This is a genomic window from Aquisalibacillus elongatus (genome assembly GCF_003843875.1).
In the GTDB taxonomy this organism is placed as follows: Bacteria; Bacillota; Bacilli; order Bacillales; family Alkalibacillaceae; genus Aquisalibacillus; species Aquisalibacillus elongatus.
On sequence record NZ_RKRF01000009.1, the window covers coordinates 114,275 to 171,945 of the forward strand.

A 57,671-nucleotide genomic window follows, 5' to 3' on the forward strand; every position below is an offset into this window, starting at 1 on the left:
CTTCCTCTTGACCTGGGAGTTGTTTTAAGGCTTCTTCATTTAATGGGTCATTTGGCTTTCTAATCTTTTTACGAATCATCAAATAGACTAAGCCAAGAGCTATAACACCTGTAATTAGTGATAATACTAGCGCTTTATCTGCTACAGCTGCTGTATCAACCCCTGCAGCTGTGGCACTTAACATGGGTGCCACCTGAATGACGTAATCCGAAGACAACGCCATCCCTTGCCCAGCTAAAGCCACAACCATGGCGGCTCCCATCACCGGCATACCGACACGTACAGCGGCAGGAATGAGTAAAGCTCCAATTAAAGGAACGGCTGGCGTCGGCCAGAAAAATAGAGAAATGATAAATGTAACCCCTAGAAGTACGAAGAATGCGACATGGCCATTCGTCATGATGCGTTGAACTGGCGCAATCATTTGCTGATCTGCTCCTAGATCTTTTAACGAATGAAGTAAGGCAACCATAAACGTGATAATTAAAAATATACTAAACAATTCTTTTGCCGCAGTTAAGTTGGCGTTAAATACGGCTGTGAAACCTGTTATAATACTACCTTTATATACCCACGCAACAAGGAATGTTCCAAGCAGTGTCGGGAGCACAACACCTTTACGAAACACCATCGTTAAAATTACAATCAACGTCACAAGCGCATACAACCAATGCGCAAGAGTTAACTCCATTTTGATGTCCCCCTTTTGGAACATCATATGCACAACCGCCTATATTGGTGAGCTCAATTACTTAATGTGACGCACTATTTTTGTTGGTGGTGTCTCTATGATTAGTTAACCTGTTCCAATTAACATTTAAGCCTGTTCTATTAACATTTAATGTATTCAAATTAACATTTAGTGTATTCTAATTAACATTAATTACGTTTCTATTATCGTTTAATGAGTTCTAATTAACAAAAAATGCATCTCTATTAACATTTACTAATTGCTAATTAACACTTACAGGATTTTATCGCAAAAAAGCCTAACCATCCTGGTGGCTAGGCTTTTGAATTAAACTAATACGCCATCTTTCTTATAACGATTAGAAGTATCAATCAAACGTTTGATTAAATTTTGAACAACGTCACGTTTTTGTTCATTCAGTATTAAACGCCCGTCTTGAATTTTTTCATCCACAAAACTTAGCATCAGACGTGGCTGGTTTGGGACTTCAACGTCCATATGGCTTAAGCTCTCGCGTAAATGAAGTTGGGATTTTAATGTTCCGCCTCTACCTGGTGAAGCACCAACAATCCCTGCTACTTTCCCTTTAAGTGAGCTTTGTCCAGCTGGACGTGATAGCCAATCAATTCCATTTTTCAACACACCCGGTATTGAACCATTATACTCAGGAGTTGCTATTAGAATTATATCAGCTGACTCTACTTTCTCTTTAAAATCTTCAACGCTACTAGGAAGTGGCTCCTCATGATCTTGATTAAATACTGGTACGTTTGAATAGTCTACATATTCATATGTCACGTCAGAAGGTAGTTCTTGCACAACCGCATCTAACAGTTTTTTATTAATAGAATCTTTACGATGGCTTCCAGACAACCCAATTAGTTTCAACTTATTATCCATTACAATCCACTCCTATGTTGTAAAGTCTAGTTTAATCATACGTGAGTTGAAAACCTTATTTCAAATAAAGTGCATAGGTTTTTAATTGTCAAAAACGCTTTATAATGGTAATTTCAACTTAGAAAACAAGTAAATCAGGAGGTAAGGAAAGTGAATATAATTGTAGCTGGCGGTGATGGCTTCTGTGGTTGGCCAACTGCCTTATATTTATCTAAACAAGGACACAATGTATCCATTATCGATAATATGGTTCGAAGAAAGATTGACCAAGAGTTACATTCAAATTCTATTACGCCAATCGCGACTTTAGAGGAAAGAGTGGCTAAATGGAAAGAACTCACTGGTCATGACATTAAAATTTATGAGGGTGACTTAACCCACTATGACTTTTTAAAACAAGTGTTAAAGGAAGAAGAGCCTGAAGCATTTGTTCATTTTGCTGAGCAACGTTCTGCTCCATACTCAATGATTGATCGTGAACATGCAGTTTATACACAAGAGAACAATGTCACTGGGACATTGAACGTTTTATACGGCATTAAAGAGATTGTTCCTGATTGTCATCTCATTAAATTGGGTACAATGGGAGAGTACGGTACACCGAATATTCCAATTGAAGAAGGGTACATAGAAATTGAACATAAAGGTCGTAAAGATACCCTACCTTACCCTAAACAACCAGGATCTTTCTATCACTTATCAAAAGTTCATGATAGTCATAATATTATGTTTGCATGCAAAATCTGGGGCATCCGTGCCACTGACCTTAACCAAGGTATCGTTTACGGGCTTGATACAGATGAAACTAAAATGGATCCTGTTCTTTATAACCGCCTTGACTATGACGGTGTATACGGAACAGCTTTAAACCGTTTTATTATTCAGTCTACGATTGGTCATGACTTAACGGTTTATGGGACAGGTGGACAAACGCGAGCTTTTCTAAATATTAAAGACACTGTACGTTGTATTGAGATTGCAGCTGAAAACCCTGCTGATCGTGGAGAGTTTCGTGTATTTAATCAATTCACTGAGTACTTCTCAGTTCTAGAATTAGCTGAAAAGGTCCAAAAAGTGGCTTCAAATGAAGGTTTCAATACGAATATTGCACATATCGAAAACCCTCGTGTCGAAGCTGAGGACCATTTTTACCATGCTGAGAACACGAAATTAAAAGATCTTGGGTTAGAACCATATTTACTTAGCGAAGATGTTATTCGTGAAATTTTAAGAACTGTTGTTAATTACAAAAGTCGAGTAATCGAGGACAATGTCTTACCTCAAGTCACTTGGAGATAAAACAGAGCATGTAAGGACGTGTCGCAATGAAAATCGCAATCATCACCGAAACATTCGTCCCCTCCACAGATGGTGTTGTTACCAGGCTTAAGGCATGTATCCAATATTTCCATAAGCAGGGTCATGACGTAAGAGTTATTGCACCTGACCTTGGAGAAACCCACTTTAATGGGGCGAAGATTGACGGAATCCCTGCGAGAACATTACCTTTTTATCGATCTAAAAAGTTCGCTTTACCATCTCGTAAAATAAAAACATTATTAGAGGATTATAATCCTGATATTGTACATGTGGTAAACCCCGCATTATTAGGTATGACAGGAGTTTATTATGCTAAGAAATTAGGATATCCGATGCTCGCTTCTTATCATACTCAAGTACCTAAATATGCAGATTACTACAATCTATCTGTTTTTAAAGGATTTCTGTGGTGGTACTTTAGAAAACTTCACAATAAGGCTGATTTAAATCTTTGTACATCTGAGTCCGTTAAATCCGAACTTCTAGAACACGACTTTAAGAATGTACGCGTGTGGAAACGCGGGGTAGACACAGAGCTCTTTCACCCAAAAAAATCTAGCCAAGACATGCGTGAATACTTAACGAATGGACAAACTGATAAAACATTATTATTATTTGTCGGAAGATTGGCTTCAGAAAAGGAGATCGAAAAAATACGTGGTGTACTAGATGCTTCAGATGATTTTGTTCTCGCGATCGTTGGTGACGGACCTTACCGCGAGCAATTAGAAGAACACTTCAAAGGGACAAACACTATTTTTACAGGCTTTATGCATGGTGAAGAATTAGCACAAGTATACGCATCATCTGATGTGTTTGTTTTCCCATCAACAACTGAAACACTTGGACTTGTCATCTCTGAGGCGATGGCATCTGGAACACCACTAGTAGCTGCCAAAAGTGGACCCACATGTGAACAAATAGAAGACGGACGAACTGGGCTCCTCTATGATAAAGAGGTTGACCATGACTTTATAAACACAGTGCTTCAATTTAATGATGAGACATTACGCAAACGCCTGGCTCAAAATGCAAGAAATGAAATTGAAAAACTTAACTGGGATACTCAATCTCAGCAAGTATTAACGTACTACGAAGAGATTATAGATCATTATAGTCACACTTTTCAGCATACAGACTCAAAACCGATTGAAACAGGTGAGTAAGACGAATATGGGACAAAAGAAAAAAGGTCCGCTTCAATTTTTACAATTTAGTGCTATTGGCGCTGCCAATGCCGGTATTGATATTGGAACGCTCAATTTATTATTAATTCTTTTTCCAACTGATGAGAAATGGTTACTCGTTCTTTTTAATACAATCGCTTATTCGTTAGCGATTATCAATAGCTATTTTTGGAATGCTCGATTCACATTTCAACGTTCAGCTGAAGGTAGTAAAAAACAAAGAAGTTTATTTATCGTACAAGGTATTATAAGTCTCGGAGTAAGTAACGTTGTGTTCATTGCTAGCCATTCTCTAATCAGTTTTACCGAAATTCCAAATTGGTTACGTTACAATATTTCAAAAGGCTTAGCCATGTTTCTCTCATTTTTATCAAGCTTCTTTATGATTAAGTACATCGTATTCAAAGATTTTGAATCAAATCGCTAAATACTGATTTTTTGAACCCTTAAGTTGATCAACTTAAGGGTTTTTATTTACCCCTTTTTAGAAATAAAATCGATTATATTTTCAGAAACGTCTTTCTCAAAAATTTACTTTTCGAGCGTTTTTTAGTCACTTTTTGTCATTTTTGGGTAAGAAAATTAAATTTTCTTATTTCTTTTCATATTTTTTTATGAACCTATACCAAGTGACAAAAATCGGATTTAGCCATATCTTTATGACTGCAAGGGGGATGAGGTACATGTCTAACATATTACAAGACCAAACTAGAGACTTTTGTGAGGTGTTGAATCAATATGAAAACATGATCTATCACCTCATATACAAGCTTAACATTCAGGACCGAGATGGAGAGTTTTATCAAACTGGTTTGATTGCCTTATGGGAGTCATACCAAAAGTACTACGGACGACCCACCTTCTCAAAAATTACTTACATAACGATCCGAAGTCGATTGATAGACTTAATCCGAAAAAAGAGTAGACAAATTGAACATGAGACGGTATCCGAATTTTTGCAGGACCAAGGAAGTTATCAAGACTCTATAGAACATTTTGACCCATATTTTTGGCAGATGGTACGTGAGGCCTTGTCTGAAAAGCAATGGATTTATGTTCAAAAACGAATTGTAGAAGGAAAAGCGATTAAAGATATCGCTGACGAAGAAGGAACCACCATCGATGCAGTTAAGGGGTGGGGAAAAGAAGTGAAACGAAAACTACGCCCTATTTTAGAACCATATGTGACCAGTTAATGACTGGTTTTTTTCTTATGTTTAAATGCTCTTAAAAACAGGTAAACAATAAATGAAAGCAATAAACTTGATAAAGGAGGCGATGTTCATGTATCTATTTGATCCTCAATTACACAAATTTATGCTAAAGGAACGTCACCAACGTTATCAAAAACAACAACGTGAAGCTAGCCAAGCAAAAAAATAATTAGAAAGGAGATTCACACTTGAGCCATTCAGTTAAATACCTTTCGTAAAAAGTCCCTTCAACACCTATTAAACATGTTGAAGGGACTTTTATTAGGATCGATTATTCAAAATATCTTAATATAGCAGCATGGTCTTCACTACCATAACCGGAATCAGTAAGCTTTTGTAGCACCTCTTGGATATAAGAAGTCATAGGCAATGAGACATCTAATTGATTGGCTGTTTCCAAAACATTACCCAAGTCTTTCAGGTGAAGATCAATTTTAAAACCTGGTTCAAACTGATGGTCTATCATCATCGGGCCTTTGGCATCTAAAACGGCACTACCAGCTAATCCTCCTCGTATAGCTTCACGGAGTTTATTTAGGTCTACACCCATTTTTTCTCCTAAAACAAAGGCTTCTGACACGGCAGCAATATTTAATGCAACGACAATCTGGTTAGCTAATTTCGTTGAGTTGCCAGATCCAACACTCCCTACATGCACGACAGAGCCAGCCATAGTCTCTAACACAGGTTTATACTTAAGGAACGTCTCTTCATCCCCTCCAACCATCATCGAGACCGTTCCTTCGATTGCTTTAGGTTCACCTCCACTTACTGGTGCATCTAAGAACTGAATCCCTTTTTCCTTCAGAACTTCCGCTACCTCCTGACTCGCTAGTGGCGCAATGGAACTCATATCAATGACGGCAGATCCCGGGACTAAACGATTTTTTATCTGGTCTATAACCTCTCTAACCTCAGGTGAGTTTGGCACCATCGTAAAAACAACATCGGATTGCTGGGCAATTTCTGCATAAGAATTCACAACTATAGCTCCAACTTCTTGCATTTCATCATTGGTTTGAGGTTTTGAACTACAAATGACCACATCATAACCTGCTTGAATCAAATTCCTGCACATTGGCTTCCCCATAATGCCTAAACCAATAAATCCTACTTTCATATGTGTCACTCCCTTTTTATGGTATATCAATAATATCCCACGCTGATATAATGCCGAGTAATTTCTCTGAGGTTTTCCCATTATGCGTAATTAAAATTGCATCAATTCGGTCTTCCTTATTGACTTGTTCTTTAAAAATATCCTCAGCTTCATAAATCGTGACATCACGTGAGACAAAATGGTAGTTATCCGTGCCTTCTTCATATTCAATGAGTTCACTTAACATGGTTTCCTCACGTGATAATAGATCTTCTTCCACAGTTTTCGCTAACCAGTTCGTAATTCCGTTTGCGGTTAGTAAACCTTTAAACTCTTCCTTGTCGTACACCGGAAATTGCGAGAAGTTTGATTCCTTAATGACGGTTAGTACATCTGCTAACGAATCATTTACATCAAACGACTTAACTTCTTGCTGAAAAGTTGGAATCACCGTTTTCGGTTCCGTCAGTTCAGATAAAATCTTTTCTATTTTTTCGACGGTGGAGTCGTGGGGTTCAGCTATCACATATTCTGGCTCTGTACGTTCATGTACGATGGCATTACGCAAAACTGCAAACTCTAACAAATCGTCTTTAAACCGCTTAACCACTCGGTTTTGTTTATTGGCCTTGTATACTGCCTTCGAAAAAGATATATATTGCCCCTGCTGGTTTAAATCCTCATTTAACACTTTTTCGATCTTATTAAAAGCAAATAAAAAACGCTCTGAATTCTTCATAACTCGTAACCCCTCCTATACATCATCTTTCAGCACAACTAAAATGAACTCCTTCATAACTTAGCAATCTTTTACATTATTTGCAGGAATGGAAAATTTTATATAGAAATATAAGTTTAATGAAATGTGATTTTTAAGGAGCCATGTGTATGGAAAAGACTTACTTTTTTACTGGATTCCCTGGATTTTTAGCTAGGAACCTTGTGACACAGCTTTTAAATGATCAGAACGTAAAAGACCTATATGTTCTAGTTTTGCCTAAGATGGCTGATCAAGCGGAGAAGGAAATTGAACAGCTAGTTTTTACAGGCAATATTAATCGTGATCAAATTCATATTTTGTATGGAGATATTACAAAACACAATCTTGGATTAGATGATGAAAACCATATGCTGCTATCAGAAAACGTGACCCACTTGTTTCACTTAGCCGCTATCTATGACCTTGCAGTACCTAAAGATATAGCCTACAACGTCAATGTCACCGGGACTAAGAATGTGAATAACTGGGTCCTACAACTTAGAAAACTGCAACGTTATGTGTATTTTAGTACCGCTTATGTATCTGGAACGCGTGAAGGAGTAATTCTTGAAACAGAACTTGAAAAAGGACAATCTTTTAAAAACTATTATGAATACACAAAATATGAAGCAGAAGTTTTAGTAGAGCAGATCAAGGATGAAGCGCCAGTTACGATTATTCGCCCCGGAGTTGTGTGCGGCCATTCTAAAACAGGTGAAACCATTAAATTTGACGGTCCATATTTTATGCTCAATATATTTGACTCATTAAAACGTCTACCAGTCATTCCGTATATAGGACGCAGTGATGGAATGGGCAATTTTGTTCCTGTCGACTATATCTTCAAAGCAACTATTTATTTAGCACATCTAGAGTCAGGTTCTGGCAAAACTTATCACTTAGCAGATCCAAATCCTTATAAGATGCGGGATGTTTACCGCATGTTAATGAAAGAATATCTCGGTAAAGACCCAAAATGGGCTATACCATTACCTGTTGCCAAACTAGGATTATCACTTCGTTTGATGCGAAGATGGCTTGGAGTTGAAAAGGAATCTCTTGATTACTCTATCATTAACGTGAATCATGACTGCCAGCAAGCCCAAGAAGATCTAAAAGGGTCAGGCATTCAATGTCCTGACTTTAAAGACGTGGTTCCTGCTATGGTTCAATATTATCAACAGTATAAAGATCATCCAGATTATCAAGTACCGATTAATTAACATTTTACACACAGTTTGTTGATAAACTTGTGAGTAACTGGGGAAAAGTCCACATTTTTTGTGGACTTTTTCTTTTGTTTTGGGGATTAAATTGAAATTCACAAACAGATGTTCTTAATTTTTGTGGATAAGTTGGTGGTTGTTAACTACTGCTTGTGGACAATGTGTATAACATGTTAACTAAAAGTCGGATATAAAAATCAGCCTGCAGGATGAATACATTTCAATCCTGGTACCGTTAAGAAAAACCCCGTTACCGCGTAAACTAAGATTAGAACATAACAAATGGAGGTTTTCAAAATGTTTGATATATATAATGCACATTTAACCAGGATTGAGGATTTGAGAAATGAATGCTTAGAACAACAACAAATTCACCAGATCACTCAAGAGCAAAGTCGTAAGAACCGCATTTTCCGACATGTTTGGAATAGAAAACATCAAAGTAAATTAGCATAATTAGAAAGAGTATTGGCCTCCCCCCGATACTCTTTCTGAACAAATTGTGAACAAAAGCGCTTACATTTAAAATCCACATAAAAAAGTGGTGTGGATTAGTTGCCTTTAAGAAATGAGAGTAATATAATAACTTTTGGCTTAAGGAAATTTTAGCCATAGGAGGGATTTGCATGTTTGATATCAGTACAACAACACGTATCAATGATTTACGTGAACAATACATCAGAGACCAAAAATTCAACAAGAAACAAAAATAATAGTTACTAACACTTACTAACATAAGACATCATTCACGAAAGGTTAAAGATCGCGTTCACCTTTCGTTTAATATAAATTTTCATAATATTATAATAAATATACACAATTAATGATTCGCCTCCTTCTAATACTAGAAGGTGGCTATTTTTATGAAAATAAACAATTAAAAAAGCGTACAATGATTGGGTAATACTAATCATTGTACGCACCTTTTATATACGCTTCGTCAAAATACTCCGCTTTCCGCAGGCACGGCTTCAACTTCCCAAAACTCACTATCGTTTCGCTACACTAAGGATGTTCGGCTAAATTCGCAACGTCCTGTAGCAACGCCGAACTGACCCACTTCCTGTGGCCCCTCAGCTCGTGCTGTTCCTGTCGGAGTCTGCGTATTTTGACTCCGCTGAAAATAACAAACCAGCGTTATACTCCTCTATTGCTCTCGGCAATTTTCTTTTGACTCTTCTTCATTACTTTAAAACAAACTGTGTTTCGCTATATCCATCACGTGATTTATTAACTTCTAAAATTGCTGGTATAGCTGCTTTTAACTCTTGGACGTGTGAGATGACACCGATCATACGTCCAGATTTTTGAAGGTCGATGAGTGTGTCTATGGCTTTATTTAGAGATTCATCGTCTAGTGAACCAAAGCCTTCATCAATGAACATTGTTTCTATTGATACACCACCCTGGAAACTTTGAATGACATCGGACATGCCTAGTGCCAAGCATAGCGAAGCATTGAACTTTTCGCCTCCAGATAGTGTTTTAACATCGCGGTTTTGACCTGTGTACACATCATAAACATCAAGCCCCAAGCCACTTTGTCGTCCGCGCGCTTCTTGACGGTCACTCCGTTTTAGATAAAACTGCCCATTAGATAGACGTTTTAAACGAAGATTCGCTGCATCTACAATTTGTTCCAAGTATTCAATTTGTAAATAACGCTCAAACGAAATCTTCTGGCTGTTTTGTCCACGCACAACGTCATATAAATCTGCGATACGGTTTAATGTCTTCTCTTGTTCGCTCACACGTTTATTTGTTTCTAGGATCCGTTCTTTTAGTTCAGCTGCATTCTTCTGGTGATCAACTGTTGAATTATATTGTTGTAAAGCTAATTCATATTGCTCTTTAGCCTCATTCAATTGAACTTCAATTGCACTCAGTTCAACTTTTTCTTCACGAGATAACTGCTCTTTTAATTCCTGTACACGTGAGCTGACAGTTGTTCTTTGTTGTTTATAGTGCTCAATCTCATCTTTAATTGCTTTACGCACTTCTTCAGTTCGTTTAGCCGTTCGGTAGTCGTCTTCGTTTGCGAAATTTGATAATTCGAGCTGCTCCTTGAAGGTTTCCTTCACTTTTTGAAGTTTTGATTCTGCTTCTTTTAAATACTGATGACTGTTTTCAGCCTGCGTTTTAGTTTTAGTTAAGGTTTCGCTTGCATCATTCCACTGCTTTTGCACTTGTTCCCAAGCGAATTCTAGCTTGGACTTTTTAGTTTCTGCTTGGTTAATGGCCCCATCCAACGCTTGAAGTGTCCGAATGTCCACAGGAACTGCATCTAATAATGACTCATAAGTCAATTTGGCCTGATGATATCCTTGTTTTTTATCCTCAACCTGCTTTCGCAAATTTTCTTGTTCTAACTCTATTTCTTTTATGTGTTTAGCCAGATTTTCTGATTGGTCACGTTTTGGTTTTAGCTCTTTTGAAATTCGATCAAGATGTTCTACTTCATTTTTTAATTGTTGACCTTGTTCTACTAACCAATCAAACGTTTGATTGATTTTTTGGTCGTCAATATCATACTCAGCTAACACCTGTTTCTTCTCTTCCATTTGATCTAATTTTTCTTGATACTGCGTGACTAGCTTAGTATACGCTTGATAATGTTGGTCATAGTGATTTTTCGCTTGATCCATCCCTTCCTTAGAAGGCGTCTCTTCCGTAAGAACGGCTTTATTCGGATGTTCTGTACTTCCACAGACTGGACAAGGCTCACCATCATTTAAATGGGATGCTAGTACACCAGCTTGCCCGTGAAGCCATGCTTGTTCTTTTTGTTCAAACTCCGCCTTGGCTTCATGGTATACCTTTTCTTCAGCTTGAACCTTGTCTTTCAAAATATCTCGTTCACCAATCATTTGGATAAAACGGTTCGATTCCTTCCACTTCTCCCTTAGCTGTTCAAGCTCTCTTTGTTTTTCAGGAAGTTTCTCAACCATTTCCGTTTCTTTTCGAATTAGTGAGTCCAGCTCTTCTACTTGCTGTCGTTTGGTTGTGATTTGTTGTTCTACTGAGCTCAGTTTAGATGAAACCTGCTTTAAATTCACCTCTGCTTCATCAACTAGCTTTTTCTTTGTACTTATTTCTTCAACTTTTGGCCGTAACTCTTTCAATCTATTTAAGTGTGTTGTAGCCTGTTCACGTTCTTCTTTTTTTGCTGCTTCTGAATGATATTGAGTGTCCGCTTCTTTGAAGTTCTCTTGAGCTGTTTTCAATGCTTGGTCAGCTTTTAACTTGGCCTGTTTTTTCTCATCTGCATCTTGTTCTTGTTCTTTAACCTGACGTTCATAAATTTCAAGCTGACTAGCACGTTCACTTTTCTCAAGTGTGACTTGTTGTTCTTTTATCACGGATTCTTTTGAATTCAGCAAATCTAGTTCTTTTTCAAATTTAGCTAACTCTTCAAATCTCTCATTTAAAACTTTAGCTTTCTGATATCTGTCTTGCATTGTTTGTGCATAATTAGAAGCCTTAGTCTTCTCTTCACCTTTAACCTTAATCTCGTTTTGATAAAACTCAAGCTCATCTTCCAATGCTCCTACTAATTGATTCATATTGAAATGCTCTTGTGATAGTACGTGAGTGAGTTTCGAACCTTCACGTTCAGGGAGTTTGGACTGGATTTCGGCAACATAATGTTCACGTTGTTGTTCAATTTTTGAAAAAGCTTCCTCAGCTTGACGTCGCTTCTCTTTAAGCCGTTCAGCAATATCTTGATAAGGGTACGTTTGAAAAATACGCCTTAGAATCTCTTCTTTATTCTCCGTCTTTGAGGTCAAAAGTTTTCTAAATTCACCTTGAGGCAACATAACAATTTGTGAAAACTGATCTTTCGTTAAACCAACGATTTCCTCAACTCGCTCGTTGATTTCAGATACCATTTGCCGATCCACGCAAGGGACTTCACGATCATCAACTACTTGGTAAAATTCATACTTTTCCCCTGTAGCCGTTTTATTACCATCTTTCACATGACCTAGTTGCCTTAAAATACGATAACGTTTTCCGTGAATATCAAAAATAAGCTCTATACTTGTGTGAACATGATCATCCGCAAAGTCACTGCGAAGCATTTTGTAATCTTGACGGTCTTCACCACTTGCAGATCCATATAATGCAAAACAAATGCCATCGAAAATCGTCGTTTTCCCTGCTCCAGTCTTTCCAGAAATGACAAAAAGACGATTGTCTTCTAGTTCGTTAAAGCTGACTACTTCTGTATCTTTATATGGACCAAACGCGGTCATAGTTAACTTAATGGGCTTCATTACTATTCACGCCTTTCTTACTTCGAAACCGTTTCTCGATCTTTATTTAATACTTCATCTAATACTTCGTTAAAAATTTCCTCTGTCTCATCAGTTGCAGCTTCTCCCTTTACCTCTTCATAGAACGCTCGGAATAATTCAAGGTCACTCATCTGATGGCGTTCTGATGCTTCAACCGAATCTGTTTCGCTCGAAGTACTTGTGATTTTTCTCTCAACATGCATCGCATTAGGATAAACAGAGCGGATTTTTTCCATTGGATAAAGAACTGGGGTCTCATCTAGTAAACGAACAAACACATAGTCTTCACTCACCTCATGAGTCAACAGTTCTTCCATTGTTGCCTCTACTGTTCGCATATCACGGAGAGGGTTCAATTCCTGCTTTTCTACTTCAATTTCCCCTTCAGCATCTATGTTCACAACAAGATAACCTTTTCTATGTTTTTCTTCTGAAACTGAATATTTTAGCGGTGATCCCGCATATCGAATCGTTTCATTTCCAACATGATGTGCCTGGTGTAAATGTCCTAAAGCTGTATAGTGAAACTGCTTAAAATACTCAGCATTCACGTGTTCAGCACCTCCAATAGATAATGGGCGCTCCGATTCGCTAGTATTGTCTTGTGGATGTCCCATTGGTGTCACAAATTGGTGTCCAACAAACACGTGTCTGGCATTAGGTTCCATTTGCTGTTCAATCTCTTGAATAATTTGCTTTGTTGCATCGTCGTGTGTTCTAATTTCTTCGTTTTCGAACACATAACGTACCACACTCGGGTCGACGTAAGGTACAAGATAAAAGTGTACCTCGCCATGCTGGTCAGGGATGACAACGGGCTTGATCATTTGATCTAGTTGTCCGGCAATATGCAGCCCGTTCTCTTTCATAATTTGAGAACCAAAATTCAACCTCCCTGGACTATCATGGTTCCCTGCAATAGCAAGGGTCGGAACACCAATATCCATGACTAACTCTTTTAATAAATTGTCCAATAGGTGCACAGCATCCGTAGGTGGAACCGCACGGTCATAGAGGTCTCCAGCGATGATGACGACATCCGGCTTTTCTTCTCGCACATCATCGATAAACTGACGTAACACATATTTCTGATCTACTGTCATATATACACCTTGCACAAGTTTCCCTAGGTGCCAATCCGCTGTATGAAAGATTTTCACTTCTCTCATCCCCTTCAACTAATCTATCTATTATTTTAACATGGTAGACCTTTATTCTATACGTGAAAAATTAGTAAGAAAGGTCGAATATTAACAAAATAGGGCTTAAAATGGCTGATTTTTTAGCCTTTCAATACCATTTTCTGCTCGAGAGATATAAAAACCCTCGAATGTTAGATTTTTATCCTAACTTCGAGGGAGATTTATAATGATTAGCTTGCTTGTGCTGTTTCTACATTTTGTTGATTTTTGGATTTAAAATATTGGAAGCCAATTAAGAATGCGAATAAGATGACAGCGAAAAGGTCAGTCAAGCCATTATCTTGGATAAACATCAGAGCAACAACTACAGCAATAATTCGCTCAATCCAGTGATACTTCGTTAATAACCAGTTCTGGATAAATGATGCAAAAGCAACCATACCAATTGTGGCTGTCACAATCGCTAGCACAACATCGTGCCAGCTAGCATCTGTGATTAATAGTATCGTATTATTCATTGTAAACACAAACGGAAGTAATAATGCTGCTGAGTCATACTTGAAACCTTGAACCCCTGTTCTAACAGGACCGGCCTTCGCAATACCCGCCGTCGCATAGGCCGGTAAGTTGATCGGTGGTGTATCGTCTGCTAACACACCATAATATAACACGAATAGATGAGCGACTAACACTGGAACTCCATAGTCAGTTAGAACCGGTGCAACGATTGCTGCCAATACAACATACGTTGCAGTTGTCGGTAAGCCTAATCCTAGTAGTAAACAAGCAAATACAGTTAAAACTAGGGCGAAATAAAGCTCCGTATTATCCGTCGTCATAAACGCTGGAACCATTGACGCTAAGTCAGATGAGAAGCCAACTACAATTCGTGTAAATTTAGTAGATAGACCAGACGTCGTAATAACACCAATTAAGATCCCTGCAGTCGCACAGGCCACTATGATAGAAAGTGAATTACGTGCCGCCACTTCGAAACCTGAAAGCATCTCACGCATGCCATAACGTACAGGTGCCGCATCTACTTTGAGTTTCTTTTGTCCAAGTGCAAATACTAGTGCCACGATGATTCCTAATAACACCATATAAGCAATTGGATCTTTCCAACGAATCGTTTCCGAACTAAAGAATGAAGTACCAAACAAATCATTGAGCTTATATAAGCCAATATTCAGAAGTTCAGCTATATCTTTGAAAACAAAAGCAATACCTAATAATATGGCTGCAAAAACAAGTGCTCGTGCCATACTCTCTTTAAACCGGTGTGCAAATAAAGCAATAACAAGCAAAATAGTTATTGAATAAAACGCTGAATTATTTACAGATACACGTTCAACAACTAGGAAGTATAATAGAACGAATATCGGAATCAATAAGTAGCCTTGTTGCATAAGCAATTTACGACCACTTGCAAGTTCACTTTTATCCATACCTTTAATGCCATTCTTAGAAGCTTCGAAATGCACCATAAAAAGAATTCCTACATAACACAAAATCGCTGGAATAATCGCACTTTGAATAATCTCGTAGTATGGAATGCTTGTCAATTCGACCATAATAAAGGCTGCAGCACCCATGATTGGCGGTAAAAACTGACCACTAGAAGAAGCAGCAACTTCTACCCCACCGGAAACATGCGGTTTAAATCCGACTTTTTTCATTAATGGAATTGTGAACGTACCTGTCGTAACAGCATTCGCTGTAGAGCTCCCAGAGATACTCCCCATCATTCCACTTGCTACAACACTTGCTTTTGCAGGTCCACCTTTATATCTGCCAAATGCACGAAGAGCTAAATCTATAAACATTTTACCGGCGCCTGTTGATTCTAGTAACGCACCAAACAGAATAAAGATAAAGACAAACTGTGCCGAAGCATAGATTGGTGTTCCAAAAATACCATTATTACGGTATGTAATCTCATAGATAAAACGCTCGAAGTCTCCCCGAGAATGATAGAACTGTCCCGGCATGAATTCACCTAAAAAGAAATAGGCAACAAAGACTAGAGCTATAATCACTAATGGATAGCCAACAACACGACGCGTGGCTTCAAGTACTAACACAATTAATGCTAACCCAATGAAAATTTCATAACCAGTCGGCTCTCCAGACATAATGGAGGATGCGTCCTGTCTTTGTATAATAAACATTCCCACATACAATGCAAAAGCAGAGAGAATAATATCATAAATTGGTATTCTAGTTTGTCCTAACCTATTCTTAATTGGAAAAATCATAAAGATTAAGACAAGCGCTAACGTTAAATGAAATATCAGAAATGTCTTAGAACCAAGGCCTGGAAGACCAAAACCTGCTACATATAAATGGAATAATGACATAAAAACAGCAACTGAAATAACTGCTATTGCCCATATACCACTTAACTCTCGGTCACTTCCTTCTAGTTCGTTGATCATCTTTTGTTGCTTTTCATCCATGTCAAACCCCTCTCGTCCATAAAAAATTTCCTAGCAGTATATTTTATTATATATAACTCTGCATCATTCAAATATATCTACTAGAATGAGAATTTAATCCAATCCCAAAATGTTTCGTCTTTAATCGTGACTAAAATCTGTGTATCAGAGTAAGGAGGTTCAGAAAGTGTTACCTCTTGGTCTTCGAAATGAAACGTATGAGGATATAAATGGGACGGTTGGAACTTTAGTTCTCCACCAATCACCGGCCTATTCAGATTTTGAATAACGAAAAAACCATCTTTCATCTCAACATCGCCTTTATCTTCGTAAGGCAACCCCGCTCCAAAAGACTTTGTCCAGCTTTCCATGGTTAAGATGGTCCAATCCTGATCAATTTTGAATTTCTCTATAACGGGAGATTTCTCAACAGAATGGATGTAACGGTGAGAGAACCAATCTTCTTGATTAACTTGCTCCTGCCACATTATGTCTCCATTTTGCAAATCCTCAATGACTAGCTTTTTGCCTGAATCATTCATGTAAAGTAAGACAGCAGTTGCTACGGTTAATATGAAAGCCAATAAAAATAGTCCGAACTTTTTGTTAAAAAAGGCATTGCCTGTAAGCAATGCCTTTCGGTTGTTCTGTTCAGTTGAACGATTACTCTTGCTCATTCAGGTATTTCTCTGCCCCTGGATGAAGGTCGATGGACATACCATCTTGTGCCGTATCAACTGTCAATTCTTTACCACGATCGTGTGCTTCCTCAATATCACCTTTGTTTTCAAAAATCGCTTTGACCATTTCATAAACTTGATCCTCAGGAAGGTCATCGCTAGCGATTAACATAGCTTGAACTGCTACAGTCGTTGCTGTGCTATCGAAATTGTCATAATCATCAGAAGGGATATCCTGCTTAGCATAATACGGGTACTCATCCATTAACGTTTCGATCATATCTTCGTTAATACTTACTAGCTTGATATCAGTTGTAGCGCTTAGCTCCTGAATACTTGCTGTTGGCGTACCAGAAGTTACGAATGCTGCATCAATATTACCATCTTGTAGGTTTGTAGATGCATCACCGAATCCCATATGCTCTGCACTTAAATCGTCAAACGTTATGTCATGAACACCTAAGATTTGTTCAGCGTTAGCTTCAGTACCTGAGCCTACGTCACCTACAGCAACACGTTTACCTTCTAAGTCTTCAACTGTTTCGATTCCGCTATCAGCAGTTGTAACAATTTGAATTGTTTCTGGATAGATCGTGAATACACCGCTGTAGCCATCTTTTACTTCTCCATCAAACATCTTTGTACCTTCTTGTGCATAGAAAGCGGTGTCATTCTGAACAAGTGCTAATTCAGCTTCACCTGCAGTTACATCATTAATGTTTACAACAGATGCACCACTTACTAAAGCGTTTACTGATACATCTTCAACATTGTTAGTAACAACGTCCGCCATTGCTGTACCTAGTGGGAAGTATGTACCTGCTTCACCACCTGTTAAGAATGTGACGTTTTCAACCCATCCGTCACCTTCTCCTTCACCGTTACTGTCTTCTCCATCACTACTGTCATCTCCGCTACCACAAGCAGCTAGGAAAAGACCAAGTGATAAGAAGATTACTAGAATTAAACTAAATTTTTTCACTTAAATTACCCCCTTAGTAATTTCTTGGATATTTATCATACCATAATTTTAATCTAAATGTTATTAAAAAGTCTAGTAATCTTGCAATAATTGTAAAAATAAATTTTCGATAAACCTCGTCAAATCAGCTTTAATCTTGTCTATTTTGATAGAAAATTAACATATCCTGCCACTTCCCTAATTCTTTTTTAAACGATTCTCGCTTACATTCTAGATGAAACCCTGATCTTTGAGCCAACTTGACAGAAGGTGTGTTATCAGGATTGATATGCAACTCAATACGGTGAAAATCAAGTTCTTTAAAACATGCGCTCGTAAAGGCTCTAACACTCTCAGTTCCATAACCTCTTTTCCAATATTGATTATGAATGGAATACCCCATCATCGCCCAGTCATAATCCATTCTTAAAATCGTAACGAGCTCTACTTTTCCAACATTTGCTCCGTCTTCTTTTCGAAAGATGCCTAACACATACATTTCATCGCGTTCGGCCTGCTCATTAAAACCATTAATCCATTGTTTGAACCAGTCTTCTGTATTTCTTGATAAATCTTTAGGTTTACCCACATCGTATTTATATTGAGAAGGATACCTCTCGCTAAACCCTTCATACCACCTATCGTAATCCTCATAATGATACGGCCTTAGAATCAGCCGATCTGTTTCAATGTTCATCATATCACCTGATTTCATACTTAAACTCCATTAACCAACAGTCACGGTACTCTCCTTCATGCCATTCATGTTTTGGAAGCTTTTTAATAATTTCAAATCCGCTTTTCTCATAAGCCCGAATAGCCCTTTTATTAGACACTTGTGGATCCATAACAACATGCTCTGCTCCTTTTTGCTCAACTAAGTAGTTAGCCATCAATTTTACAAGTTTCGTACCGATGCCTTGATTCCAATATTCAATTTCTCCGATAAACTGATCTAACCCATATGTATGGTCGCTCACAAAACCATATTTCTGTTTATACTCGTCTTCTACTTTATAAAATTGAATATAGCCAATTGGTTTTTTGTCGAATTCAATTATACATCTTGTCAGCTCATCATCTTGATAAAATTCTCGATCAATTTCTTCTAAATCAAATGTTGCGTCACGCCCTTCATAAAATTCTAGCACTTTAGGATTCAATAGCCATTCTAGTAAAAGGGAACGATCATCATCTGTTAATTCCCTCACAGTGATAGCATCTTGATTTATATTCATATGGACCCTCACTTTCATAATATTTAAGTTCGACTTCGCCTTCTGAAATCCTTTATTAAGAGTTAGTCCCATTGGCTTATAATATCAAACGGTTTATGTGAATAAAGTCTACTGTAGACAACTTATTGAAAGGAGATTGATTATGGACCAAAGACTATTGTTTGGTTTTCTAGCTGGTTTCGGCTTTATGTTTATTCCTGTTCGTACAGATTTGTTAGAGGGGTTAGCTCAATTTTTAGACACGTTACTTTATGTAGTTGGACTAGTCGCTTCAGTTGTGTTCGGTGCGATTCTAATTTGGAATGCATTCAAAAATCTTAAAAATGCAACCAAATAGCTTTTCTAAAAGGGACACCTAGAGATAGGTGTCTTTTTACTGGATACCCCTTCAAATCAGACTTCAGACCGAAGACAATTCAACCTCTGCACCGTTCATTCCTTTCACACTACGACCTATTATAATTATAAAGACAATAAAAGATTGGAGAAAGTTTGAATGAAAACATTTATCGTGGTTTGGATTGGGCAACTATTATCTGTTATCGGGTCTGGCTTAACTTCATTTGGTTTAGGGGTTTGGGTTTTACTTGAGACAGGTTCGGTTACCAAATTCTCTTTCATCATGCTTGCAGCAAGTTTACCTGCCATCATTGCAGCTCCGTTTACCGGTGTACTTATCGATCGCTTCAAACGAAAATATATTATGATTATCGCTGACTCCATATCAGGTCTTGCAACATTATCATTACTTACCTTATTACTTACAAATAACCTTGAAATTTGGCACATTTATATAATTGCTTCAGTCGTTTCACTTTTTAGTTCCGTTCAACTCCCAGCTTATCAATCTGCCATTTCCTTAATGGTACCTAAAAGTCAGTTAGGGCGAGCGAACGGAATGGTCCAATTAGCAGAAGCATCTTCATTAATTGTAGGTCCTGTTGTAGCTGGATTTTTAATTGCTCTTTACGGACTTAGCGCTGTTGTTTTAGTTGACCTTATCACAATGTCTATTGCGATCACCATACTTTGTTTTGCCAAAATCCCTGAAATTGAACACGAAGAATATAAAACTGAGGAAAAACCAAGTGTCTGGTTCGAAGCAAAGCAAGGACTCTTGTATATCAAGGAACGACCAGGTCTTATCGGTTTAATGTTGTACTTTGCCACAATTAACTTTTTGTTCGGCTTCTTTAATGTCTTAATTCAGCCATTAATTCTTTCATTAAGCAATGAAACTGTTCTTGGAACCGTAATTTCTATCTCTGGAGTAGGAATGTTTATCGGCGGAATTCTCATGAGTACTTGGGGAGGCGCTAAAAATAAAGTGAAAGGGTTATTCAGTATTGCCTCAATCTTCGGAGTTTCTTTAGTTATGATTGGCTTAACCGAAAGCTTGATTGTCATCACAGCGGGGGTCACATTGTCCTTTTTCCTAATACCGATGGTGAACGCCCATAGTCAAAGTATTTTCCAACAAAAAGTCGAACCGAGCGTACAAGGTCGTGTATTCTCACTTCGTATAATGGTCAGCCGTATCTTAATGCCCATTTCAATTGTTCTTGCTGGACCAACAATCGATTACATCGCAGACCCTCTCATGGCTGAAGGTGGTGCGTTAGCGAGCACAGTCGGTATGGTTATTGGTGTCGGTGAAGGTCGTGGAATCGGATTAGTTTTTCTAGTCATCGGACTTTTGCACACCCTTATTCTACTAGTCATCTACTTCCATCCACGGGTGAGAAATATGAATCACGAAATACCAGATGTTTTAGATGAAGATGAAGCAAAACAAGTTGCGTTATCTTAAAATGTTTAACAAGGAACAAAATTGTCATTATTGCAAAAAAATATATTTTAAAAAATTGCTCACTATACTAAAATTTATCTTAACATTTTAATTAAATATCGTAGCAAATTTGCATCATTCAAGGAGGTTATAAATATCGATTTTTTACTACTAGCAATATCGATCTTCCTATTGTTCTTCGCATTAACAAAACTGTCTAAGATTAGATATTCTAAGGATGATTCCATTTTAAAAGAAGCTAAACTTAATATTATTTCATTATTGTGGGGAGTTTTAATAGTAACCTCGATGATATTAATTCCTTACCAAGTATGGGTAATAACAGGAGGTTCTAATTATTGGGATGGGGTATATATCTTTCTTGGAACAGGGCTTTTAAGTATACTTATTAGTTTTATTTTTTATAATAAAGTTGCTGCGAAATACAACTAACGGACTGCTAAAATTAATAAAGATTTATAAGAATAAGGGACTTAGAAAAATTCTAGGCCCCTTTTTTATGCATTCGATTAGTATTAATCTTCCGTATAAATAACCACTTGATTACGGCCATTGTTTTTAGCATGGTATAAAGCTTCATCTGCTCGTTTCATTAATGCATCTCCACTTAATTTTGCAATTTCATCAAACCCAACACCAATACTTACAGATAACTCACCTACTTCAAGTCCAGGTACTTTCAAGTCCGTGACACGTTCTCTTAACTTTTCTGCTGTAACATTTAATTCTTCGACTGTTTGACCTTTAGTTATGGCTACGAACTCTTCACCACCATAACGCGCTACAAAACCGCCTATATCGTTAAAGTGCTGGTTTAGTAGTTCTGCTAGTATTTTTAAGCAAACATCTCCCATTTGATGGCCGTATTGGTCATTGATTTTTTTAAATAAATCCAAATCAATAAATAAAATCGCGATTGATTCACCCTTATCCTTTGCATCAGCCACATCTTTTTCTAAAACATTGACAAACGACCGTCGATTAGGAATTTGCGTTAATTCATCTAAATAAGAGATTTTTTGTAAGAAGCGATTTTTCTCTAATAATTCTTTTTGTGACTTTTCCAATTCATTTGTTCTCGCTTGCACTTTTTCTTCGAGTTTTTGATTCAAAAAGCTTAGATCCTCTGAAGACTGTTTATACCTTTCAACCGTTTGTGCATGTTGTACCGCTAAAATAATCGTCTGAATGAGTAAGTAAAATAAAAATCCTAATGATAATATCGGTTGTGTATTCACCCACTCATTATAATAAAAAGCGTCGTTAAATCCTGTTAAAAGCAGGACAAATAATGCCATCAGGTTAATAAACGCAAATGGCTCTCCATCTAGATAAGCCCGATAAACCACCCAAAAAATATAAATAAACCCAAAAATAAGTGTGGCCTGGAATAATACTAGGTAATCTGTAAAAACAGAAACAGGCAGGAACACTATAAATGCACTGACTAAGAACATTAAAATAAAATAGACTCTCGTGAATTTAAAGTTTGCATGTTTTGAATACATGAACGAAATAACATATGAAAACAACGGTAGTAACCAAATAAACGATAAATACTCTAACCGATCTGCCCAATACCAAGGAAATTGTGGGAATAAATCATAAAGTAACTTATCACCCTCGAGTGACAGTCTGACCATAACGAAAAAGACTAAAACAATAAAATATAAGTGGTAAAGGTTTCGTCCTTGAACCAAGAATGAGAATAAGTAATAAAGAAGCAACACAAATAGGCTTCCAATGACAATCATCGATAAGCTTCGATCTAACGTATACAGTCGGTCCACTGCAGCGTCATCACCAATCAGGACATCTGTCCATAGACCACTTGAATTATAATGGAAATTAGACATTTGAACAGTAATAGTTAACATGCGGCTTTCAGGGTAATAATCCAGCACTCTACCTCTTTTAGCTGGTGTTGTTGATTCATAATCAGTTCCTACTTCTCCTTCTTCTGCTAAAAGTTTTCCATTAACCCAAACTTTATGGGCTGATTCTATATTTGGTATGTAAAACGACATTAATTGATTAACCGCATCAGGAGGTAATGTTATATTCGCCTGATACGTTGCGTATTCATAGTCGTCAAATGAATGAGGCATGTCCACTAAACGTACGTCATAACCTTCATATACTGACTCGGATGGTTCGAGCAACTGGTCAGGAAATAGCATCCATTTTCCTTGTAATGAATACACTTCACCTTCCATCGATTCAGGCAGATTGAATTGTCCACCAAAATTAGGGACAGTGTTCTCCTCATGATTCGCCCAGAAAAAACCAAATAACAGTATAATCATCGGTAATAAAAGCCATTTGGCTTGCTTCATATATGTACACCCTTTAGCCGTCCACGAAATTTTCTGTCTTTATAGTACTATTTTACCATAATTTTCTTTAACTTGTTACTAGTTTGTATCAAAAATAACAAGTATATTCTTAGTTTTAACTGACGACATTGTGAATGAGGTGATTTAATGGAAACACTAGTCATTCTTCAACTAGTCTTAATAGGCGTATTAATGTGGTTTTTGCGAAAAGAACAACGTGAGAAGGACTCATTTGTGTCCAGGCAAATTGACAGAAGTGAAGAAGTGAAAAAGACGTTAATGATGGGGCTTGCATACCGTTTTGATTATCCCAGAGAACGAAATGATGAGGACGATATTGTATTTAAAGGTGGGTCTGATCTTTTTATTAAACAAACCCCGATGGAATTCGAGGATTTTGTAGCTCGCATTCTGAAACAACACTACGGTGGAAATATCTACACCACACCTGAAAGTGATGAGTATGGTATTGATTTTGAACACTACTTGGATGAAGAGTTATTTATTGGTCAAGTTAATGTATCTAGGGAGAATATTAGCGCCGGTCCAGTTGCCACCTTACATTCGAACATGGTCAGAAATGGGGCCAAAGGCGGTTATGTCATTACAACAAGTAATTTCACTAAATCGGCCTATGAATATGCCAAAGACCTCGACATTAAATTAATTGACGGCGTTAAGCTTGTTGATTATTGGCTTGAAACGATGGATGCTAAAATTTACGAACCAGACGGTGAATATGCATGAATATTTAAGCATTGAATTGGAGAGCAATATAGATGATAAAGACCGCATAAAGCACTCTAAAAGGGCGCATATATTTGAAAATGGGTAACGTTCGACAGGTTTCGAGTCGCATATAATCTAAAAAGCGGCGCATAAATGTAAAATAGTAGCGCATAAATCAATTGACTAACTTCAAAAATTCTACAACCAAAAAGCATTGGATTAGGTCCAATGCTTTTCTAATTACCATATTGAAATTTGGCTTCAATCCTTACACTAACATCCAACTGTCCAGGCTCAATTTGGGTTCCACTTGATGCTTCCGTTAAAGCAAAGGTTTGATAAGGGCTCGGGCCTTCTGTAAATTTTTCCTCAATCTTTAAAGGCACCGGATCAAATTCAACTCCCATAGATTCAGCTAAAGTCTCTGCCTTAGCCACCGCATCGTCTAAAGCGCGAGTCAACCCTAATTGATAGAAAACTTCCGGATGGCTGACAGAGAACCTTATATCCATCACTCTATTGGCGCCAGCTTCAACTGCAGCATCAATCACCCGCCCAACATTTGATATGTCATCAATCGTAACACTCAAAAAGTGTGAAACCTCATAACCACGGAACTGTTGGATTCCGTCGACATAATCATATTGTGGCTGAATGGAATAATCCATCGTTTGAATCTCTTGACGCGCGACGCCTTGCTGCATGATCGCACGAATTACCCTGTTTATGTTCTCAGCATTTTCCCTTTGAGCCTGTGTTAAATCTTGATTTTCCGTTACGACTCCCAATTTTACTTCCGCCACATTCGGTTCTGTTGTCACAATCCCTTCACCCATCACCGTCATCGTCCGTTCTCTTTCCGACATCATCTACCACCTCTTTTTAATCCTCATATTATTTCATGCGAAGGACTATAAAGGTGTGCATAAATGAAAGTCTGAGTGTATTATAAATTTCAAAAATAAAAAGCGCACCAAAAAAGGTGCACCCTTTATTCTACTAAATCAAAATTCTCAAATCCTGTATTTGTATTAATGGCTTTTGTCATACCTTCGTAATCAATGACTAGATAATGTTCTCCCTCGTGAGTTTTCTCCTCTACTAACTCACCTTCTATACGTTCTAGAGATTCCACATCTACAAATGCTTCTTGCAAGTCTTCAAAAGTTAAATCAAGTGGCTCATCAACCGGCATATGTTTATAGTCTTTAAACTTCCACTCTCCATCTTCTTTCACAAATTCCACATCGTACTCAGTGGTTTCCTTATAAGCACCATCACCTAACTGGATAAAAGCTAAAACAAAGTGCTGATCCGAAAACTCTTTCAAATCAAAACGTGTATTTAGATCACTAGGCTGTAAAACACGATATAAATGATTATATATAAAAAATTCCTGAAAATAATTCTCCGCCCATTGATCGATGGTTTCACTAGAAATGTTCTCGCCTAACTCTGATTTCGTTTCTTCAACAGCGTTTGTATACGCCTCTGATTCCTCTTCTACCCCAAACCACTCTTGCTTCTCTTCCTGGAGGTTTTGCATCGTATTGATGGCGAAATACAACTTGCGTTCAGCGATACTTCGCGCTTGATCGACGCTAATTAAAGATGTAACAGGTTCATCCTTTTCTTCTTCTTCTACTTGCTCACCTTCATCTTCAGACTGATCAGGTTCTTCTTCAGAATCTTGTTCTTCATCATGATCTTGTTCTTCCTGATCATCTGATTCACCTGTATCATCAACCTGCACTTCCTCTTCGGGTTGTTCGTCAACACAACTAACTAATAACAGGCAAACTAAACATAACCAAACTAAATGCTTCATTCAATCCCTCCCAAATCAACAACCACATAGCACTATGATAAACATATTTTAATGAAACCTAATCTAGAAGTCTATAACATTAGAAAAATTAGCCAAAAATAAGCCAGATTAACTACATGCCATTTTAGACGAACAGATATAAAAGTTAGTTTCAAATTTCTAAAACAATAGAGAAGAACATATCTATATATAAATACCTTTCGAGAATATAAGGGTTTTTTATCGGTTAATTTTGGAAAAAAGTTAACTTTTACTGGAGGGACTTTTATGAATCAAATTGTGTTAAGGGATGCCGCTCAAGATGAAATTCCGATGGTACGTAAGCAACGCCTGCAAGCTTATCAGGAATACACTAGTATTTTGAATAGCTTTCACTGGGAGGCACTCAGTGGAACCTTATCATCGGATGCAGATTTAGAGACGGAAGTTGACGTGATCATCGCTGAGACCACAGAGGGTATAATTCTTGGTAGTGTTGTTCTATTTCCCGCTAAAACTATGGCATATGGCGATTGGACAGATGCACTCGACTATCCGGAGATACGTATGCTAGCAGTCAATCCAGAAGCTCGCGGCAAAGGAATTGGCAAAAAATTGGTCAACGAATGTGTGAGGCGGACAAAGGAAAAAGGTTTCACAAAAATCGGATTACATACAGGCTCATTTATGACAAATGCGATGAAACTTTATGAAGGCATGGGCTTTAAGCGCACACCGGAATATGACTTTGAACCAGCAAACGATGGTATTATCGTACAGGCCTATGTACTAGACTTGTCCTCTTAACACTAGAAGGCTTGGCCATTAGCCAAGCCTTCTATTTTCATCACTTTTAATAAAATAACGAATCCCTTTGTTTGCCATCGTTTCATCTTGATATCTAGGTAATATATGTAAATGAGCGTGATGAATCGATTGCCCACCAACTTCCCCACTGTTCCATCCTATGTTATAACCATCTGGTTGGTAGCTTTTATCTAAATGCGCCTTAACTCTTTGCAACAGTTCATAAGTCGCTCGCCACTCGTCCTCTCTCAGGTCGAAAACCGTTTCTCGATGTTGCTTAGGTACAATTACTCCAGCCCCTTCTAAAGTCACACCACTTACCTGAAATTGTGTCAATTGAAGAAAAACACATAGGTCATTACTCATTATTATTTCTTGATCTTGTTCTAACTCTGTGTAACAAAATATACACAGCCTTCTTTTAAACCCAACCATGCCACCTCCAATTTTCGATTTTTTCCCTTCCTTTTTTCACCCATTCATAACAACCTTCTACAAACTGTTCACTGTAACCGAAATAGATAACTCCCAAAAAGTAAATTCAAGAAAAGAATGTAAAATCCTGCATCATCATGTCACTTTTTCTATGGTATTCTAAGGTAAAACTTCACGAAAAAATTTATATTTATGGGACTTTTTCTAAAACGGATCGTCTAAAAAGTAAGAGCAGGATAAAGTAGGTGATAACTTGGAAATGGATTATACCGACCGTTATTTACTTGAAATGACAAATGAAGAAGTAATCGATATCGTAATAGATTCCTATGGTGAAGAACTGAAACGCCTTATTTTCACATATGTAAAAAACTACGCTCAGACTGATGACATTTTCCAAGAAGTTTTAATTAAGGTTTATCAAAACTTCGATACCTTTCAAGGGAACTCTTCTTTAAAGACGTGGCTTTACCGAATTACGATTAATAAATGCAAAGATTATCTAAGGTCACCATTTCATAAAATAATTAGCCACTATCAAGAAGAGGTAGGAACGTATCATAATGTTCCATCCGCTGAACAGCAAGCCATCTCAAACGAACAAGAAAAAATAGTTGTTAACGCTATCTTGACCTTACCGGTTAAATACAGAGAAATTTTTGTTATGAAATTCTATCAATCTTTTAGTATCAAACAAATCAGTGAGGCTTTAAATATTAATGAATCTACGGTCAAAAGCAGAATAATGAGAGGTAAGAAGAAAGTTCAAAAGAAAATTGGAGGTGACATTCTTGAGCAATATGAATAAAAAGCTAAAAGAAGAATTTAATCGACAAATTAGCTCATCACCTTTAAGCAAATCTGAAGATCGTAAACGCTTTGATGAGTGGCTTCAAACAAACAGAACAGTTAAAAAGAAAAGGTATTGGGTGCCTCAGGTTGTGACAGTTTTACTCCTTTTAGGCCTAGCCACAGTTTTACTCAGCACAAACGGAAACATTTTCAATATATTATCAACTGATCAACATCCTTTTGAAGAATTCTATGAGGAATCCTATTACTCTGAGGACTTTGAACTGATTGATTACGTCGTTGGTGTGTTTCATGACCAAGATGTTCTTGCTATTTATGATGGACCTCCTGCCATGGATACTTCAGTTACAGAACTTCAAGTAGGATATTTTCAATATAGTGAAGATGGCCACTGGATTAATATGCGGGGGAGACCACTCTCTATGTCTAACCCTTCTGTGTGGGAAGTAGATGAAGAACAATATATTTACACGCTTAACACAGACAAAAGCATAAAAGAAGTTAGAGGTAATGAAAAGACGTTTAGTAAAATTACTTTAGATCATCATATTTTGTGGTACAACACAGACTCTTCCCTGTACACAGATTTACATCAACAATCTGATCAAAGTTTTAGTGAAGTCAACATTGGTACACCAGATGAGTTACTATCAACTGAAAAAGGTAAATTGTCAGTAAGACTGATCAGTGAAGAGGTTTTACAAGGGGCAGATGGCATGCATAAGCTGTACGACAGTGTTGCTGGAGATTTTTCAGAATTTAAAGCTCAGTCCGGTTTCGGAGTCTTTAAAAAAAGATACCCCACTTTACCGATAAATCAAGAACCTGTATTTTTATTCTTTGATACAGAGACACTCTTATATCAAACAAATAATATAAATGACGCTATTGCTTTTGCAAATAACTACTATTTAGAAGATGAAGTAAAGACACTAGGGGAAGAGTTTAACACCTTACTAGGAGATGCTGAGGTTGAGAAAGGATATATATACCATGACAAAGAAGAATCTGCGAAAAACGTTGAAATCAATAATATAGACCTTGATAACATCATAAGAGAAACGTCTGATTTAAAATTAGAAGAACAACAGGAACCTGTAATCACTGATTATAAGATCGAATTCGAAACAAGTGATAACCGTAGCATTACAATCGAATTCAATGAAGACGGTCTTGTATTAATGGAGAACTCTAGTGAAGCTGACTTTTATTCAATCAAAGGTCAAAATGAGTTAATGGAATTTGTAAAGGGCATTGATTTTAAATAATTTTAGAAACCCGCGAAGAGCAAGCATACAGGCTTGCTCTTTATTTTTTGTTAATAGTCCTTGACTAAATGTTAATAATAGTTTACATTATGTTTAAAATACTTAACATTTTAAAGGAGATCCATATGCTTCGAAATCGTGTAAGGGAATTAAGGGCTAGGCACGGCTATTCCCAAACGGCGTTAGCTAATCGTGTAGATGTCACAAGACAAACAATTGGATTCATTGAAAAAGGAGAGTTTTCGCCCTCCATTACGTTGTCTTTGAAACTAGCTAAGGAACTGCAAATTAGCGTTGATGAGTTATTTTGGCTGGAGGAGGATTTAGATGAATAAAAATGATTTTCGAATACAAGTGCCGTTGTGGAATATAGCTTTATGGTTCATTCTAATCATTTGGACTTATGGAGTTGTGTATTTAGTTGACCTAATTAATGGTGATTTTGAAGGTGTATTTAAGGTGGAAAACGGTGAACTAACAGCTGATTTTAACGTGTTGCCCTTATCTTCGGTAGTAATAGGTTTGGTCCTGCTAATCGTTTTTTTAATAGCATACTTTTTTAAACTTAAACGGCATAATGACGAACACCCTATAAAAATGAATTTCATTACATTTTTAAAGCCTGGAGAATTTCTTGAAGACGATGAACTACTTAAACAGGTGACAGAGAACGCAACAAAGAGGATCTACATTTTTTATTCGCACGCATTACCTTTACTCATTTTCTTTATGGTTATTTTTCCGTTAGATCGCTATCTATATGTTGTCATGTTATTCCTATTGTTAATAGGGCATAATGCGATGTACTATCTAGAAATTAGAAAATTTTTATCTGGGAATTACAAACTTCATACTAGCAAAAGAGTGAAAAATAACCGTTTTTCAAAGATGTTTGTGACTGTGATGTTAGTAGCCCTTATAGTAGCGATCGTCTTTCCGATTAACCGTGTTAATCAAATCGATCAAAACCAACAAGAACTCCTGAGTGAGTATGAATCTTGTCTTAATGAAGGGAAAACAGCTACCATTGATTTTACCGGCGAGACAACGGTTCGATGTGACTAATACAAAAGCTCCGTCAATACATTGACGGAGCTTTTCATCTAACTTCCGAACACTGGCCAGCCTTTTTGGTGGGCCAGTTTCTCCATGTCTTCATCAGGGTTGACGACAACTGGGTGATCGACCATCTCTAAAAGTGGACTATCGCTTTCACTATCTGCGTATGCCCACAACGTGACATCATCTAAAGTAAGATCGCGATTTTTAAGCCACTCCTGCACTGCTTCGGCTTTTTTCTTACCATTCACGATATCACCCATTTTGCCAACTGCGATATCATTTTCGTCATAAAATAACTCTGATCCAATAATATCAACGTTTTCAAAACCGACCGCATCTTTAAATGCCACTAGAAAAGGATTGAGTGCACCAGATACGATAACAACTTGATCGCCATCCTCAATATGCCGCTTCACCTTGTCCACTAAAGGTCTATTCACACGTTCTAAGTCTCCGTGTGCAAGGGCGTAGAAAAACTCCTCCAACTCCTTTTTTGACTTACCTTTAAAGGATTTCACAAACGCTCTGAAGAAGGTATGTTTAGCTGGAGCTTTTCCTTTAGTAACCAGTTTCCCTAAAGCTTTGGCCGTGCCAAGACCAACCTGTGACCATTGTTTTAGGCTATACTGCTTCTTCGCGACATCAAACATAACCTTAAAGGAATTCCCTTGATACAACGTCCCATCAAAATCAACCGTTATAACTCTCACATGAACACCTCTTAAATACCGTTAGATTTTGTATTCTATTTTAGCATATATTGGGAAGAATGTATGTTATATAACTTTTTGTTTTTTTGTTAGATATGTTCTGAAAAATTCCAAAAAAGGTCTGAAAATATTTTTTTGTATGTCTTTCGACAAGATTCGCGCCAATTAATTTCTGAAAAGGGTCTGAAGCCATTAAAAATAGGTCTGAAACGAAAATTATTTGGTCTAAAAAACTGCTTCAAAGGACTTAAAGTAGTTTTTGCTAAAGTCACCATAGCTTTTGCACGGATTTATGCGCTAATCTTTTTCTATGCCTCTCCAGAACTGATTGAACATCAGATCCATTCGCTCGTACATAACTTCAACCTCATAACGTTGCATCTCCCAGAACAATCCATCCATTAGTCCTTGGAATGATATAGCTAAATGGTCTGGGTTGAAGTTTCCAATTTCACTTGTTTCCATTCCTTGTTGAAATATTTGATAAAGGACGTCATACTCTCCTTTTTCCATCTCCGCAAACCTGTTTCTAATATCTTCTTTAAGAAAATCAGGCGGAGAGATAATCAATCGCACTAAAAACTTAGACTTTAGTTCTTCTTTATACTGAAAATCTATTGCTGACTTTAAAATGTTGTATAACTGATCTTTTGCTGATTCATGTTGATGACTTTGAGACTCCACTACCGTTAGATGGCCATCTAACAAATCATGATAAATTGCTAAGAAAAGATCTTCTTTCCCGTTGAAGAATGCATATACAGACGGGGCTTTAATCCCCACTTCATTTGCAATCTCCTTCATGGTCATCCCAAGAAAATCACGCTCAGCAAATAGTTTAGTAGCTGCTACTTTAATGTTTTCCTTCGTAGACATAGAACCTCCTGAAATTACCTAACGAATGTTAGTTAGTTAAACTATAAAAAAAAGATTCACCTTATGATTATTTTTTGATCAACCCCTTTTTTCAAAATATTTAGGTACCTCTAATTTGTTTTAAAGGAAATATTAGCATAGCGAATAACTGAATACAACGACTTTTCTGAAAAAATTAAAGTAAACGTTTTCTTATTAAAACGTATGCGATTTCATTTACAGGAAAGGGATAAAGTGGAAGGTGAAATAAGATTTGTTGTAGATTATTTTCTAGTAATTAAAGAAAAATTATATTAATTGTAAGCGTTTTGCCAACAAGAATTGAATGTTCATTCATGAAATAGTTGCTACCTTTATAAAAAAGGTCTGAAAATAAATTTTTTGTAAGTCTTTCGTGAAGATTGGGCCCATTTTTTTTTAAAAAGGGTCTAAACCCACCAAAAACAGGTCTGAAACTTGTCTACAGGGTTCTAAAAAGAACAATAATTATCATCCAAACTAGTAAACCTAATAAAGAAAAAAGATTGCTGAACGATCAGCAATCTTTAACCTATAAATACTCACGTTTCAGCACTCTCATTAAATAAGGAGCTCGATTTAATATAAACAAACTGACTTCGTTGGTACTCGGCTTGTAAGATTGATTTAAATGGATTAATTGTTGGTCCAATAGTGGGCGTAGTTTTGATAAGGTATCGTCATAGATGGCAACGTTTTCTTTGTTAGATTGTTTTATGAGGTGCCACAGTAATTCTTTATCTGACAGCTGCAGTTCAGTCATAGTCTTATAAATGAATTGTTCACGTTCTGGTATGCGTTTCAATATTTCACCTTTGCTCATTTAGCAAATCGACTCCTTGATTCAATCAAACGTTTGATTGAACTCCTATAAAATCCTCTAAAGTCTGTTTCATGTTTTGAGCATCTTGATAGCCAAGATCATATAAGGATGTCAGTTTACGCTTACTTTTTTCCATTCGCCCGACTTTCAACTTTTCAGATGGGCTAATGACAAGGACATTGCCTTTCTTCTCTTCTTCAAAAATATATTCTAATGTCTCATTATAATGAGTATGTCGTTTTTCTAGTGCTTGAATTAAGCCTGGATACTCATAATATTTTTTGCGGATATACCAGCTAAACGATTGTGGCTTTTTGTAGTATCCTCTATTCCTCGTTAAGATGACAATATTTTGTTCATTACCATCTTTAATTGATTGCTTGATCGGAACGGGGTCAGCTATGCCGCCATCCATTAAGTACCTACCTTCAAACTCCACTACCGGAGACAGTAGTGGTATTGAACTAGAAGCACGAATCAATGTCAAGGCATCATCTGCGTACTCAGATTTTTTATAAAAAACTGGTTCTCCCGTCATACAATCTGTGACACCAATAACAAACTCGTCTTCTGTTTGATCAAAGGTTTCATAGTCAAAAGGCACCAATTCATTCGGCAACCGATCAAATAAGAAGTCCATACCAAACATCTCACGCTTTTTGATAAAATTTCGTAATGACAAATATTCTGGGTGGTCCACATAGTCAATGCTGACTTCACGGTTGCGGTCCTTCTGCCTTGATATGTAAGACGAACCATGACAAGCACCTGCTGATACACCGATTGTATATGGTAAATACATCTGCTCTTCCATTAAATAACGAAGGACACCTGCTGTATAAATCCCCCTGCTACCTCCGCCTTCTAACACTAACCCTATGCTACTCATGACAAACTCCTCTTACTACGTTACGTTAAAATTTTAATTCAATTTTAACATAAGTAAGCGAGGTAATTGGTTTTATAAAATTAAGAAGCACTCAAATTTACACGAATAATTTTCCAATCAAAATACATAGAATAACACTACACAACATGAGCAAAGGGGCTTAGATATGTTTCGTCATAAACCTGTTTGGGTGAATATTGATGTGCCAACGAAATGCTACACCCTACACCGCGAATGCTCATACACTAACCGAATGTGTGAAACACCTTATAAGGGAGTCGGGAAGTTAAAACGGGATGGTGGTTGGATTCGTTTTAGAAATGAGGATATTGCGTTGAAGCGTCAACAAGAAGAATATGAACAGTACGAGCTAATCATTCATTGTAAGTGAAATGTCACCTGAAAAGGTGGCATTTTTTCATAAAAAATTGCAGGAAGGGGGAGTGGGAATAGGTGGGGCCTTCCTGCAAACTATGTACTTCTCGCCAAAATCATTTTTATTTGCGTTACCCCATTGACGAGCTTTCCACATAATCTATCTACGACAAAACATTGTCGAATTCCTTCATAATTTTAAAAAATTTATATTTCCTTGGAAGTAATTATCATTTTTTCTGATATAATGGTGCTCGAAAGGGGTTTAAAGTAATGTTCTCTACAAATTCAGAGGTATTCATACAACCTGTCGGAATAAATAAACATAACATTTTAAACGGTAAAGAACCGATTGGCGAAATTAGGAAAAGGTCCGATGCGCCAGTACATATACAGAATACAATTTATGCTTTAATCAGTTTGCACACTTGTAAAGCAGTCGATGTTGAAATTGTTGATCACGAAAAAGGCGTCGTAGGATATATCCGAAAATCTTCTGGGTTACGCGCAAAGAAATTCCATTTATTTAAAGGGGATCAAACTTATGTAGGTTCCGTTGAAAGTGGGTTATCTGTTAAGAATATTAAAACACTCGACAAAAACGAACAGCCTTTATATAAGCTTGAGGTTTCATCGAGTGGAATAGATTATAATATTTTAGAATTTGAGTCTAATCAGGGGGTCGCATCCATACGCAAACGATCAATAGTATATGAATCGATTAAGGACAACCTATATAATGCTGATGGATATTATATAACAATTCCTGAGGACCCTGTAAAAGCCTTACACTTCATTGGCATTTGTTTTACCATCGGATTCTATCAATCCAGTTAATCGATGAGCCTATTACTCCTCAATGGGCTCATCTGGTCCCGGTAGCTCTAATTGATAGAAAGCTAAATCTAACCAACGACCAAATTTATAGGCGGCATATTTTACGGTGCCCACATGTTCAAACCCTAACTTCTGATGAAGCTTAATACTTCCCTCATTTGCCGCATCAATCCCCGCGACCATCATTTTATACCCATTTTGCTCAGCTACAGTTATAATCTCTTTTAATAAAGTTTTGCCGCGTCCATTTCCACTATGGCTACGTTTGATATAAACCGAATGTTCGACCGTGTATTTGTATGCAGGTCGACTTCTAAAAGGCCCATATGTCGCAAACCCTACAACCTCTCCATCATCTTCTAAAACAATGACCGGAAGTTCAGCCTCTTCTTTTTCACGAAACCATTGTTTGCGGTTATCGAAAGAATATGGTTTATAGTCATAAACTGCTGTTGTATGAAGAATGGCTTCATTGTAAATCTCTAAAATAGATTGAAGATCGTTTTCAGTCGCTTTTCGAATCATGATGATAAATCCTTTCTATTTTTTCTAGATTTTATCATAAATTAAAAAAACGCGACAAAAGTCGCGTTTACATATTTTGCGGCACTTGACGGCCATGGACAAGTATTGTTTTGACCTTTTCAAATCGCTTGAAGAAAAATTGTACGATAGGGCCGATGCCAAAAGCAATAATAATCGTTCCAATTCCAATAGGTCCGCCAATTAAAAAGGCAATAATCATCACTAAAATTTCAAGCGAAGACTTAGACACCGCCAGACTCCAGCCTGTTCGGTAATTGACAGCTAACATTAAATTATCAATGGGATTTTTAGCAAAGTTAAACTGCAAGTACATCCCTATACCGGACCCCATAGCTGTAATTCCAATGGTGAGTAAAACGTAACTCATTACAGTTGAGGTTATTTCAAAATTTGGAAATACGACTAATAACCAAAAATCTATAAACACACCAATTAAAAAGATGGTAATGACCGCAGAGTAATCGATGCGAGCTCGAAGCATAAAACTGTTTATGATCATTAATAGGACCCCGACAATAAAAATCCAGGAACCAACGGTCAATCCAATTAAATCAAACAATCCATAGAACAGCGCATCCCACGCACCTGTACCAAGACCAGATTTAATTAGCATGGTCACCCCAAATGAGAGCAGGAGCATACCCAAAATATAAAATAAAATAGAATATGAGAGTTCTTTCATGATGGTCACCTTCTTAATAATTTTCAACCACGTTATAATATCATATTTATTAATTTCTGCCTATAATGGATTTAAGGAGTTGGTTTTATGTCATTACCAGTGTGTCAAAAATGCCAGACGAAATGGTCTTGGCTGGATACTCAAAAAGGGTTATTCCATTTTAATAGAGGAATAAAATGCCCTCACTGTAAAGCAACACAATATCAAACGTCTAGCTCATTAAAACGAACGACGTTTATCGGACTAATTCCATTAGCCGGACTGCCTTTTGTCATACAGAATAATTCATGGCTTGTAAAGATTTCTGCAGTCATTGTTCTTAGTCTCATTTATTTGAGTATCATGCCATTTTTTATTTCACTATCTAACGATGAAGAACCGATGTGGTAATCCTTTTACGTCTTTTATACTAAATATCCCAATTTTCTTTATATTATAACTTAAAAGGACTTTGTCGTACTTAGTCGAATTTAGTGTATAAGGGGCTTATTTTCAAAAGGGTTGATTACATGGATTGGAATATGTACATAACTTTAATCCTCTTTGCGGGATTTCTTTTGTGGAAAGAAAAAAACCTGACTTTGAGGTCTTTTATTAGAGACAGTTTTGGAATTTGTGCTGCAGCATTTATATTGAAGCAGATATTAGACTGGATTCCATTTTCTTTGTCCCCTTTTGAATACCTTCCGGAGACTGTTAATCATTGGATAGGTATTTTTATCATCATGGGCTTTACAATTTTTCTATCCTATCAAGTTTGGACAAAACGAAACAATAACAGAAATACAGATTAGGAGGCAGCAAGATGTTAGACGTTTTAGATCGAAAAATTATGCATTGCTACCCAGGGATGGTCGCAATCGTCACAGTTTCACATAACGGCAGCGACAATGTGATGTCAGCTGGGTGGCACTCTTATATATCTTATGATCCACCGATTTATGGTGTTGCTATTGGACGTGAAAGGCATACCTACTCACTCGTTAAAAATGCTGGGTATTTCGCAATTCACTTTTTACCTTTAGAGAAAGCTCAATTCATCCAAGAAGCAGGTACATATACTGGAGCCGATTTAAATAAGTTCGAGCAAGGAAATATGGAGTTTGAATATGGTACAGCATCTGGTGCCCCCATTTTAAAAGACGCCTATGTCGTTTATGAATGTAAAACGATTGATATTAATACCTATGGCGATCACGACTGGTTTGTTGGCGACATCATTCAGTTCCACTGTGATCAAGAAAAGTTTCTTCAAAATGGGTTACCTGATTTTGAGAACCTCTCCATCCCTCTTTACTTAGGAAGGTCCATGTACACCTCAGTCGAGCACAACAGCAAGTTCATCTCACACAGAATTAGAGAGAAATAATTCTTCGCCCAGAAAACGTTCTGGGCGATTTTTTGTGTGGACGTTGCCCAACAAAATCCACTCATTTTTAAAAACTCATAGGAATGTTTTTGCGCTCTGTTCACTATATTTTAATGGGGAGGTCTGTTTAAGACCCAGAGAGGAGGAATGATGTGTATCAGACTCTAGTGTTAGTTCACGTGTTATCCGCCATTCTAGGGGTTGGTCCTACATTTTTTGGGCATGTTTTATTTCGTAAAGAACAGAGCTTAGCGGAACTACGTAATTCTCTCATGATGTTTAAACGACTTGAGATTTTTCCAAAGATCGGTGGTACTTTGGCTGTGATCACTGGGCTTATCTTGTATTACATGGGGAGTTGGGGAACGTTTGTACAACTATGGTTGCTAGGAACGCTTATACTATATATCGCCATTCAAATCCTAATGATTGGTTTTGTCGGTCCTTTATCGAAAAAATTAGGCACATACTTGTCAGACCCAACTACATCTAAGCTCGATGCTTTGCCTGCCAAATACCAAAAGACTTTTTCCAAAATAAACAAGATCTTTTGGACTGTTTCAACAATGGGTGTACTCATCTTCGTTCTCATGATCTTAAAGCCTGCAGGATTGTAAAACATTGCCTCTCGTTTACCTGGAGAGGCCTCTTTATTTTCGTACCAATTCGTGATATCTTCGTATAGGGAATACAAATGTTTGTATGATTATGAATTTATATAACCAATATCTTATAGAGGAGGAGAAGTGTGGCACAACTAAAATTTATTTTGCTTTCATTAATTGGTCTATTCTTGTTTATGATTCCTATACCATATGACGATTCAACAAGTGTGCCTGTCGCAGTTTTAGCAGGTATGTTTGAAGATCAATTAGGTGATACCATCACTGCTGTGGCAATGGTGATCATCATTATTTCAGCATTAATGTCTATTATTGCTAAACTTTTTCCAGAGCGTTTTCATAAAGAGTCATATTTAGGGTCCGTTTTTAATGTGTCTGGATTTTGGTTATTGGTCAGAATAGTCGGTATGATTTTTATCATATTTACTTATTATCAAATCGGTTGGGAAGGGATTTACTCTTCTGATACCGGTGGAATGATTTTAACTAGTCTTATGCCTGCACTAGTCGCTGTATTTTTAGTGGCATCGTATTTACTGCCATTACTGTTGAATTATGGATTACTTGAATTCATTGGTTCGCTTTTCTCTAAAATTATGCGCCCAGTGTTTAAACTTCCTGGTCGCTCGACCGTTGATAACCTAGCATCTTGGCTTGGCGACGGTACGATTGGAGTATTACTAACCAGTCGCCAATATGAAGAAGGCTACTATTCAAAACGTGAAGCAGCCGTCATTGGTACAACATTCTCAGTTGTGTCCATTACCTTTACAATTACAGTCGTTGATTATGTAAATTTAATGCACATGTTTTTACCTTTATATTTAACAATTGTTGTAGCTGGTTTAGCCGCTGCTATCATTATGCCACGTATTCCGCCATTATCACGAATACCTGACACGTATTATACAGACGAGCCAAAAAGTCATGATGAGACAACGCCAGAAGGTTATAATGTTGTGACTTGGGGGTACAAAAAAGCAACCGAGCGTGCCAAACAATCGCCTAACGTCTTTGGCTTTGTCAAAGAAGGAACTAAAAATGCAATGGATATGTGGTTCGGCGTTCTCCCAGTCGTCATGGCAATCGGTACATTAGGTGTGATCATTGCTGAAAAAACAATTTTCTTTGATATTATCGGCGCACCATTTGTTCCATTGTTAGAACTCATGCAGGTTCCAGAAGCACAAGAAGCTGCTAAGACAATTCTAGTTGGGTTTACCGATATGTTCTTGCCAGCCATCATGATTTCAGGTGTGGAACACGAAATCACCCGCTTCATTGTCGCAGCATTAAGTATTACGCAGTTGATTTATCTATCCGAAGTCGGTGGTGTACTACTCGCTTCCAAAGTACCGGTTAATTTCTGGCGATTAGTCGTAATTTTCTTATTACGTACGTTGATCACGTTGCCAATTATAATCTTAATGGCACACTTAATTTTCTAAAAAGGTCTGAAATGATTTAATTTGGATGCCTTTCGACAAAGTTCGATGCTATAAATCTCAAAAAAGGGTCTGAACAATACAAAACTTGTTCTGAAGCCCTATTAAAAGGTGCTGAAAACGAAAATTATCATGTAAAAAAAAGGCGTTCGCCATTTGGCGAGCGCCTTTTCTTTATTCCCTTTAATTCTTTATCCCAGGTCTTGAGTTTTTAATGAAAAAGGCTAAGACCCAACCGGCTATAGACAATACACCTGCAACGAAAAATGATACGTTCACTCCATGTAACGCTCCTTCAACACCAGTGTTTGGAATGGCTTGACTTGTCATAATCGAAACTAATAAGGCTGTCCCTACAGCTCCAGACATTTGTCGCATCGTATTATTCATCGCCGTACCATGAGGCATCAATTTATCAGGCAATTGATTTAAACCAGCTGTTGTTACTGGCATCATGACCATTGCAATGCCTAGCATTCGAGCAGCATTAACGATTGCTAAATAAGCGAAACTCGTTCCCGGAGTTAAGTTAGAAAACATAAACGTTGTGACCACTACTAAAAATAATCCGATGACAGCTAAATAACGTCCACCAAATTTATCAAATAATCGTCCCGTTATCGGATTCATAAAGCCCATTAATGCAGCACCTGGCAACAGCATGAGACCCGATTCTAATGCCGTGAACCCTAACATATCTTGCATCATAATTGGAAGAATGACCGCACCACCAATCATGGACATAAATGCAATCATACCGATCGCTGTTGTTAAGGTAAAAATACGGTATTTAAAAATACGGAACTCTAATATAGGTGTATCGAGCTTCAACTGACGTAAAATGAACCAAGTCAATGTGGTTGCACCTACAATTAACGAAATGATGACACTTTGACTTGCGAAACCTGTCTCTGGATTACCTGCAATACTGAATCCATAAAGCAGTCCGCCAAACCCTAATGTTGATAATGCTATGGAAATCAAATCCATTTTCGGGAATGTTCGCTCCGTTACATTTTTTAAGATGAAGTAAGCTACAATAATATCAATAATTGCAATTGGTAAAACAACGTAGAAAACACTAGTCCAAGGGAATTGCTCAACTAAATACCCTGATAAAGTCGGCCCAATAGCTGGCGCGAAAGCTATAACCAGCCCAAATATGCCCATGGCCGACCCACGTTTTTCAATTGGGTATACTAAAAACATAATCGTCTGCATAAGCGGAAGCATAATACCTGCACCCGCAGCTTGCAGCACACGACCTAACATCAGTATTTCGAAGATCGGTGCTACCGCACATATCAAAGTTCCAACTGCAAACGACCCCATTGCCGTTAAAAAGAGCGCCCTAGATGTAAAGCGCCCAATCAAAAAGGCTGTAATTGGAATCATAATCCCGTTTACTAACATAAATACTGACTGCAACCATTGAGCTGTTGCGTAATTTATTTCTAAGGATTCCGCTATTTTAGGAAGCGCGGTTCCTAGTAAAGTTTGGTTTAATATTGCTACAAATGCCCCTGAGATCAAAACTGCCATTAGCGGGCCACGTTTAATATCTTTTCCTCGTTGTTCATGATCTTTTGCCATACATAATCCTTCTTTCTATTTTTCAGTTGCAACATTACATCATAACAAATTTTATTTCGTAAGTCGAAGGATTAACGTCGTTTTTTATGAACTTATTATGAACTACTTAACCTAATATTATAGACAACCCTTGTAAGTAAAAACTCAATATTTGGTATAATGAAGTACAAGGTTTTGAGAGGAGAATAACGTTTGAGAAATATAATTCTTCAAATCATCTTCATAGGCGGCATTATCTATGGGATCGTTTCGTTGTTTAAAACTTTACAAAAGCCAGAGATAGACCGTTATCAGCTTAGCCTATCCATGACCCTTATCATCTTTAGCACTGTTTCACTTTGGATAAATCTTCAATAAAAAAGCTTGGATCCACCCTGATCCAAGCTTTTTTCTATTTTACCATCACTACTTGATTCTTATCAGCAGATTCAATAATTGCCAATACAACTTTCAATGACTCTAATGCATCTTGACCGGTAACGATTGGTTCCGTTTCATTCCTAACACTATCAACAAACGCATCGATAACTCCTGTGTTTGTTTGGTTATCATTAGTTTGGATGGCCTCGATTTCATAATTAATCTTTTCCCCATCTTTAGTCAACACTTCAATTTGGTATTGATCATCTTGATAAATTTTCATAATCCCTTTTTCAAAGTAAATCGTCGTGCTATTATCTTCTTCTCCGTAATATGTCCATGAAAATGAAGCCGTTCCTAATTTTCCGCCCTCGGTTCTTAAGTTGCAAATGATGTTATCGCAGACTTCAATTGGCTGACCGTTTTCATCGACTTTATCTAAAACACCTTGAAAAGCACTAACTTGATTGATTCGATCGTTTAACAAGTAATGTATAAGGTCTAATTTATGAATCCCTAAATCAGCTGCAACACCATAACCTGATCGATCTTTTTTAAAAAACCAAGTCGAATTGCTTTTATTCACACCCCAACTCTCAGGGCCTCCGTGACCAAAATTCGTTTTAAATGTTAGAACGTTTCCTAACTCACCACTTTTTATAATTGATTTCGCTTTTTGGTGAGCTTTTGTAAAACGTTGGTTATGGTCAACCATTAACCATTTTCCCGTTTTCTTTTGGGCATCAAGAATTTCTTTTGCATCTTCTACTGTTAGCGCAATTGGCTTTTCTGTTAGAACATGCTTTCCGCTAAGTAATGCTTTAGTCGAAAAAATATGGTGTGAATCATTCGATGAGCAATCGCTAATGGCCACAATGGATTCATCTTCAAATAAGTCTTCAGCCGTTTGGGCGACACTTCCGTTAAAAAGTTCCGCCAAAGCCTCTGCTCGTTCTGGATTACGGTCATAGAACACAATCTCTTTTACATAAGGGTTTTCGTCATACTCAGGTGCATGGCGATATTTCGTTATAGAACCGCACCCAATGATACCGATTTTCATAATCCGTCACGCTCCTTTACTCTCTCTTTTGGAATACAACTGCTATGATAATGATGAGCCCTTTCACAAAACCTTGAAGGTGTGGTGAGACATTCATTAAATTCATCATATTGTTTAAAATCCCTAAAATTAACACGCCGAAGAACGTTCCGATAATTTTACCTCGACCACCAGTCATACGCGTACCACCAATAATAACTGCGGCAATCGCATCAAGTTCATAAAGCTGACCAGAACTTGAAGATGATATGGAATTTAACCTAGACGTTTCAATAATGGCTGCAACACTTACCATAAGACCGCCTAAACTGTAGATGGCTAATTTCATTTTTTCAACGTTAATAGCCGATAATCTTGCGGACTTTTCATTACTTCCAATGGCATAAACGTAACGCCCAAAACGCGTGTTGTGCATTAAAATATAAACAAATGCCGTCATCGCTAGAAAGATAATAATTGGGTAGTCAACAATTCCTAGTTCACTATTTGAGATTAAGGAAAATTCCTGCACTTCTCCCGAAATACTTCCACCATCAGCAATGTATAGGGCTATGGAACGGGCTCCTGCCATCATTCCCAGAGTGGCAATGAAAGCAGCAATTCGTCCCTTCGCAATCATCAGTCCATTTAACAGCCCTATTAATGGCCCCGCTACAAGTGCACTGATTACAGCCAACACAACACTTCCTGTTGCATTTAGAGCTGTTACAGTTACAACACCAACTAAAGCCAAAACGGAACCAACCGATAAGTCAATTCCACCTGATAACATAATGACGGTCATACCTAAAGCTATAATACCGATTATGGATACTTGCATTAGAATGTTCATTAAGTTACCGATATCTAAAAATCTAGAGCTCATTATGGATGCCGCTATAAAAATGATAATGAATGCAATGACAACACTGTAATCAGACCATAACCAGTTCAAGCCCGATTTCATTCGATTAGGTTTATTTTCATTTGTCTGTTGTTTTAATTGAGACTCAGCCAACTGTAACAGCCTCCTTTTTAGAACCCGTTGCATAACTCATGATTTTATCTTCTGTAGTATCTTCACCTTTGAAGTATCCTGCAATTTCACCTTGATACATGACATAAACGGAATGACAAATCTTCATAATTTCAGGCGCTTCTGAAGACAAGACAATAACGGCCTTCCCTTGTTTAGCTAACCCAATAATATGTTGGTAGATTTCCTGCTTAGCCCCTACATCAATCCCTTGTGTCGGGTTATCAAAGATAATGATATCTGTATTCAACTCAAGCCACTTAGCAATAATGACTTTCTGCTGATTACCACCGCTTAACTGATCAATCGTTGCCTTCGGGTTGTGAGCTTTTATATTGAGTTTATCTTTGTATTCTTGAAATCTATTATGTTCAAGTTTTCCTCTTAAAAAGCCTTTTCTTTCAAAATGATTTAATGATGAAATACTCATGTTTTGAACAACATTCATATCTTGAATGATCGCATTTTCTTTTCTGTCTTTAGGTACATAACCAATTCCAGCTCTTAACGCTTTCTTCGGATGGTTAATATTCACTAGCTTTCCGTTTACATAGACTTGACCCTTGTAATCTTTCCGGTACCCAAAGAGACTTTCAAAGAGTTCCGTTCGACCGTCTCCAGCTAATCCGGTAAAGCCTACTATTTCGCCTTTTTTAATTTGAAAATGAATGTCCTTATAGACGCCTGGCATGGTCAGTTCTTCCACCTTCAAAATCGTTTCACCAAAATTTTCTTCGTCTATAATTCGGTCCTCTGACAATGACTTACCTACCATATACTGCGTAATCGAGTCCAACGATTCTTCTTTTAAATCTCCTGTTTTTACAACCTTGCCATCTCTTAAAACAGTCAGGCGGTCACAAACCGCTTTAACTTCTTTTAATTTGTGAGAAATATAAATGATCGATATGCCATCTTCTTTTAAATTGCGCATTAACTCAAATAACCGATCCACTTCATGCTCTGATAACGCCGTTGTTGGTTCATCCATAATAATAATTCTAGATTTATGTAATAATGCACGCGAGATCTCAATTAACTGTTTGTATGAAGTCCCTAAATTCCTTACATACTCTTTTGGATTTATATGAACACCTAATTTTGTTAAAATCTCTTCCGTTTGTCGGCACATCTCATTGACGTCAACAAACCCAAATCTATTGCGAATCTCAGACCCTAAAAACATATTTTCATATACTCTTAAGTCCGACACTAGGTTAAGCTCTTGGTGAATAAAACTGATCCCTTGATCTTGTGAGATTTTTGGACTTGTCATTTCAACCTTTTGACCACTGACTGTTATCACACCACGATCTGGTTGATGTACTCCACCTAATATGTTCATTAACGTAGACTTTCCAGCACCGTTCTCACCTAACAGCGCATGAATTTCACCTTGTTCAAGTTCAAGCGAGACATCTTTAAGAACCTGAACTTGGTTAAACGATTTATCAATATTCTGCATTTCTAAATAAGCCATTTTACTCGCTCCTTTTAAAAGGGAAAAGAGGAAATACAATAGCTCGTAATGGCTATTGTATTTCCCTTAAGTCTATTAGAACTTAGAATCTGGATCGTAGAATTCATCTACATTTTCATCCGTAATTTCTGTCGCTTCCTTAATAACCATCGTTTCTTCTGGTTCTTCACCTTGAGCTAGTTGAGCAGCGATATCTACTCCATCTTCAACCATCGTTGGAGAATATAAGAAAGTTGCTGAGATTAAACCGCCATCTTGAATGCTTTCAAAGACTTCTTTAGCGCCACCTGCACCTGTGACAAATTGAATATCATCACGGTCTGCTTCATTAATAGCCTGAACAACACCTAGTGCCATTCCATCATCTTGAGTAAACACAGCATCAATCTCTTCATGTGCCTGCAAAATATTCTGCATCACGGATAACGATGTTTCAGTTGAGAAGTCACCACTTTGAGAAGCAATTACTTCAATTCCATCTTCATTCGCCATCGCTTCTTCAAATCCCGCACCTCTTTGTTCTGTTACAGAACTTGGAGGACCAGTAATCTCTACGACTTTACCTTCGCCATTCAGCTTTTCGATAAAGTATTTACCAGCATTTACTCCAATACCTTCGTTGTCACCTTTTACAACAACTGAGGCAGCATCGTTTTCCAATTCACGGTCAACGATGACGAGTGGAATACCTTCATCTTTTACCTTTTGTCCAACTGGTGATAACGCAGCGGATTCGATTGGTAGCATGACAATCGCATCAACCCCTTGTGTAATTAGGTCATCAACGTCATTGGCTTGTTGGTTAGGGTCATCAGCATTCGTCATGACATACTCAACACCCTCACTCTCTTCGATCTCTTGAGCCTTATTCTCTGCGTTGTCAATTAACGCTCCCATCCAACCGTGTGTAGCAGATGGTAGTGAGATTCCAATCGTTAACGTGTCATCATCTCCGCCTGACTCGTCACCGCAAGCTGCAAGTAATGAAATTGACAGCAATACGACAAGAAACATGTAAAATTTCTTCAAAACAACATCCCCCTTAATGATTTTAATGAAGCCTTAAATGTAATCGATTTCATTTACATCTAAGAGCAATGCTCTGCCATTAATATAAAATTTTAATAACAGAGCATTAATCTTAGAAGTGGATCTATGTTGATTCACGAATGAGCAATTCGTGATTTAAAAACTTATTTTCTACATCTTCGCCGTTAATTTTATTGATTAGCATGGTGGAAGCTACTGTTCCCATCTGGTACATTGGCTGAGCAATAGTGGTTAATGTTGGGTGTGTCATGTTTGAGAAATCAATGTTATCAAATCCAATTAGCGCCACTTCATCCGGCACTTCCACACCTGTATTGTTTAATTCTTTTAATGCCCCAATAGCTAATAAGTCTGATACAGAAAAAATAGCTGTAGGTCGGTCTTTCAAACTCATCACTTTTTTCGTGGCTTGAATTCCTTGTTCAAACCCAAGCTGATCCGTATATAACATATAATCTGGGTTCACTTGGATGCCAAATTCTTCAAGTGCTTTAACGTATCCATCTTTACGTTGTCTAGCGTATAAATACTTTTCATTTGAGTTAAACAATGCAATCTTCTCATGCCCTAATTTAATTAAATGCTTAACAGCACGGTACGCAGCATCTTCATTGTCAATGGTTACATAAGGAATATTGCCTTCTAAGGAGTATTCACTACACTGTATGATTGCATGGTTTTTAGAAAGTTCCTTCAAAGTGTCGATATTTACAGCTGGATCCATTGAAATGATGCCATCTGCCATCTTTTTTCGAACTAAGTCAAAATAAATGTTCTCACGCTCGGGATTTGAATCCGTTTCACAAAGCAAAATATTATAATTATGATCTAATGCATTTTGCTCTATTCCCTTAATAATTTCAAAATAGAATGGGTTTGAAATAGTTGGAACTAAGACTAGTAAAACTCGACTCTCTGAGTTTCTTAAATTTCGGCCCAACATGCTAGGTTCATATTTTAGTTTTCGAATTGCGTCTTCTACTTTTATTTTCGTTTTAGGGGTTACAACATTTTGGCCGTTTAACACCCTTGAAACGGTTGCAACTGAGACACCAGCTACTTTTGCTACTTCATTGATGTTCGCCATTTATTAATCTACTCCAATACACAAGTTCTGTAATCGTTTACAATTTTTATACTATATTACCCAAAATTTTCTGTCAACTATTATTTTAAATTTTATGAAAACTATTGATTCTTATGAATAAATTATATATGTTAGTTATGTAAAGGATTACATTTTCGTATTTTCTGAAAATATTTTGAGGAGGTATTTTTTATGAAACTTGGTGTGTTTACGGTATTGTTTTCTCACCTTGAACTAGATGACATGTTAGATTACGTATCATCCAAAGGTATTGAAGCAGTTGAATTAGGTACAGGTGGCTTCCCTGGTGATGCGCATTGTAAAATTGACGAATTACTAGAGAATCCTGGTGCTTTATCTGTTTTTAAAGAAAAGATTGATAGTCGTGGGCTTACCATTAGTGCATTGAGTTGTCACGGGAACCCTCTACATCCGCAGAAACAGATTGCTGAGCCGAATGACGCCTTGTTAGATAAAACGATTAAGTTGGCTTCTCTCTTAGACGTCCCTGTCGTCAACACATTTTCAGGCTGTCCAGGTGACCATGAAGGCGCTCTTTATCCAAACTGGCCTGTTTCACCTTGGCCTCATGACTTTCAGGAAGTTTTAAAGTGGCAATGGGAAGAAAAACTAATTCCATATTGGAAAGAAAAAAATGACTTGGCTCAATCTTACGGTGTAAAAATTGGCCTTGAACTACACGGCGGATTTTCCGTACATACGCCAAACAATATGTTAAAACTACGTGAAGCTTGTGGAGAAGCAATCGGAGCTAACTTAGATCCGTCACATATGTGGTGGCAAGGAATTGACCCTGTTGAATCTATTAAAATTTTAGGTCGTGAAAATGCGATTCACCACTTCCATGCAAAAGATACGATCATTGATCAACCTAACATGAACCGTAATGGCTTAACGGATATGACGGATTATTCTCAAATGAAAGATCGCGCATGGTATTTCAGAACGGTTGGTTTCGGACACGATTCAAAAACATGGGCGGATATGATTAGTACTCTGCGTTTAATGGATTATGATTATGTCGTTAGCATCGAACACGAAGACGGGTTAATGTCTATTGACGAAGGCTTTTCAAAGGCCGTTGATACATTAAAACCACTTATGGTTAAAGAATCCATAAAAGAAATGTGGTGGGCATAAGAAAACGCAAGGCGAATTCAATTTCGCCTTGCGTTTTTACTATTTCTTTGGTTTTACTTCACGCACTTCTATCGAATCTACTAAAGACTCGATTTGATTACGGTGTTGTTCTAACCATTCAGGTAATTTGAGTTCTTCACCTAAGTGATCAACCGTTTCATCCGTATCAAACCCTGGTGTGTCCGTTGCAACTTCGAATAAAATGCCACCCCATTCGCGGAAATAGATAGACGTAAAGTACTGTCGATCTAGAATCTCCGTTGGCCTTAAGCCATGTTCTTGGATGTAGCTTCGCCAATCTTGCTGATCTTCATAATCATCTACTCTCCACGCGATATGATGGACAGTTCCTGCTCCCATTTCACCTCGCGGAAACGCTTTGACTGGTACATCGATGATATTTCCGATGTCGCTTTTCGAACGGAACCTTAAATAACGATCCTCTTCTCCTACTTTTTCAAAACCTAAACCTTCTTCTAATAATTCGGCTGTTTTCTGAGGTGCACCTGAATAAAGCACAGCGCCGCCAAACCCTTTAATCGCAACATCTGACGTCACTCCGTTAAATTCCCAAGTGTTTTCTGGGCCATCTTCCCGTTCAACTAATTCCAACTTCAAGCCATGAGGATCTTCGAATTGTAAATAAGTCTCACCAAAGCGTGTTTCGGTTTCCGTTTGATAACCAAAATCACTTAACCGCTTCTCCCAAAATGAAAGTGCTCCAGTCGGCACACCAAACGTTGTAAATCCAACTTGCCCGGAACCTACACGACCTTGTGGGATGTTTTTCCAAGGAAAGAAAGTCAAAATGGTTCCCGGCGTCCCCTTTTCATCTCCAAAATAAAAATGATAAGTACCCGGATCATCAAAATTAACAGTCTTCTTCACTAACCTTAACCCAAGTACCCCAACGTAAAAATCGATATTTTCCTGCGACGGACCTGCAATCGCTGTAATATGATGAACGCCATTCGTTTGTTTATTCGTCATAAGGAATGTCTCCTTTCAATTTATCTTGAATTCAAGATAATTATAACTCATATTCAAAACCTTTTCAACTTTTGACGTTCGTAAAAAAAGAGCAGCTTTTTCAGCTACTCTTTCCTGTTCACCCACATTTCATACGGATATTCACCCGTTATGTCTGGGTTGTATTGTTTAATGTCGATCACTAGAATTCATTAACCAATAAACACATCTTGATATTCATTTGTTCGTCCAAGTTTTTTCTTAGCATATGGGCAAGAGGCTGTCACTTTTAGATTGTGTTCCCGCGCATAATCTACAACTGTTTTCACCAATTTTCCAGCTACACCTTCACCTCTTAATTTTTCAGAAACCTCGGTATGATCAATGTCAATCGTCTTGTCATCCGTATAATTAAATGTCACTTCCGCATCTTTGTGATCCTCATCACCGATATAAAAGCCGTGGTCGTCTTGTTTAATTTCCATTAATCATCTCTCCTCCAAGTAAGATCATATTCATCTCTTCAATATACTGATTCCGATCAATTGAAATAAAAATTAAATAAGTCACAACTGCCATCACAGCAATAATGGCTATAATTAAAAAAACCATCTTTTTGCCATTAAAATTCATCATCACAACTCCTTTGCTTAAGAAAAGCATAACCTCACACAACATTCTTTTCTCTATTTTAACATAATAAAAAGCCCGTCAAACTGACGAGCTTAGTAATTTTCAGGCGAAAGTGAAATTGTCTCCAAATTACTTTCACCCCAACGAATTTGTAGTTTAGGGTCATCCATCGTATCAAGCTGTCTTGGTGAAATAAATTCAAACGTACTAGATTCTTCAACTACTTTATGAGTTTGGAACGAGAGTGGCTGATCTCCATCCTTTAAAATCAAGTCAAATTCCTCTGTATTCTCAAGTTCATCTGGATTGTGTAAAGTTAGTAAATACATTGGATGCTCTATTGCTTGTAAAGTCACTTTCCAAGTTCCTTCTCCAGTATAAACAGTCACTTCCGAGGCGACTTGTTCAATTCCTCGTACATAAGCAATGAGTTCAGTTAGTACATTGACATATTGTTCTCGGTTCTCTTCGTCTGATTTTCCTTCTTTGATTAATAATATCTCATCAATCCAGCCCGATATTTTTTCTTTTGCAGAATCTGTATTTGCATCTGCATCAGTAATTTCTGAAAGAGCCAGTTCAAGATAGGCAAACGTTCTCGCTTTATCTACATAGAAATAATCTAAGTGATTATTAACTAATTGCTCAGGGCTGTAGCTCTCTTGAAATGGGCTGACAGCTTCTTTGTTTTGATCCAACAAAGTGGCAGCTTCATACAAATAGCTGACTGCAAGTGATAGTTCATGTCCATTAGTATTGGCTCCAAACGGATGTGTCTTCACGTTCACAAAAGGTTTAACGTCCTCGAATAAAGATACATCGCCACTCCCTTGCTTTTGTTCCGGCGCAACAATTTCGTCTTCTTGACTGAACGTCATAACACCGATTAATACCGCAATCGCCATCACAGCTATCGTAACAGGATAAATGAGCCATTGTTTTTTCTTCTTCGACTCTTGCAGCTTATGAGTTATTTGATTCCAGTTCCGTTGTTTTTGTTGAGGGCTCATCTTATGGTTCGGAAATTCACTCATTTGACGTTCCAAATCATCCCTTTTCAATTAGATCCCTCCTTTGGCCTTCTAAAAGCGTGCGTAATTTTTGCTTAGCTCTATGAAACGTGACGTCGACTTTTTTCGAATCCCACCCTAAAATCTCCGCCGTTTCTTTTGCTGTTAATTCCATAACCCCTCTGTAAATGACTACATCACGATAATGTGGTTTTAACGAATTAATCTGTGTATACAATTCATCATCTCGTTCATCAGAGACCACCTGTTGTTCTGGTGATATAGTTTGTTCGCTTTCAACATCTTCTTTGATTGGCAACCATTTTTTTAATTTTTGCTTACGAGCTCGGTCAATTGACAATCGTCTAGCAATCGTGATTAACCACGTTTTGGGTGACGCTTCTCCTTTAAACTGCTTTAAATTTCGATGCGCCTTAATAAAGACGTCTTGTAATAGATCGTCTACATCATGCGTTCTGTTGTAGTAAACAAGGAAGTGATAAATATCTTGACTGTACATCTCATACCATTCTTCTATCTGTTGATTATTCGCCACCACCATCCCCCTCTCTTTAACCATTAGACGATTGAACGCTAATATTTCTTTCAATAATTTTAAAAAAGTACCTCAAAACTTAATTGAGGTACTAGTATAAAATATATGGATATAACTGTTGCCCAATAATAATAATTAATATAAGGAATAAGCCCATTAGTAAATGCACTTGGTAAATTCGTGTATGTTTTAAATAAATTAAATCCAAAGCAACAAGCGGTATAACAGTAAGTAATACAAAGGCCAATATGTAAGCCCAAAAATTGAAAAAGCCTGAAAATATTGGGATCAAGCCCAGCATAACGGACCCGAAGAAATTAATCACGCCATTAATTCCCCGATAAACTTTCGGATATTCCTCTTTAGATAATTTGCGGATATTCAAAAATTTTCTTAAGAACTTATCAAGCACCCACATAATCAATCCAATACCAATCATTGCTATGAAGAGAGATTTAATATTTGAATCCTGATTATCTCGATAATTAAAATGCCGACTCGTTTCTTCTGCTAAAGTTTCTCCACTCTCTGATAGGACTCTCACTTCTATCCCATTGTGATAAACAGCGTCCTTTAGATCACGCTCATTTACCTTTTCCTTCAACTCATATTTAAAATAAACATAAGTACCATAACGCTCCTGACCAACTTCAATAGCCTCATTAGTCACTTCGTTTCCATTTATATTCACTACATAGTCATCTTCCATCTGATTAGACAACCATTCATCTTGTATATCTACCTCAACATCGACAAAAACATTTTCATCTGTCTGGTTTTCAAGATCGACTGTAACTGTGACTCGATTGTAATCCGTATAAAAATCTACCGAATCAAGACTGACAGGGTCATCCTCACCACAGCCTGCGAGTATAATTAATAGAATTCCTACTAGGAAGAACTTCTTCATCGAAAATTCCTTTCAATTTATCATCTAAGCATTTCAGACGAACAGATCTCCAATGAGTTTCAAAACATGTTGTCTAGTATTGGTATAAATTTTCTGGTAAATGTTAGGTTTTGTCTAGTAAACTCGACTTCTTCATAAAAAAATTCGCCTGAAAAGCTCAGGCGAATCAAGTCCGTATTTTATATTTAAATGAAAATATGGTTAAAAATAATGATACAAATACTAGCACGAAACCAAGTAGCTGCCAACCTGTTAATAATTCTCCGAAAACAACGACGCTGACTAACACAGCGATTACAATTTCAATAGATGACAGAATGGTTGCCTTACTAGATTCGATGTAAGTAAGACCGATTGTGTAAAGTAAATACGCTGCCACAGTTGAAATTAGGACAATCCCAAAAATATTTAACCATACTGTTCCATTGCCTAGTGCGCCTACATTGTTCCAAATCTGACTAGTTGGAATTAAGAAAACGCTACCGGATAACATTGCATAAAACGTTATCGTAAATGGATGGTACCATCGGCTGACGTTTTTCCCTAACAGGCTATACGTTGAACAGAAGAAACCTGCCAACAAACCGAAAATAATTGTTTGACCTGTCAGTGAAAATTCACCGAGCGGGATAAACTCAATGGCAAAGGCGCTTCCAATAACCGTTAGAGCAATGGCGATGATTTTTGCTTTTGTTAGTGATTCATTAAAGAATATTTTGGCTATAATTGCGGCGAAGACGGGAGAGGTATAAACAAAGACGACAGCTACGGCTAGTGATGCCAAGTCCATGACTTGGAAATAGAACCAATTGAACAATGAAATACTAAAAACCCCAAGACCAATAAAGTATGGCAAGTCTTTTAATCGGATCTTCAAATAACTTCTTGCCATGGTTCCCAACAAGATTAATAGTACGACACTTGAAACCGTTAGGCGCAATGCGACGACTTGTAAAGGGCTGAAATCATACGCATAAAGGTTTTGAACAAACAAACCTGTCAAGCCCCAGAACGCAGCACCTAACACGACCATTGAATAAGCAATGGTTTGGTTCATTCTCATCGTTAATCCCTCCCTTTTCTCTCTATCTACCAGGTACAGGAATAACTACTAAGATTAAGTCAAAATGAATACTATAATGAATGGCTTAATCATTTTACGACGCTTCTTCAGATATTGCAATGGAAAAGTGTATAAATTTTCGTTGAATTTAATGGAAAATAAAAAGCCTTCATTGCGGCGCAATAAAGGCTTTCAATATTTACTCAATTAACCCAGGTTTCACTTCGTCTGGAATCGGGCTAATATAACGATCTTTACCTGCTTTTTGACTATGTTCATCTTTTGCTTTTTGCAGAAGATCTGAATCTTGCATAACATCTAAGGCGGTTGCCGCCATTAGTTTACCGGCATAAAGCATACCTTTTTGACCGATTGACGTACCGACTTGAGAAACGGCCTGCCACGAATGCAATGCTGTTCCATTCGAAATGCACGTCGTAAGCGCCTGTGTCGTTGGTGCTATCCAACTGACATCGGCCACATCCGTCGAGCCAGTTGACGAATCCTGCTCATTTTGTGGAATAACAAAATCAGTTAAAGCAACATCTTCTAAACCGCGTGACCAGACGGTGTTTTTCTCTTCGTCTGATAATGTCGTGCGAATCTGATTAGCGAAGGCTACTTCGTCCTCAGTATATTTAGGCGGTTCTAATTGGTTAAAGTTTTTCTCCATAACGGAATCTAGCGTTTGGTTTTGAACCATATCTGAAGAGCCACTGTCAAAGACAACTTCGAGCTCCGTTTCCGTCATTAGTGCAGCACCTTCAGCAATTTTACATACACGTTCATAAATATTTTGAACTTGTGATACTTTTGGCGCACGAATTAAATAAAGAACTTCAGCATCTGACTGAACAACATTCGGTGCATCGCCTCCAGTATTCGTTACGGCATAATGCACGCGTGCTTCAGGAATAATGTGTTCACGTAGATAGTTCACGCCAATATTCATAAGCTCAACAGCATCTAGCGCACTACGTCCTAAATGTGGACTCGCCGCAGCATGTGCTGAACGCCCTTTAAATCTAAAATATACTTGATTAACAGCCAAAACATTCATTTGAAAAACGGAATTAATTGGAGCTGGGTGCCAACATAAAGCAAAATCTAAGTCATCAAACGCACCTTCTTTTGCCATAAAGGCCTTTCCATCCCCGAACTCCTCAGCAGGACATCCATAATAACGCACTGTTCCTGAAATTCCATTTTGTTCCATATAATCTTTAACGGCTATTGCTGCCGCGAATGAGCCTGTTCCAAGCAAATTATGACCACAACCGTGACCATTTCCACCCTTCGTAATCGGCTTATGCTCAGCTATTCCTTTTTCTTGACTAAGACCGGGTAACGCGTCGTATTCACCTAGAAAACCGACAACCGGCTGACCACTACCGAACGTTCCAACAAATGCCGTATCAATGCCGGCAACACCACGTTCGACTTCAAAACCTTCTTCTTCAAGCTTTGAACAAATATAATTGGCTGATTGCGTTTCTTTAAACGCTGTTTCTGCAAAATCCCATACTCGATCACTCATGTTAGTGAACAAGTCTTTTTTGTTCTCCACTAACTCATCAATCAATTTGATATGAAACATATCATCACTCCACTTCTATGACGTCCAAATAAATAGATGGGCAATCGTTACAAAAATGGCACCTAATGCATAGTGAATGAGGATTAGTGGCCAAATCCATTTAAACCATTTCCACCAAGAAATTTTGGCCATGGCTAGTGCTGCTAATAATAATCCCGATGTTGGAGCGAAAATATTTGAAATACCATCACCCATTTGGAACGCTAGCACAGCAGTTTGACGATCCACGCCAACTAAGTCGGATAGTGGTGTCATAATCGGCATACTCAAGGCTGCCTGCCCACTTCCGGATGTCACAATAAAGTTTAAAACACCTTGTGTTAGATACATTCCTAATGCAGCTAACATACCTGGCATTTCGCTTACAACATTTGTCACACCATATAAAATTGTATCGATGGTATTACTGTTTTGTAAAACAACAAGTGCTGCATAAGCCAGACCAACAACTAAAGCACCGACCACTAAATCACTACAACCGCGAACAAAGGACTCCGCAATTCGGTTTGGCGACCACTTATTAATAGCACCGACTAGTAAACCAAAGATTAAGAAAATCCCAGCTATCTCGGTCATGTACCATCCAAACTCGATAACACCATATGCCAGAGTAACTAACGTTAAACCTAAGACAACCATCGTCAGTTTCTGACCTAAGTTCATAGATGTTTGTTCGAGTTCAACATTTAAATCCCTTTGGGAGTCTTCTTCATAGGTTAGACTCTTCGTTGGATCTTGTTTAATTTTTCTAGCATAGTGCACCACATATAAAATACTAACTAGTGTAAATGCAATATAAAAGACAACACGTACACTTAACCCTGAAAATAGTGGAACATCAGCTATTCCTTGTGCAACCCCTAGTGTAAAAGGGTTCATAAATGCCGCCGTAAAACCACTTGATACACCTACCAAGACTGCAGCTGTTCCCACCATAGAGTCAAAACCAAGCTTAATGAGTAACGGAACCATTATCATAATAAACGGCAACGCTTCCTCAAACATACCAAAGCTTGCACCAGCAATACTAAAAAAGATCATCGTGATAGGAATAATCCAAATTTCTTTACCTTCAAAACGCCCTGAAATAGAACCAAAAGCCGCTTCTATCGTATTTGTTTCCTTAAATATATTAAATGAGCCACCTACAATAAATATGAAGAATATAATGGCAGCCCCTTCTAACATGCCTAAATGAATTGAGTTAAATAACTCCAGAAACCCAGTCGGATTAGACTCAACCTGTTGATAAGTGCCGTCTACCACAACAGTTTGTCCCTGATCATTCGTCGTACGTTCATACTCCCCAGCCGGAATGACGTAAGTTAAAAGTGCTAAAAACACTACTAACCCAAAAATAATGACAAACGCATGGGGAGCGGCGAATTTTCTCTTTTTTACCCGCTCATTTGAACTCATTATCTTTTCTCCCCTCTTCAAAATTATACAATTTATCTTATTAATATACTGAATAATTATAAACGAGTAATGTTTGATAGACAAGTAGGAAATGCGGTTAAATCAAGGAAATTGGGGGTAATAAAAAAGACTCACCCATCTTTAATAGGTGAGTCTTTCTGTATAAATACTTACTTATTCGCGTTTAAACCATCCCAAAGAAATCGGTTATAAATAGTACTATTAAAAATGTGATGTAAACCATGATATTGGATATGGAAACGATATAACGTCGATCTTCACGTGCATATTTCCACTCCATTATAAGATCCACGAGTGCACTTGCGATTGGATACAAAATGATAAACGTAATTGGAATGAAGATAATAATAAATCCAAGTAAATAAAACATTAATAAAACTAACATGATCACACTGAACACTATAATAAATTGTTTGTACCGTTTTTTATGCTGCTCATTAATATAACGTTCTTTTCGTATGGTGATATTGAACAATTTAATCATCAACAATTCAATCAAAAAAGCCGAAATAAATAACACTGCAATAATTATTAAAACATCAATAAAGTTCATGCGTACACTCCCTAACAAATAATCTTATACACTATTTTACCAAAGGTTTAGCCAAAAAAGGATTATAATCTATCATTCTCGTATATAAAATATTAAGAGGAAAGGAGCCAAGCCTTATGAGAGGAAAAGAAATTACTCGCGCCGTAAAACTATGCGACAGTGACGGAAAGCTTAACGAAGCCAGTATTGGCTGGTCACGACATCCGGTCATTTACTGCAATATAACAGGAGATTACTTAAGAAAAAAGAAATGGAACTACTGGTGCTTTACCAATGATGAAGTTTTATTCTCAATTACCGTTTCGCACATTGATTACGCTGCGGTTATTTTTGCATACATACTCGATTTGACCACACTTAAATTCATGAGCGTTCGATTCTCGTTCCCCTGGCGAAAAACATCCACTTACCTGATAACGTGCAAGATTCTTTAGAATTCGAACGTAAAGGTGTACAAGTGTCTATGAAGGAGACGGACAACACTACGAACATTAACGTACACTGGCCAAAGTTTTATCAAGGTCGGACATTAGAAGCTCAATTAACCGTCGACCGAGAACCAAATAGTGAATCTCTTAATGTCGTTATTCCTTGGAGCTCGAAGCGATTTCAGTTTACATCAAAACAAGTCGCACTCCCGGTCAGTGGCATGATCAGTTGGTCAGAAGGAAACTATCAAATGCAGTCACGGGATTCGTTTGCGACGTTAGATTTCGG

General features: G+C 37.5%; 58 protein-coding genes and 1 pseudogene (2 of these 59 running past the window's edge). 22 read left to right on the forward strand and 37 right to left on the reverse strand.

The window, feature by feature from the left end; all coding sequences use genetic code 11:
• Window positions 1–691 carry the 5' end (the start) of a hypothetical protein gene (locus tag EDC24_RS08770; RefSeq protein WP_124221740.1) on the reverse strand. It extends 725 nt beyond the left edge of the window, so the window shows 691 of its 1,416 coding nt (coding positions 1–691); the start codon lies at window positions 689–691; the stop codon falls past the left edge of the window.
• A gap of 327 nt (window positions 692–1,018) precedes the next feature.
• Entirely contained in the window at window positions 1,019–1,591 is a 573-nt protein-coding gene (locus tag EDC24_RS08775) for an NADPH-dependent FMN reductase (RefSeq protein WP_124221742.1), read from the reverse strand.
• Between the two features lie 150 nt (window positions 1,592–1,741).
• On the opposite strand from EDC24_RS08775, the gene EDC24_RS08780 reads away from it, so the two are divergent.
• The 4 genes from EDC24_RS08780 to EDC24_RS08795 all read left to right on the forward strand — a co-directional run bounded on the left by EDC24_RS08780 (window position 1,742) and on the right by EDC24_RS08795 (window position 5,294).
• The gene (locus EDC24_RS08780) at window positions 1,742–2,890 is read left to right on the forward strand and encodes an NAD-dependent epimerase/dehydratase family protein (RefSeq protein ID WP_124221744.1); all 1,149 of its coding nucleotides are present in this window, start codon (window positions 1,742–1,744) and stop codon (window positions 2,888–2,890) included.
• Between the two features lie 26 nt (window positions 2,891–2,916).
• Window positions 2,917–4,077 carry a glycosyltransferase family 4 protein gene (locus EDC24_RS08785; RefSeq protein WP_124221746.1) on the forward strand — a complete coding sequence of 387 codons (1,161 nt, stop codon included), beginning with the start codon at window positions 2,917–2,919 and terminating at the stop codon, window positions 4,075–4,077.
• Between the two features lie 7 nt (window positions 4,078–4,084).
• Window positions 4,085–4,525 carry a GtrA family protein gene (locus tag EDC24_RS08790; protein WP_124221748.1) on the forward strand — a complete coding sequence of 147 codons (441 nt, stop codon included), beginning with the start codon at window positions 4,085–4,087 and terminating at the stop codon, window positions 4,523–4,525.
• 256 nt (window positions 4,526–4,781) lie between these two features.
• Entirely contained in the window at window positions 4,782–5,294 is a 513-nt protein-coding gene (locus EDC24_RS08795) for a sigma-70 family RNA polymerase sigma factor (protein ID WP_170158525.1), read from the forward strand.
• Between the two features lie 289 nt (window positions 5,295–5,583).
• Here the strand turns inward: EDC24_RS08795 and garR are convergent, their stop codons facing one another.
• Window positions 5,584–6,432 (reverse strand): 2-hydroxy-3-oxopropionate reductase, encoded by an 849-nt coding sequence (garR, locus tag EDC24_RS08800; protein ID WP_245998073.1) that lies wholly within the window; start codon window positions 6,430–6,432, stop codon window positions 5,584–5,586.
• Between the two features lie 16 nt (window positions 6,433–6,448).
• Window positions 6,449–7,150 carry a CBS domain-containing protein gene (locus EDC24_RS08805; protein WP_124221753.1) on the reverse strand — a complete coding sequence of 234 codons (702 nt, stop codon included), beginning with the start codon at window positions 7,148–7,150 and terminating at the stop codon, window positions 6,449–6,451.
• A gap of 149 nt (window positions 7,151–7,299) precedes the next feature.
• Here EDC24_RS08805 and EDC24_RS08810 point away from each other — a divergent pair, with 149 nt between their 5' ends.
• Entirely contained in the window at window positions 7,300–8,394 is a 1,095-nt protein-coding gene (locus tag EDC24_RS08810; RefSeq protein WP_124221755.1) for an SDR family oxidoreductase, read from the forward strand.
• Window positions 8,395–9,581: 1,187 nt separating this feature from the next.
• Here EDC24_RS08810 and EDC24_RS08815 read toward each other — a convergent pair.
• The 7 genes from EDC24_RS08815 to EDC24_RS08845 form a co-directional block, all read right to left on the reverse strand.
• Window positions 9,582–12,674 (reverse strand): AAA family ATPase, encoded by a 3,093-nt coding sequence (locus tag EDC24_RS08815; protein WP_124221756.1) that lies wholly within the window; start codon window positions 12,672–12,674, stop codon window positions 9,582–9,584.
• A 17-nt stretch (window positions 12,675–12,691) separates the two neighbouring features.
• Window positions 12,692–13,855 (reverse strand): exonuclease SbcCD subunit D, encoded by a 1,164-nt coding sequence (locus EDC24_RS08820; RefSeq protein WP_124221758.1) that lies wholly within the window; start codon window positions 13,853–13,855, stop codon window positions 12,692–12,694.
• A 212-nt stretch (window positions 13,856–14,067) separates the two neighbouring features.
• Window positions 14,068–16,296: a TRAP transporter permease gene (locus tag EDC24_RS08825; protein WP_124221759.1), complete on the reverse strand. Its 2,229-nt coding sequence runs from the start codon at window positions 16,294–16,296 to the stop codon at window positions 14,068–14,070.
• 80 nt (window positions 16,297–16,376) lie between these two features.
• Window positions 16,377–16,952, reverse strand: coding sequence for a DUF1850 domain-containing protein (locus tag EDC24_RS08830; RefSeq protein WP_124221761.1), 576 nt, complete (start codon window positions 16,950–16,952; stop codon window positions 16,377–16,379).
• The gene (locus tag EDC24_RS08835) at window positions 16,939–17,937 is read right to left on the reverse strand and encodes a TAXI family TRAP transporter solute-binding subunit (RefSeq protein WP_124221763.1); all 999 of its coding nucleotides are present in this window, start codon (window positions 17,935–17,937) and stop codon (window positions 16,939–16,941) included. The genes EDC24_RS08830 and EDC24_RS08835 overlap by 14 nt, the downstream gene beginning before the upstream one ends.
• A gap of 130 nt (window positions 17,938–18,067) precedes the next feature.
• Window positions 18,068–18,631, reverse strand: coding sequence for a GNAT family N-acetyltransferase (locus tag EDC24_RS08840; RefSeq protein WP_124221764.1), 564 nt, complete (start codon window positions 18,629–18,631; stop codon window positions 18,068–18,070).
• Complete coding sequence (locus EDC24_RS08845; RefSeq protein ID WP_124221766.1) at window positions 18,618–19,154, reverse strand: GNAT family N-acetyltransferase; 537 nt, start codon at window positions 19,152–19,154, stop codon at window positions 18,618–18,620. The genes EDC24_RS08840 and EDC24_RS08845 overlap by 14 nt, the downstream gene beginning before the upstream one ends.
• A gap of 142 nt (window positions 19,155–19,296) precedes the next feature.
• Here EDC24_RS08845 and EDC24_RS08850 point away from each other — a divergent pair, with 142 nt between their 5' ends.
• Together EDC24_RS08850 and EDC24_RS08855 are read left to right on the forward strand one after the other, a co-directional pair.
• On the forward strand, window positions 19,297–19,491 hold the full coding sequence (locus EDC24_RS08850) for a hypothetical protein (RefSeq protein ID WP_124221768.1): 195 nt from the start codon (window positions 19,297–19,299) through the stop codon (window positions 19,489–19,491).
• A gap of 159 nt (window positions 19,492–19,650) precedes the next feature.
• Window positions 19,651–20,964: an MFS transporter gene (locus EDC24_RS08855; RefSeq protein ID WP_124221769.1), complete on the forward strand. Its 1,314-nt coding sequence runs from the start codon at window positions 19,651–19,653 to the stop codon at window positions 20,962–20,964.
• 515 nt (window positions 20,965–21,479) lie between these two features.
• Here EDC24_RS08855 and EDC24_RS08860 read toward each other — a convergent pair.
• Entirely contained in the window at window positions 21,480–23,300 is a 1,821-nt protein-coding gene (locus EDC24_RS08860) for a diguanylate cyclase (protein WP_124221771.1), read from the reverse strand.
• 147 nt (window positions 23,301–23,447) lie between these two features.
• Between EDC24_RS08860 and EDC24_RS08865 the strand changes: the two genes are divergently transcribed.
• Complete coding sequence (locus tag EDC24_RS08865; protein ID WP_124221772.1) at window positions 23,448–24,047, forward strand: restriction endonuclease; 600 nt, start codon at window positions 23,448–23,450, stop codon at window positions 24,045–24,047.
• 218 nt (window positions 24,048–24,265) lie between these two features.
• On the opposite strand, the gene EDC24_RS08870 is transcribed toward EDC24_RS08865, so the two are convergent.
• Window positions 24,266–24,895 carry an SIMPL domain-containing protein gene (locus tag EDC24_RS08870; protein WP_170158526.1) on the reverse strand — a complete coding sequence of 210 codons (630 nt, stop codon included), beginning with the start codon at window positions 24,893–24,895 and terminating at the stop codon, window positions 24,266–24,268.
• A 125-nt stretch (window positions 24,896–25,020) separates the two neighbouring features.
• A complete protein-coding gene (locus tag EDC24_RS08875; RefSeq protein ID WP_124221776.1) occupies window positions 25,021–25,857 on the reverse strand; it encodes a hypothetical protein in 837 nt (278 codons plus the stop codon).
• A gap of 279 nt (window positions 25,858–26,136) precedes the next feature.
• Between EDC24_RS08875 and EDC24_RS08880 the strand changes: the two genes are divergently transcribed.
• On the forward strand, window positions 26,137–26,643 hold the full coding sequence (locus EDC24_RS08880; RefSeq protein ID WP_342769356.1) for a GNAT family N-acetyltransferase: 507 nt from the start codon (window positions 26,137–26,139) through the stop codon (window positions 26,641–26,643).
• An 18-nt stretch (window positions 26,644–26,661) separates the two neighbouring features.
• Here EDC24_RS08880 and EDC24_RS08885 read toward each other — a convergent pair whose 3' ends face one another.
• Complete coding sequence (locus EDC24_RS08885; RefSeq protein ID WP_124221780.1) at window positions 26,662–27,078, reverse strand: HIT family protein; 417 nt, start codon at window positions 27,076–27,078, stop codon at window positions 26,662–26,664.
• 259 nt (window positions 27,079–27,337) lie between these two features.
• Here EDC24_RS08885 and EDC24_RS08890 point away from each other — a divergent pair, with 259 nt between their 5' ends.
• From EDC24_RS08890 to EDC24_RS08905, 4 genes are all read left to right on the forward strand, one after another.
• On the forward strand, window positions 27,338–27,886 hold the full coding sequence (locus EDC24_RS08890; RefSeq protein ID WP_124222085.1) for an RNA polymerase sigma factor: 549 nt from the start codon (window positions 27,338–27,340) through the stop codon (window positions 27,884–27,886).
• A complete protein-coding gene (locus EDC24_RS08895) occupies window positions 27,870–29,159 on the forward strand; it encodes a hypothetical protein (RefSeq protein WP_124221781.1) in 1,290 nt (429 codons plus the stop codon). The genes EDC24_RS08890 and EDC24_RS08895 overlap by 17 nt, the downstream gene beginning before the upstream one ends.
• 125 nt (window positions 29,160–29,284) lie before the next feature.
• On the forward strand, window positions 29,285–29,494 hold the full coding sequence (locus tag EDC24_RS08900; RefSeq protein ID WP_124221783.1) for a helix-turn-helix transcriptional regulator: 210 nt from the start codon (window positions 29,285–29,287) through the stop codon (window positions 29,492–29,494).
• On the forward strand, window positions 29,487–30,224 hold the full coding sequence (locus EDC24_RS08905) for a hypothetical protein (protein ID WP_124221785.1): 738 nt from the start codon (window positions 29,487–29,489) through the stop codon (window positions 30,222–30,224). Before EDC24_RS08900 ends, EDC24_RS08905 begins: the two co-directional genes overlap by 8 nt.
• Before the next feature lie 38 nt (window positions 30,225–30,262).
• Here EDC24_RS08905 and EDC24_RS08910 read toward each other — a convergent pair whose 3' ends face one another.
• The 4 genes from EDC24_RS08910 to EDC24_RS08925 all read right to left on the reverse strand — a co-directional run bounded on the left by EDC24_RS08910 (window position 30,263) and on the right by EDC24_RS08925 (window position 33,537).
• Window positions 30,263–30,931, reverse strand: coding sequence for an HAD family hydrolase (locus tag EDC24_RS08910; protein ID WP_124221787.1), 669 nt, complete (start codon window positions 30,929–30,931; stop codon window positions 30,263–30,265).
• Between the two features lie 297 nt (window positions 30,932–31,228).
• Window positions 31,229–31,807, reverse strand: coding sequence for a TetR/AcrR family transcriptional regulator (locus EDC24_RS08915; RefSeq protein WP_124221788.1), 579 nt, complete (start codon window positions 31,805–31,807; stop codon window positions 31,229–31,231).
• A 550-nt stretch (window positions 31,808–32,357) separates the two neighbouring features.
• Window positions 32,358–32,648, reverse strand: a complete 291-nt coding sequence (locus EDC24_RS08920; RefSeq protein WP_124221790.1) for a hypothetical protein — start codon at window positions 32,646–32,648, stop codon at window positions 32,358–32,360.
• Window positions 32,649–32,673: 25 nt separating this feature from the next.
• Window positions 32,674–33,537, reverse strand: a complete 864-nt coding sequence (locus EDC24_RS08925; RefSeq protein WP_124221792.1) for a patatin-like phospholipase family protein — start codon at window positions 33,535–33,537, stop codon at window positions 32,674–32,676.
• Between the two features lie 166 nt (window positions 33,538–33,703).
• Between EDC24_RS08925 and EDC24_RS08930 the strand changes: the two genes are divergently transcribed.
• Together EDC24_RS08930 and EDC24_RS08935 are read left to right on the forward strand one after the other, a co-directional pair.
• Entirely contained in the window at window positions 33,704–33,928 is a 225-nt protein-coding gene (locus EDC24_RS08930; RefSeq protein WP_124221793.1) for a hypothetical protein, read from the forward strand.
• 257 nt (window positions 33,929–34,185) lie between these two features.
• Window positions 34,186–34,749 (forward strand): hypothetical protein, encoded by a 564-nt coding sequence (locus EDC24_RS08935; RefSeq protein ID WP_124221795.1) that lies wholly within the window; start codon window positions 34,186–34,188, stop codon window positions 34,747–34,749.
• 12 nt (window positions 34,750–34,761) lie between these two features.
• On the opposite strand, the gene EDC24_RS08940 is transcribed toward EDC24_RS08935, so the two are convergent.
• Both EDC24_RS08940 and EDC24_RS08945 read right to left on the reverse strand, forming a co-directional pair.
• Window positions 34,762–35,274 carry a GNAT family N-acetyltransferase gene (locus EDC24_RS08940; RefSeq protein ID WP_124221797.1) on the reverse strand — a complete coding sequence of 171 codons (513 nt, stop codon included), beginning with the start codon at window positions 35,272–35,274 and terminating at the stop codon, window positions 34,762–34,764.
• A 67-nt stretch (window positions 35,275–35,341) separates the two neighbouring features.
• The gene (locus EDC24_RS08945; RefSeq protein WP_124221799.1) at window positions 35,342–35,977 is read right to left on the reverse strand and encodes a YczE/YyaS/YitT family protein; all 636 of its coding nucleotides are present in this window, start codon (window positions 35,975–35,977) and stop codon (window positions 35,342–35,344) included.
• An 87-nt stretch (window positions 35,978–36,064) separates the two neighbouring features.
• Here EDC24_RS08945 and EDC24_RS08950 point away from each other — a divergent pair, with 87 nt between their 5' ends.
• From EDC24_RS08950 to EDC24_RS08970, 5 genes are all read left to right on the forward strand, one after another.
• Window positions 36,065–36,367, forward strand: coding sequence for a TIGR04104 family putative zinc finger protein (locus EDC24_RS08950; RefSeq protein WP_124221801.1), 303 nt, complete (start codon window positions 36,065–36,067; stop codon window positions 36,365–36,367).
• A gap of 119 nt (window positions 36,368–36,486) precedes the next feature.
• Window positions 36,487–36,771, forward strand: coding sequence for a hypothetical protein (locus tag EDC24_RS08955; RefSeq protein ID WP_124221802.1), 285 nt, complete (start codon window positions 36,487–36,489; stop codon window positions 36,769–36,771).
• Between the two features lie 11 nt (window positions 36,772–36,782).
• Complete coding sequence (locus EDC24_RS08960; RefSeq protein ID WP_124221804.1) at window positions 36,783–37,346, forward strand: flavin reductase family protein; 564 nt, start codon at window positions 36,783–36,785, stop codon at window positions 37,344–37,346.
• Between the two features lie 152 nt (window positions 37,347–37,498).
• A complete protein-coding gene (locus tag EDC24_RS08965; protein ID WP_124221806.1) occupies window positions 37,499–37,963 on the forward strand; it encodes a DUF2269 family protein in 465 nt (154 codons plus the stop codon).
• Between the two features lie 182 nt (window positions 37,964–38,145).
• On the forward strand, window positions 38,146–39,417 hold the full coding sequence (locus tag EDC24_RS08970) for a YjiH family protein (RefSeq protein WP_124222087.1): 1,272 nt from the start codon (window positions 38,146–38,148) through the stop codon (window positions 39,415–39,417).
• A gap of 180 nt (window positions 39,418–39,597) precedes the next feature.
• On the opposite strand, the gene EDC24_RS08975 is transcribed toward EDC24_RS08970, so the two are convergent.
• The 6 genes from EDC24_RS08975 to EDC24_RS09000 form a co-directional block, all read right to left on the reverse strand.
• A complete protein-coding gene (locus EDC24_RS08975) occupies window positions 39,598–41,007 on the reverse strand; it encodes a DHA2 family efflux MFS transporter permease subunit (protein ID WP_124221808.1) in 1,410 nt (469 codons plus the stop codon).
• Window positions 41,008–41,398: 391 nt separating this feature from the next.
• Window positions 41,399–42,430 (reverse strand): Gfo/Idh/MocA family protein, encoded by a 1,032-nt coding sequence (locus EDC24_RS08980; protein WP_124221809.1) that lies wholly within the window; start codon window positions 42,428–42,430, stop codon window positions 41,399–41,401.
• Window positions 42,431–42,446: 16 nt separating this feature from the next.
• The gene (locus tag EDC24_RS08985) at window positions 42,447–43,427 is read right to left on the reverse strand and encodes an ABC transporter permease (protein ID WP_245998077.1); all 981 of its coding nucleotides are present in this window, start codon (window positions 43,425–43,427) and stop codon (window positions 42,447–42,449) included.
• Window positions 43,420–44,925 (reverse strand): sugar ABC transporter ATP-binding protein, encoded by a 1,506-nt coding sequence (locus EDC24_RS08990; RefSeq protein ID WP_124221813.1) that lies wholly within the window; start codon window positions 44,923–44,925, stop codon window positions 43,420–43,422. Before EDC24_RS08990 ends, EDC24_RS08985 begins: the two co-directional genes overlap by 8 nt.
• Window positions 44,926–45,000: 75 nt before the next feature.
• Window positions 45,001–45,954: a substrate-binding domain-containing protein gene (locus EDC24_RS08995; RefSeq protein WP_124221814.1), complete on the reverse strand. Its 954-nt coding sequence runs from the start codon at window positions 45,952–45,954 to the stop codon at window positions 45,001–45,003.
• Window positions 45,955–46,078: 124 nt separating this feature from the next.
• Window positions 46,079–47,062 (reverse strand): LacI family DNA-binding transcriptional regulator, encoded by a 984-nt coding sequence (locus EDC24_RS09000; RefSeq protein ID WP_124221816.1) that lies wholly within the window; start codon window positions 47,060–47,062, stop codon window positions 46,079–46,081.
• 192 nt (window positions 47,063–47,254) lie between these two features.
• On the opposite strand from EDC24_RS09000, the gene EDC24_RS09005 reads away from it, so the two are divergent.
• Window positions 47,255–48,223, forward strand: coding sequence for a sugar phosphate isomerase/epimerase family protein (locus tag EDC24_RS09005; RefSeq protein WP_124221817.1), 969 nt, complete (start codon window positions 47,255–47,257; stop codon window positions 48,221–48,223).
• A 39-nt stretch (window positions 48,224–48,262) separates the two neighbouring features.
• Here the strand turns inward: EDC24_RS09005 and EDC24_RS09010 are convergent, their stop codons facing one another.
• From EDC24_RS09010 to EDC24_RS09050, 10 genes are all read right to left on the reverse strand, one after another.
• Window positions 48,263–49,213 (reverse strand): ring-cleaving dioxygenase, encoded by a 951-nt coding sequence (locus EDC24_RS09010; protein ID WP_124221819.1) that lies wholly within the window; start codon window positions 49,211–49,213, stop codon window positions 48,263–48,265.
• 191 nt (window positions 49,214–49,404) lie between these two features.
• Window positions 49,405–49,677, reverse strand: a complete 273-nt coding sequence (locus tag EDC24_RS09015) for a GNAT family N-acetyltransferase (protein ID WP_124221820.1) — start codon at window positions 49,675–49,677, stop codon at window positions 49,405–49,407.
• The gene (locus tag EDC24_RS15170; protein ID WP_170158527.1) at window positions 49,667–49,825 is read right to left on the reverse strand and encodes a hypothetical protein; all 159 of its coding nucleotides are present in this window, start codon (window positions 49,823–49,825) and stop codon (window positions 49,667–49,669) included. The genes EDC24_RS09015 and EDC24_RS15170 overlap by 11 nt, the downstream gene beginning before the upstream one ends.
• 92 nt (window positions 49,826–49,917) lie before the next feature.
• Window positions 49,918–50,886, reverse strand: a complete 969-nt coding sequence (locus tag EDC24_RS09020; RefSeq protein ID WP_124221822.1) for a hypothetical protein — start codon at window positions 50,884–50,886, stop codon at window positions 49,918–49,920.
• Entirely contained in the window at window positions 50,873–51,391 is a 519-nt protein-coding gene (locus tag EDC24_RS09025; RefSeq protein WP_245998080.1) for an RNA polymerase sigma factor, read from the reverse strand. Before EDC24_RS09025 ends, EDC24_RS09020 begins: the two co-directional genes overlap by 14 nt.
• 91 nt (window positions 51,392–51,482) lie before the next feature.
• Window positions 51,483–52,301, reverse strand: coding sequence for a hypothetical protein (locus tag EDC24_RS09030; protein ID WP_124221826.1), 819 nt, complete (start codon window positions 52,299–52,301; stop codon window positions 51,483–51,485).
• 166 nt (window positions 52,302–52,467) lie between these two features.
• Window positions 52,468–53,364 carry a DMT family transporter gene (locus EDC24_RS09035; protein WP_124221827.1) on the reverse strand — a complete coding sequence of 299 codons (897 nt, stop codon included), beginning with the start codon at window positions 53,362–53,364 and terminating at the stop codon, window positions 52,468–52,470.
• A 199-nt stretch (window positions 53,365–53,563) separates the two neighbouring features.
• Window positions 53,564–54,961, reverse strand: a complete 1,398-nt coding sequence (locus EDC24_RS09040; RefSeq protein ID WP_124221829.1) for a M20 family metallopeptidase — start codon at window positions 54,959–54,961, stop codon at window positions 53,564–53,566.
• Between the two features lie 15 nt (window positions 54,962–54,976).
• Complete coding sequence (locus EDC24_RS09045) at window positions 54,977–56,380, reverse strand: YfcC family protein (RefSeq protein WP_124221830.1); 1,404 nt, start codon at window positions 56,378–56,380, stop codon at window positions 54,977–54,979.
• A gap of 184 nt (window positions 56,381–56,564) precedes the next feature.
• The gene (locus EDC24_RS09050; protein WP_124221832.1) at window positions 56,565–56,954 is read right to left on the reverse strand and encodes a DUF4181 domain-containing protein; all 390 of its coding nucleotides are present in this window, start codon (window positions 56,952–56,954) and stop codon (window positions 56,565–56,567) included.
• Between the two features lie 116 nt (window positions 56,955–57,070).
• Here EDC24_RS09050 and EDC24_RS15540 point away from each other — a divergent pair.
• A pseudogene (locus tag EDC24_RS15540) lies at window positions 57,071–57,671 on the forward strand (DUF2804 domain-containing protein); it runs 415 nt beyond the window's last position.

Bases quoted from the DNA above. Each gene is read 5' to 3' on its own strand.
- EDC24_RS08775 (WP_124221742.1), bottom strand. From the start codon at position 1,591: ATGGATAATAAGTTGAAACTAATTGGGTTGTCTGGAAGCCATCGTAAA.
- EDC24_RS08785 (WP_124221746.1), top strand. From the start codon at position 2,917: ATGAAAATCGCAATCATCACCGAAACATTCGTCCCCTCCACAGATGGT.
- EDC24_RS08790 (WP_124221748.1), top strand. From the start codon at position 4,085: ATGGGACAAAAGAAAAAAGGTCCGCTTCAATTTTTACAATTTAGTGCT.
- EDC24_RS08795 (WP_170158525.1), top strand. From the start codon at position 4,782: ATGTCTAACATATTACAAGACCAAACTAGAGACTTTTGTGAGGTGTTG.
- garR (WP_245998073.1), bottom strand. From the start codon at position 6,432: ATGAAAGTAGGATTTATTGGTTTAGGCATTATGGGGAAGCCAATGTGC.
- EDC24_RS08805 (WP_124221753.1), bottom strand. From the start codon at position 7,150: ATGAAGAATTCAGAGCGTTTTTTATTTGCTTTTAATAAGATCGAAAAA.
- EDC24_RS08810 (WP_124221755.1), top strand. From the start codon at position 7,300: ATGGAAAAGACTTACTTTTTTACTGGATTCCCTGGATTTTTAGCTAGG.
- EDC24_RS08815 (WP_124221756.1), bottom strand. From the start codon at position 12,674: ATGAAGCCCATTAAGTTAACTATGACCGCGTTTGGTCCATATAAAGAT.
- EDC24_RS08825 (WP_124221759.1), bottom strand. From the start codon at position 16,296: ATGGATGAAAAGCAACAAAAGATGATCAACGAACTAGAAGGAAGTGAC.
- EDC24_RS08830 (WP_124221761.1), bottom strand. From the start codon at position 16,952: ATGAGCAAGAGTAATCGTTCAACTGAACAGAACAACCGAAAGGCATTG.
- EDC24_RS08840 (WP_124221764.1), bottom strand. From the start codon at position 18,631: ATGAAATCAGGTGATATGATGAACATTGAAACAGATCGGCTGATTCTA.
- EDC24_RS08845 (WP_124221766.1), bottom strand. From the start codon at position 19,154: ATGAATATAAATCAAGATGCTATCACTGTGAGGGAATTAACAGATGAT.
- EDC24_RS08850 (WP_124221768.1), top strand. From the start codon at position 19,297: ATGGACCAAAGACTATTGTTTGGTTTTCTAGCTGGTTTCGGCTTTATG.
- EDC24_RS08855 (WP_124221769.1), top strand. From the start codon at position 19,651: ATGAAAACATTTATCGTGGTTTGGATTGGGCAACTATTATCTGTTATC.
- EDC24_RS08860 (WP_124221771.1), bottom strand. From the start codon at position 23,300: ATGAAGCAAGCCAAATGGCTTTTATTACCGATGATTATACTGTTATTT.
- EDC24_RS08865 (WP_124221772.1), top strand. From the start codon at position 23,448: ATGGAAACACTAGTCATTCTTCAACTAGTCTTAATAGGCGTATTAATG.
- EDC24_RS08870 (WP_170158526.1), bottom strand. From the start codon at position 24,895: ATGTCGGAAAGAGAACGGACGATGACGGTGATGGGTGAAGGGATTGTG.
- EDC24_RS08875 (WP_124221776.1), bottom strand. From the start codon at position 25,857: ATGAAGCATTTAGTTTGGTTATGTTTAGTTTGCCTGTTATTAGTTAGT.
- EDC24_RS08885 (WP_124221780.1), bottom strand. From the start codon at position 27,078: ATGGTTGGGTTTAAAAGAAGGCTGTGTATATTTTGTTACACAGAGTTA.
- EDC24_RS08890 (WP_124222085.1), top strand. From the start codon at position 27,338: ATGGATTATACCGACCGTTATTTACTTGAAATGACAAATGAAGAAGTA.
- EDC24_RS08900 (WP_124221783.1), top strand. From the start codon at position 29,285: ATGCTTCGAAATCGTGTAAGGGAATTAAGGGCTAGGCACGGCTATTCC.
- EDC24_RS08905 (WP_124221785.1), top strand. From the start codon at position 29,487: ATGAATAAAAATGATTTTCGAATACAAGTGCCGTTGTGGAATATAGCT.
- EDC24_RS08915 (WP_124221788.1), bottom strand. From the start codon at position 31,807: ATGTCTACGAAGGAAAACATTAAAGTAGCAGCTACTAAACTATTTGCT.
- EDC24_RS08920 (WP_124221790.1), bottom strand. From the start codon at position 32,648: ATGAGCAAAGGTGAAATATTGAAACGCATACCAGAACGTGAACAATTC.
- EDC24_RS08925 (WP_124221792.1), bottom strand. From the start codon at position 33,537: ATGAGTAGCATAGGGTTAGTGTTAGAAGGCGGAGGTAGCAGGGGGATT.
- EDC24_RS08930 (WP_124221793.1), top strand. From the start codon at position 33,704: ATGTTTCGTCATAAACCTGTTTGGGTGAATATTGATGTGCCAACGAAA.
- EDC24_RS08935 (WP_124221795.1), top strand. From the start codon at position 34,186: ATGTTCTCTACAAATTCAGAGGTATTCATACAACCTGTCGGAATAAAT.
- EDC24_RS08940 (WP_124221797.1), bottom strand. From the start codon at position 35,274: ATGATTCGAAAAGCGACTGAAAACGATCTTCAATCTATTTTAGAGATT.
- EDC24_RS08945 (WP_124221799.1), bottom strand. From the start codon at position 35,977: ATGAAAGAACTCTCATATTCTATTTTATTTTATATTTTGGGTATGCTC.
- EDC24_RS08950 (WP_124221801.1), top strand. From the start codon at position 36,065: ATGTCATTACCAGTGTGTCAAAAATGCCAGACGAAATGGTCTTGGCTG.
- EDC24_RS08955 (WP_124221802.1), top strand. From the start codon at position 36,487: ATGGATTGGAATATGTACATAACTTTAATCCTCTTTGCGGGATTTCTT.
- EDC24_RS08960 (WP_124221804.1), top strand. From the start codon at position 36,783: ATGTTAGACGTTTTAGATCGAAAAATTATGCATTGCTACCCAGGGATG.
- EDC24_RS08970 (WP_124222087.1), top strand. From the start codon at position 38,146: ATGATTCCTATACCATATGACGATTCAACAAGTGTGCCTGTCGCAGTT.
- EDC24_RS08975 (WP_124221808.1), bottom strand. From the start codon at position 41,007: ATGGCAAAAGATCATGAACAACGAGGAAAAGATATTAAACGTGGCCCG.
- EDC24_RS08980 (WP_124221809.1), bottom strand. From the start codon at position 42,430: ATGAAAATCGGTATCATTGGGTGCGGTTCTATAACGAAATATCGCCAT.
- EDC24_RS08990 (WP_124221813.1), bottom strand. From the start codon at position 44,925: ATGGCTTATTTAGAAATGCAGAATATTGATAAATCGTTTAACCAAGTT.
- EDC24_RS09000 (WP_124221816.1), bottom strand. From the start codon at position 47,062: ATGGCGAACATCAATGAAGTAGCAAAAGTAGCTGGTGTCTCAGTTGCA.
- EDC24_RS09005 (WP_124221817.1), top strand. From the start codon at position 47,255: ATGAAACTTGGTGTGTTTACGGTATTGTTTTCTCACCTTGAACTAGAT.
- EDC24_RS09010 (WP_124221819.1), bottom strand. From the start codon at position 49,213: ATGACGAATAAACAAACGAATGGCGTTCATCATATTACAGCGATTGCA.
- EDC24_RS09015 (WP_124221820.1), bottom strand. From the start codon at position 49,677: ATGGAAATTAAACAAGACGACCACGGCTTTTATATCGGTGATGAGGAT.
- EDC24_RS15170 (WP_170158527.1), bottom strand. From the start codon at position 49,825: ATGAATTTTAATGGCAAAAAGATGGTTTTTTTAATTATAGCCATTATT.
- EDC24_RS09030 (WP_124221826.1), bottom strand. From the start codon at position 52,301: ATGAAGAAGTTCTTCCTAGTAGGAATTCTATTAATTATACTCGCAGGC.
- EDC24_RS09035 (WP_124221827.1), bottom strand. From the start codon at position 53,364: ATGAGAATGAACCAAACCATTGCTTATTCAATGGTCGTGTTAGGTGCT.
- EDC24_RS09040 (WP_124221829.1), bottom strand. From the start codon at position 54,961: ATGTTTCATATCAAATTGATTGATGAGTTAGTGGAGAACAAAAAAGAC.
- EDC24_RS09045 (WP_124221830.1), bottom strand. From the start codon at position 56,380: ATGAGTTCAAATGAGCGGGTAAAAAAGAGAAAATTCGCCGCTCCCCAT.
- EDC24_RS09050 (WP_124221832.1), bottom strand. From the start codon at position 56,954: ATGAACTTTATTGATGTTTTAATAATTATTGCAGTGTTATTTATTTCG.